This window comes from Pseudarthrobacter humi, from assembly GCF_024294965.1.
Taxonomy (GTDB): domain Bacteria; phylum Actinomycetota; class Actinomycetes; order Actinomycetales; family Micrococcaceae; genus Arthrobacter; species Arthrobacter humi.
In genome coordinates this window covers 56,462-113,080 of record NZ_JANCLV010000003.1, presented here as the reverse complement: position 1 = coordinate 113,080, position 56,619 = coordinate 56,462, and the positions used below count along the sequence as shown (strand labels likewise).

General features: G+C 65.7%; 55 protein-coding genes (2 of these 55 only partly in view). 34 read left to right on the top strand and 21 right to left on the bottom strand.

What is annotated here, in order from left to right:
• From uvrA to NFC73_RS05785, 13 genes are all read left to right on the top strand, one after another.
• Positions 1-2,467, top strand: the 3' portion of a protein-coding gene (gene uvrA, locus NFC73_RS05845) for an excinuclease ABC subunit UvrA (protein ID WP_254748409.1). Its footprint begins 461 nt before the window's first position; the window shows 2,467 of its 2,928 coding nt (coding positions 462-2,928); the start codon falls outside the window, past its left edge; the stop codon is at positions 2,465-2,467.
• A gap of 78 nt (positions 2,468-2,545) precedes the next feature.
• Entirely contained in the window at positions 2,546-3,259 is a 714-nt protein-coding gene (locus NFC73_RS05840) for an HAD hydrolase-like protein (protein ID WP_254748407.1), read from the top strand.
• Positions 3,246-3,914 carry a lysophospholipid acyltransferase family protein gene (locus tag NFC73_RS05835; protein WP_254748405.1) on the top strand — a complete coding sequence of 223 codons (669 nt, stop codon included), beginning with the start codon at positions 3,246-3,248 and terminating at the stop codon, positions 3,912-3,914. Before NFC73_RS05840 ends, NFC73_RS05835 begins: the two co-directional genes overlap by 14 nt.
• 12 nt (positions 3,915-3,926) lie before the next feature.
• A complete protein-coding gene (gene uvrC / locus NFC73_RS05830) occupies positions 3,927-5,930 on the top strand; it encodes an excinuclease ABC subunit UvrC (protein ID WP_254748403.1) in 2,004 nt (667 codons plus the stop codon).
• A 72-nt stretch (positions 5,931-6,002) separates the two neighbouring features.
• Positions 6,003-6,926 (top strand): RNase adapter RapZ, encoded by a 924-nt coding sequence (gene rapZ / locus NFC73_RS05825; protein ID WP_252565281.1) that lies wholly within the window; start codon positions 6,003-6,005, stop codon positions 6,924-6,926.
• Entirely contained in the window at positions 6,926-7,945 is a 1,020-nt protein-coding gene (locus tag NFC73_RS05820) for a gluconeogenesis factor YvcK family protein (RefSeq protein WP_254748401.1), read from the top strand. Before rapZ ends, NFC73_RS05820 begins: the two co-directional genes overlap by 1 nt.
• A gap of 9 nt (positions 7,946-7,954) precedes the next feature.
• Positions 7,955-8,935 (top strand): DNA-binding protein WhiA, encoded by a 981-nt coding sequence (gene whiA, locus NFC73_RS05815; RefSeq protein WP_056339766.1) that lies wholly within the window; start codon positions 7,955-7,957, stop codon positions 8,933-8,935.
• A gap of 111 nt (positions 8,936-9,046) precedes the next feature.
• The gene (locus tag NFC73_RS05810) at positions 9,047-9,673 is read left to right on the top strand and encodes a superoxide dismutase (protein ID WP_252598776.1); all 627 of its coding nucleotides are present in this window, start codon (positions 9,047-9,049) and stop codon (positions 9,671-9,673) included.
• A gap of 263 nt (positions 9,674-9,936) precedes the next feature.
• Positions 9,937-10,947 carry a type I glyceraldehyde-3-phosphate dehydrogenase gene (gene gap / locus NFC73_RS05805; protein WP_254748399.1) on the top strand — a complete coding sequence of 337 codons (1,011 nt, stop codon included), beginning with the start codon at positions 9,937-9,939 and terminating at the stop codon, positions 10,945-10,947.
• A 10-nt stretch (positions 10,948-10,957) separates the two neighbouring features.
• Positions 10,958-12,184, top strand: a complete 1,227-nt coding sequence (locus NFC73_RS05800) for a phosphoglycerate kinase (protein ID WP_254748397.1) — start codon at positions 10,958-10,960, stop codon at positions 12,182-12,184.
• A gap of 87 nt (positions 12,185-12,271) precedes the next feature.
• On the top strand, positions 12,272-13,087 hold the full coding sequence (gene tpiA / locus NFC73_RS05795; RefSeq protein ID WP_254748395.1) for a triose-phosphate isomerase: 816 nt from the start codon (positions 12,272-12,274) through the stop codon (positions 13,085-13,087).
• Positions 13,088-13,137: 50 nt separating this feature from the next.
• Positions 13,138-13,395, top strand: coding sequence for a preprotein translocase subunit SecG (gene secG / locus NFC73_RS05790; RefSeq protein WP_160670806.1), 258 nt, complete (start codon positions 13,138-13,140; stop codon positions 13,393-13,395).
• Positions 13,396-13,518: 123 nt separating this feature from the next.
• Positions 13,519-13,914 (top strand): RNA polymerase-binding protein RbpA, encoded by a 396-nt coding sequence (locus tag NFC73_RS05785; RefSeq protein WP_254748393.1) that lies wholly within the window; start codon positions 13,519-13,521, stop codon positions 13,912-13,914.
• Here NFC73_RS05785 and pgl read toward each other — a convergent pair.
• The 6 genes from pgl to tkt are packed head-to-tail and all read right to left on the bottom strand — an operon-like array spanning position 13,867 to position 22,097.
• Positions 13,867-14,637, bottom strand: a complete 771-nt coding sequence (gene pgl, locus NFC73_RS05780) for a 6-phosphogluconolactonase (RefSeq protein WP_372494592.1) — start codon at positions 14,635-14,637, stop codon at positions 13,867-13,869. The two genes, NFC73_RS05785 and pgl, sit on opposite strands and share 48 nt — an antisense overlap.
• A gap of 37 nt (positions 14,638-14,674) precedes the next feature.
• The gene (locus NFC73_RS05775) at positions 14,675-15,616 is read right to left on the bottom strand and encodes a glucose-6-phosphate dehydrogenase assembly protein OpcA (protein WP_254748389.1); all 942 of its coding nucleotides are present in this window, start codon (positions 15,614-15,616) and stop codon (positions 14,675-14,677) included.
• A complete protein-coding gene (gene zwf / locus NFC73_RS05770; RefSeq protein WP_254748388.1) occupies positions 15,613-17,184 on the bottom strand; it encodes a glucose-6-phosphate dehydrogenase in 1,572 nt (523 codons plus the stop codon). The genes NFC73_RS05775 and zwf overlap by 4 nt, the downstream gene beginning before the upstream one ends.
• Before the next feature lie 15 nt (positions 17,185-17,199).
• Positions 17,200-18,834 (bottom strand): phosphoglucose isomerase-related protein, encoded by a 1,635-nt coding sequence (locus tag NFC73_RS05765; protein WP_254748387.1) that lies wholly within the window; start codon positions 18,832-18,834, stop codon positions 17,200-17,202.
• Between the two features lie 6 nt (positions 18,835-18,840).
• The gene (gene tal / locus NFC73_RS05760) at positions 18,841-19,956 is read right to left on the bottom strand and encodes a transaldolase (protein ID WP_254748386.1); all 1,116 of its coding nucleotides are present in this window, start codon (positions 19,954-19,956) and stop codon (positions 18,841-18,843) included.
• Between the two features lie 23 nt (positions 19,957-19,979).
• A complete protein-coding gene (tkt, locus tag NFC73_RS05755; RefSeq protein WP_254748862.1) occupies positions 19,980-22,097 on the bottom strand; it encodes a transketolase in 2,118 nt (705 codons plus the stop codon).
• Positions 22,098-22,607: 510 nt separating this feature from the next.
• Here tkt and NFC73_RS05750 point away from each other — a divergent pair.
• On the top strand, positions 22,608-23,567 hold the full coding sequence (locus tag NFC73_RS05750; RefSeq protein ID WP_254748385.1) for a heme o synthase: 960 nt from the start codon (positions 22,608-22,610) through the stop codon (positions 23,565-23,567).
• A gap of 314 nt (positions 23,568-23,881) precedes the next feature.
• Here NFC73_RS05750 and NFC73_RS05745 read toward each other — a convergent pair whose 3' ends face one another.
• Genes NFC73_RS05745 through NFC73_RS05735 form a run of 3 tightly spaced genes read right to left on the bottom strand, consistent with a single transcriptional unit; the run spans position 23,882 to position 26,569 of the window.
• Complete coding sequence (locus NFC73_RS05745; RefSeq protein ID WP_254748384.1) at positions 23,882-24,826, bottom strand: COX15/CtaA family protein; 945 nt, start codon at positions 24,824-24,826, stop codon at positions 23,882-23,884.
• A gap of 7 nt (positions 24,827-24,833) precedes the next feature.
• Positions 24,834-25,604 carry an ABC transporter permease gene (locus NFC73_RS05740; protein WP_254748383.1) on the bottom strand — a complete coding sequence of 257 codons (771 nt, stop codon included), beginning with the start codon at positions 25,602-25,604 and terminating at the stop codon, positions 24,834-24,836.
• A complete protein-coding gene (locus NFC73_RS05735) occupies positions 25,601-26,569 on the bottom strand; it encodes an ABC transporter ATP-binding protein (protein ID WP_254748382.1) in 969 nt (322 codons plus the stop codon). Before NFC73_RS05735 ends, NFC73_RS05740 begins: the two co-directional genes overlap by 4 nt.
• Before the next feature lie 106 nt (positions 26,570-26,675).
• Here NFC73_RS05735 and NFC73_RS05730 point away from each other — a divergent pair, with 106 nt between their 5' ends.
• The 6 genes from NFC73_RS05730 (at position 26,676) to NFC73_RS05705 (ending at position 31,893) form a co-directional block, all read left to right on the top strand.
• Complete coding sequence (locus tag NFC73_RS05730) at positions 26,676-27,518, top strand: helix-turn-helix transcriptional regulator (protein ID WP_254748381.1); 843 nt, start codon at positions 26,676-26,678, stop codon at positions 27,516-27,518.
• On the top strand, positions 27,518-28,981 hold the full coding sequence (gene sufB, locus NFC73_RS05725) for a Fe-S cluster assembly protein SufB (RefSeq protein WP_160670835.1): 1,464 nt from the start codon (positions 27,518-27,520) through the stop codon (positions 28,979-28,981). Before NFC73_RS05730 ends, sufB begins: the two co-directional genes overlap by 1 nt.
• Positions 28,982-28,983: 2 nt before the next feature.
• The gene (gene sufD, locus NFC73_RS05720) at positions 28,984-30,270 is read left to right on the top strand and encodes a Fe-S cluster assembly protein SufD (protein ID WP_254748379.1); all 1,287 of its coding nucleotides are present in this window, start codon (positions 28,984-28,986) and stop codon (positions 30,268-30,270) included.
• Between the two features lie 16 nt (positions 30,271-30,286).
• Positions 30,287-30,646, top strand: coding sequence for a non-heme iron oxygenase ferredoxin subunit (locus NFC73_RS05715; protein ID WP_254748378.1), 360 nt, complete (start codon positions 30,287-30,289; stop codon positions 30,644-30,646).
• Positions 30,647-30,759: 113 nt separating this feature from the next.
• Positions 30,760-31,548 (top strand): Fe-S cluster assembly ATPase SufC, encoded by a 789-nt coding sequence (gene sufC / locus NFC73_RS05710; protein ID WP_254748376.1) that lies wholly within the window; start codon positions 30,760-30,762, stop codon positions 31,546-31,548.
• A 12-nt stretch (positions 31,549-31,560) separates the two neighbouring features.
• Entirely contained in the window at positions 31,561-31,893 is a 333-nt protein-coding gene (locus tag NFC73_RS05705) for a metal-sulfur cluster assembly factor (RefSeq protein WP_056339832.1), read from the top strand.
• An 84-nt stretch (positions 31,894-31,977) separates the two neighbouring features.
• On the opposite strand, the gene ypfJ is transcribed toward NFC73_RS05705, so the two are convergent.
• Positions 31,978-32,859: a KPN_02809 family neutral zinc metallopeptidase gene (gene ypfJ / locus NFC73_RS05700; protein ID WP_254748375.1), complete on the bottom strand. Its 882-nt coding sequence runs from the start codon at positions 32,857-32,859 to the stop codon at positions 31,978-31,980.
• Positions 32,860-32,920: 61 nt separating this feature from the next.
• Here ypfJ and NFC73_RS05695 point away from each other — a divergent pair, with 61 nt between their 5' ends.
• Both NFC73_RS05695 and NFC73_RS05690 read left to right on the top strand, forming a co-directional pair.
• Entirely contained in the window at positions 32,921-34,327 is a 1,407-nt protein-coding gene (locus NFC73_RS05695) for a class I adenylate-forming enzyme family protein (protein ID WP_254748374.1), read from the top strand.
• A 16-nt stretch (positions 34,328-34,343) separates the two neighbouring features.
• On the top strand, positions 34,344-35,537 hold the full coding sequence (locus NFC73_RS05690) for a thiolase family protein (protein WP_254748861.1): 1,194 nt from the start codon (positions 34,344-34,346) through the stop codon (positions 35,535-35,537).
• A 36-nt stretch (positions 35,538-35,573) separates the two neighbouring features.
• Here NFC73_RS05690 and NFC73_RS05685 read toward each other — a convergent pair whose 3' ends face one another.
• From NFC73_RS05685 to NFC73_RS05675, 3 genes are read right to left on the bottom strand one after another with little or no spacing between them, the layout of a single operon-like run.
• Complete coding sequence (locus NFC73_RS05685; RefSeq protein ID WP_254748373.1) at positions 35,574-36,197, bottom strand: energy-coupling factor transporter transmembrane component T family protein; 624 nt, start codon at positions 36,195-36,197, stop codon at positions 35,574-35,576.
• Positions 36,194-36,910: an energy-coupling factor ABC transporter ATP-binding protein gene (locus NFC73_RS05680; protein ID WP_254748372.1), complete on the bottom strand. Its 717-nt coding sequence runs from the start codon at positions 36,908-36,910 to the stop codon at positions 36,194-36,196. Before NFC73_RS05680 ends, NFC73_RS05685 begins: the two co-directional genes overlap by 4 nt.
• Positions 36,911-36,917: 7 nt before the next feature.
• The gene (locus tag NFC73_RS05675; RefSeq protein WP_254748371.1) at positions 36,918-37,547 is read right to left on the bottom strand and encodes a biotin transporter BioY; all 630 of its coding nucleotides are present in this window, start codon (positions 37,545-37,547) and stop codon (positions 36,918-36,920) included.
• Between the two features lie 281 nt (positions 37,548-37,828).
• Between NFC73_RS05675 and NFC73_RS05670 the strand changes: the two genes are divergently transcribed.
• Positions 37,829-39,427, top strand: a complete 1,599-nt coding sequence (locus tag NFC73_RS05670) for an ABC-F family ATP-binding cassette domain-containing protein (protein ID WP_104061449.1) — start codon at positions 37,829-37,831, stop codon at positions 39,425-39,427.
• 132 nt (positions 39,428-39,559) lie between these two features.
• Here NFC73_RS05670 and NFC73_RS05665 read toward each other — a convergent pair whose 3' ends face one another.
• From NFC73_RS05665 to NFC73_RS05650, 4 genes are read right to left on the bottom strand one after another with little or no spacing between them, the layout of a single operon-like run.
• Positions 39,560-40,039: a YbaK/EbsC family protein gene (locus tag NFC73_RS05665; RefSeq protein WP_254748370.1), complete on the bottom strand. Its 480-nt coding sequence runs from the start codon at positions 40,037-40,039 to the stop codon at positions 39,560-39,562.
• A 3-nt stretch (positions 40,040-40,042) separates the two neighbouring features.
• Complete coding sequence (locus NFC73_RS05660; RefSeq protein WP_254748369.1) at positions 40,043-40,936, bottom strand: SURF1 family cytochrome oxidase biogenesis protein; 894 nt, start codon at positions 40,934-40,936, stop codon at positions 40,043-40,045.
• Entirely contained in the window at positions 40,937-41,212 is a 276-nt protein-coding gene (locus tag NFC73_RS05655) for a hypothetical protein (protein ID WP_254748368.1), read from the bottom strand.
• Positions 41,209-41,643: a DUF3099 domain-containing protein gene (locus NFC73_RS05650; RefSeq protein WP_254748367.1), complete on the bottom strand. Its 435-nt coding sequence runs from the start codon at positions 41,641-41,643 to the stop codon at positions 41,209-41,211. The genes NFC73_RS05655 and NFC73_RS05650 overlap by 4 nt, the downstream gene beginning before the upstream one ends.
• 143 nt (positions 41,644-41,786) lie before the next feature.
• On the opposite strand from NFC73_RS05650, the gene fabG reads away from it, so the two are divergent.
• The gene (gene fabG / locus NFC73_RS05645; protein ID WP_104061453.1) at positions 41,787-42,512 is read left to right on the top strand and encodes a 3-oxoacyl-ACP reductase FabG; all 726 of its coding nucleotides are present in this window, start codon (positions 41,787-41,789) and stop codon (positions 42,510-42,512) included.
• Positions 42,513-42,538: 26 nt separating this feature from the next.
• On the opposite strand, the gene NFC73_RS05640 is transcribed toward fabG, so the two are convergent.
• Complete coding sequence (locus tag NFC73_RS05640) at positions 42,539-42,916, bottom strand: DUF5655 domain-containing protein (protein ID WP_254748365.1); 378 nt, start codon at positions 42,914-42,916, stop codon at positions 42,539-42,541.
• Positions 42,917-43,075: 159 nt separating this feature from the next.
• Here NFC73_RS05640 and NFC73_RS05635 point away from each other — a divergent pair, with 159 nt between their 5' ends.
• Both NFC73_RS05635 and NFC73_RS05630 read left to right on the top strand, forming a co-directional pair.
• Complete coding sequence (locus tag NFC73_RS05635) at positions 43,076-43,828, top strand: SDR family oxidoreductase (protein WP_254748363.1); 753 nt, start codon at positions 43,076-43,078, stop codon at positions 43,826-43,828.
• A 176-nt stretch (positions 43,829-44,004) separates the two neighbouring features.
• Complete coding sequence (locus NFC73_RS05630) at positions 44,005-44,850, top strand: VOC family protein (RefSeq protein ID WP_254748360.1); 846 nt, start codon at positions 44,005-44,007, stop codon at positions 44,848-44,850.
• A gap of 33 nt (positions 44,851-44,883) precedes the next feature.
• Here the strand turns inward: NFC73_RS05630 and serB are convergent, their stop codons facing one another.
• Positions 44,884-45,777, bottom strand: a complete 894-nt coding sequence (gene serB, locus NFC73_RS05625; protein WP_254748358.1) for a phosphoserine phosphatase SerB — start codon at positions 45,775-45,777, stop codon at positions 44,884-44,886.
• A gap of 167 nt (positions 45,778-45,944) precedes the next feature.
• Here serB and NFC73_RS05620 point away from each other — a divergent pair, with 167 nt between their 5' ends.
• From NFC73_RS05620 to lplAB, 5 genes are all read left to right on the top strand, one after another.
• Positions 45,945-46,730: an ABC transporter ATP-binding protein gene (locus tag NFC73_RS05620; RefSeq protein WP_058932497.1), complete on the top strand. Its 786-nt coding sequence runs from the start codon at positions 45,945-45,947 to the stop codon at positions 46,728-46,730.
• A 19-nt stretch (positions 46,731-46,749) separates the two neighbouring features.
• Entirely contained in the window at positions 46,750-47,535 is a 786-nt protein-coding gene (locus NFC73_RS05615) for a sulfite exporter TauE/SafE family protein (RefSeq protein WP_254748356.1), read from the top strand.
• Positions 47,536-47,542: 7 nt separating this feature from the next.
• Positions 47,543-48,367 carry a TrmH family RNA methyltransferase gene (locus NFC73_RS05610; RefSeq protein WP_254748354.1) on the top strand — a complete coding sequence of 275 codons (825 nt, stop codon included), beginning with the start codon at positions 47,543-47,545 and terminating at the stop codon, positions 48,365-48,367.
• Positions 48,368-48,489: 122 nt separating this feature from the next.
• Positions 48,490-48,747 (top strand): type B 50S ribosomal protein L31, encoded by a 258-nt coding sequence (locus tag NFC73_RS05605; RefSeq protein ID WP_056339888.1) that lies wholly within the window; start codon positions 48,490-48,492, stop codon positions 48,745-48,747.
• 114 nt (positions 48,748-48,861) lie between these two features.
• A complete protein-coding gene (gene lplAB, locus NFC73_RS05600) occupies positions 48,862-49,953 on the top strand; it encodes a lipoate-protein ligase LplAB (RefSeq protein WP_254748353.1) in 1,092 nt (363 codons plus the stop codon).
• A 17-nt stretch (positions 49,954-49,970) separates the two neighbouring features.
• On the opposite strand, the gene pepN is transcribed toward lplAB, so the two are convergent.
• Both pepN and NFC73_RS05590 read right to left on the bottom strand, forming a co-directional pair.
• Positions 49,971-52,589, bottom strand: a complete 2,619-nt coding sequence (pepN, locus tag NFC73_RS05595; protein WP_254748352.1) for an aminopeptidase N — start codon at positions 52,587-52,589, stop codon at positions 49,971-49,973.
• Positions 52,590-52,642: 53 nt separating this feature from the next.
• On the bottom strand, positions 52,643-53,659 hold the full coding sequence (locus NFC73_RS05590) for a YeiH family protein (RefSeq protein WP_504967604.1): 1,017 nt from the start codon (positions 53,657-53,659) through the stop codon (positions 52,643-52,645).
• Positions 53,660-53,829: 170 nt separating this feature from the next.
• Between NFC73_RS05590 and NFC73_RS05585 the strand changes: the two genes are divergently transcribed.
• From NFC73_RS05585 to NFC73_RS05575, 3 genes are all read left to right on the top strand, one after another.
• The gene (locus NFC73_RS05585; RefSeq protein WP_254748351.1) at positions 53,830-55,386 is read left to right on the top strand and encodes a circularly permuted type 2 ATP-grasp protein; all 1,557 of its coding nucleotides are present in this window, start codon (positions 53,830-53,832) and stop codon (positions 55,384-55,386) included.
• Positions 55,387-55,461: 75 nt separating this feature from the next.
• Positions 55,462-56,388 (top strand): alpha-E domain-containing protein, encoded by a 927-nt coding sequence (locus NFC73_RS05580; protein WP_056339904.1) that lies wholly within the window; start codon positions 55,462-55,464, stop codon positions 56,386-56,388.
• Positions 56,385-56,619 carry the 5' portion of a transglutaminase family protein gene (locus tag NFC73_RS05575; protein WP_254748350.1) on the top strand. 617 nt of this gene lie beyond the right edge of the window, so only the first 235 of its 852 coding nucleotides appear in the window; the start codon lies at positions 56,385-56,387; its stop codon lies off the right edge, out of view. The genes NFC73_RS05580 and NFC73_RS05575 overlap by 4 nt, the downstream gene beginning before the upstream one ends.

Below are 56,619 nucleotides of genomic sequence, written 5' to 3'. Positions count from 1 at the left end.
GGTTGTGGCCCGGCAGACTCCGCAGCAGATCGTGGACCAGTTGCTTGAGCTTGACGAAGGCACGCGATTCCAGGTCCTGGCGCCGGTGGTACGGGGGCGCAAGGGCGAGTTCGTGGACCTCTTCAAGGAGCTGACCGCCAAGGGCTATTCGCGTGCCCGGGTGGACGGTGAGCTGATCCAGCTGAGCGAGCCGCCCAAACTGGGCAAGCAGTTCAAGCACACCATTGAGGTGGTGGTGGACCGCCTGGTGGTCAAGGAAGGCATCAGCCAGCGCCTCACGGACTCCGTTGAAACGGCGCTTGGCCTGGCCGAAGGCCGCGTGCTGGCCGAGTTCGTCGATCTGGACGCAGACGCGCCGGGAAGGCTGCGGGCATTTTCCGAGAACCTCGCCTGCCCTAACGAGCATCCCCTGGCCATCGATGAAATCGAGCCGCGGTCCTTCTCCTTCAACAACCCTTTCGGCGCCTGTTCCGCGTGCAGCGGCATCGGTACCCGGCTCGAGGTTGACGAAGAACTGATCGTTCCGAATCCTGAGCTGTCCTTGTCCGAGGGCGCCATCGCGCCATGGTCGCTTGGCACCGCAACCACCGAGTATTGGAACCGCCTGCTCGAAGGGCTGTCCAAGGAGCTTGGCTTCTCCATGGACACACCCTGGGAGAAGCTGGGCGACGACGTCCGCCAGACCGTCCTGCACGGCAAGGACCACAAGGTGGTTGTGCAGTACAAGAACCGCTTCGGACGGGAACGTAAATACAGCACCGGCTTCGAAGGTGCCATCCAGTATGTCCACCGCAAGCACGGTGAGACGGATTCCGAGTGGGCGCGCGACCGCTACGAAGAGTACATGCGGCAGATCGCTTGCCCCGCGTGCAACGGCGCCCGGCTCAACCCCGCCTCGCTGTCCGTCCTGATCAACGGCAAATCCATCGCCGATGTCGCCGCCATGCCCATGCGCGTCTGCGCGGACTTCCTGAACAACCTGGTCCTCACCGGCCGCGAGGCCCAGATCGCCCACCAGGTGCTCAAGGAAATACAGGCCCGGCTGACCTTCCTGCTCGACGTCGGGCTGGAATACCTGAATCTCGAGCGCCCCTCTGCCACCTTGTCCGGCGGCGAAGCACAGCGAATCCGGCTCGCCACCCAGATCGGTTCCGGCCTCGTGGGCGTCCTTTACGTCCTGGACGAGCCCTCCATCGGCCTCCACCAGCGCGACAACCGCCGGCTTATTGAAACCCTGACCCGGCTCCGCGACATGGGCAACACCCTCATCGTTGTCGAGCACGATGAGGACACCATCCAGGTGGCGGACTGGATCGTGGACATCGGGCCCGGCGCAGGCGAGCACGGCGGCCAGGTGGTGCATTCGGGTTCGTACCAGGATCTCCTGGCCAACACCAACTCACTGACCGGCGATTACCTGTCCGGCCGCAAGAAGATCGACATCCCCAAGAAGCGGCGCAAATACGACAAAAAGCGTGAGCTGAAGGTCGTCGGGGCGCGTGAAAACAACCTGGTCAACGTTGATGCGGCCTTCCCCCTGGGCCTTTTCACCGCCGTGACCGGCGTCAGCGGCTCCGGCAAATCCACCCTGGTCAACGAGATCCTCTACAAGGTGCTGGCCAACAAGCTCAACGGCGCCAAACAGGTGGCCGGACGCCACAAGAGCATCATGGGCCTGGAACACCTGGACAAGGTGGTGCACGTGGACCAGAGCCCTATCGGGCGTACCCCGCGCTCCAACCCGGCCACGTACACCGGCGTCTTTGACAACATCCGCAAGCTCTTCGCCGAGACCACCGAAGCCAAGGTCCGCGGCTACCTGCCAGGCCGGTTCTCCTTCAACGTCAAGGGCGGGCGCTGCGAAGCCTGCGCAGGTGACGGCACGCTGAAGATCGAAATGAACTTCCTGCCGGACGTCTACGTGCCCTGCGAGGTATGCCACGGCGCACGGTACAACCGCGAAACCCTCGAAGTCCACTACAAGGGCAAGACCATCGCGGATGTGCTCAACATGCCCATCGAAGAAGGTGCGGAGTTCTTCGCTGCCTTCTCCCCGATCGCCCGGCACCTGAACACCCTCGTGGACGTGGGCCTCGGCTACGTACGGCTGGGACAGCCGGCGACCACCCTCTCCGGCGGCGAGGCCCAGCGTGTCAAGCTCGCCGCAGAACTGCAGAAGCGCTCCAACGGACGCAGTGTGTATGTTCTCGACGAGCCCACCACGGGCCTGCACTTCGAGGACATCCGCAAGCTCCTGATGGTCCTTCAAAGTCTGGTGGACAAGGGCAACACGGTGATCACCATCGAACACAACCTGGACGTCATCAAGAGCGCCGACTGGATCGTGGATCTTGGCCCGGACGGCGGTTCGGGCGGCGGCCAGATCGTGGCCACCGGCACGCCCGAGCAGGTATCGAAATCCACCCAGGGCCACACGGCATCCTTCCTCGCGGAAATACTCGGCTAGGCGGTTGGCCTCCGATGACGTATGCCGTGTCGGGCATGCGAGTTTCAGGCATGCCCGGTGTCGTGAGAAACTAAGCCGGTGACTCAAACAACAGTGCCCGTGATCTTTGACCTGGACGGCACTCTTGTCGATCCGGCCGGCGGAATCTCCGGCGGAATCGCCGCAGCCCTGGCCGCCGCAGGCCTGCCGGTTCCCGGCCAGGACGTCCTGAACTCGATGATCGGACCCAAACTCAGCGACGCACTCCAGAGTGTCTGCAAGGTTCCGGCCGACAAGCTTGACGAGGTCATCCGGACCTACCGGCAGTACTACCTGGCCACGGGGATAGCCCAGAGCCGGCTGTACCCCGGGATCAGGGAAGCGCTGGAGACCTTCGCTGCCGAAGGCAGGCCAGTGGCCGTCGCCACGCAGAAGCCCGAGGGGCTGGCCCAGATTGTGCTGCGCCACCACGGCATCGCCAACCTGTTCCAGTCCATCAGGGGTTCGGCAGACAACGAATCGTCGACGGTCGGTCCGCTGGGTAAGGCGGAGATCATCTCCGCGGCCCTGACCGACCTGTCCACCCAGCACGCCGTGATGGTGGGTGACCGCGCCCAGGACGTGGCCGGAGCCATCGCGAACGGGCTTGACTGCATCGGCGTGGGCTGGGGATTCGGTCCCGACGGCGAACTCGAGGAAGCCGGGGCCGTCACCGTGGTGGACACCACCGCGGGCATGGTCGCCGCCATCGGGCGCCTCGAAGCCATCCACGCTGCCGCGATGAGTGAGGTGCGCAACGATGGCGCTGTTTGAGGCGGTCCGCTGGACATTTCGCGGGCTCGTCGCGGGCACCTGCCGGCCCACCGTCGTCGGCCTGGAAAACGTCCCGAAAGAGGGGCCCTTCATTGTGGCCCCGAACCATCTTTCCTTCTTTGACAGCGTCATTGTCCAGGCACTGATGCCGCGGCCGGTGGCCTTCTTCGCCAAAGCCGAGTACTTCACCACGGGTGGCGTCAAGGGCAGAGTCATGAAGTCCTTTTTTGAGTCCGTGGGATCCATCCCGGTGGAGCGCGGCGAGCAGGCAGCAAGCGTCCAGGCGCTCAAAACCCTCCTGGACATCCTCGAAGCAGGCAAGGGCATCGGCATCTACCCTGAAGGCACACGGTCGCGGGACGGCATTCTCTACCGCGGCCGCACCGGCGTGGGCTGGCTTGCACTGGCAACCGGCGCTCCCGTGATCCCGGTCGGCCTGATCGGGACGGAGAACCTGCAGCCGGCCGGTGAGAAGGGCTTCAAGCCGCATCACTTCACCATGAAAGTGGGGGAGCCCCTGTATTTCGACAAAACGGGCCCGGACCATTCGCTCCCGGCCCGACGGCAGGTAACGGACCGCATCATGGATGCGATCGCCGAACTCAGCGGCCAGGAACGCTCCAGCAGCTACAACCAAAGTAAAAGCACGGATTAGTAGAATGAAGTAGTGGCAGATCCAGCAAGTTACAGGCCCCAGACGGGTGAAATTCCCACCAACCCCGGGGTGTACCGGTTCCGCGATCCCCACGGCCGGGTCATCTACGTCGGCAAAGCCAAAAGCCTGCGCTCCCGCCTGAACTCCTACTTCGCGAATCCGGCGGGCCTGCTGCCCAAAACCCACGCAATGGTTCACACGGCCAGCAGTGTCGAATGGACAGTGGTGGGCAGCGAGCTGGAGTCGCTGCAGCTTGAATACACCTGGATCAAGGAATACAAGCCACGCTTCAACGTGGTCTTCCGCGACGACAAAACCTATCCCTACCTGGCCCTCACCATGAGCGAGAAGCTCCCCAGGGTCCAGGTCATGCGTGGGGACCGCCGAAAGGGTACACGCTACTTCGGCCCGTACACGGCCGGCGCGATCCGGGAAACCATGGACACCTTGCTGCGGGTTTTCCCCGTCCGCAGCTGCAGCGCCGGGGTCCTCAAGCGGGCCCAGGCGAGCGGCCGGCCGTGCCTGCTGGGCTACATCGATAAATGCTCGGCCCCCTGCGTTGGCCGGGTGACTCCCGAGGAACACCGGGCCCTGGCGGAGGACTTCTGCGCGTTTATGGGCGGCGAGGCCAAACGCTTCATCACCAAGCTCGAGAAAGAGATGGCCGACGCCGTCGGCACCCTCGACTACGAGCGTGCGGCGAGGCTCCGTGATGACATCGCCGCGCTGCGGAAGGTCTTTGAGCGGAACGCCGTGGTGCTCGCCGACGATACCGACGCCGATGTCTTCGCGCTGCACGAGGACGAACTGGAGGCTGCCGTCCAGGTGTTCCACGTCAGGGGCGGCCGGATCCGTGGCCAGCGCGGCTGGGTGGTGGAAAAAGTGGAGGACGCCACCACCCCGGATCTCGTGGAACACCTGCTGCAGCAGGTCTACGGCGACGACGGCGACAGCCATGGCAGGCTGCCCCGCGAAGTCCTGGTGCCCGTCGAACCCAGCAACGCCGCGGAACTTACCGAATGGCTCGGCGGCCTGCGCGGAGCCAAGGTGGATGTCAGGGTGCCGCAGCGCGGCGACAAGGCCGCGCTCATGTCCACCGTCCGTGAAAACGCCGAGCACGCGCTCAAACTGCATAAGACCCGCCGCGCGGGGGACCTCACCGTGCGCTCCCAGGCACTGCAGGAGCTGCAGGAAGCCCTGGACCTGCCCGTGGCGCTCCTGCGGATCGAATGCTTCGACGTCTCCCACGTCCAGGGCACCAACGTCGTGGCGTCCATGGTGGTGGTCGAGGACGGGCTGCCCAAGAAATCCGAATACCGGAAATTCTCCGTCACCGGGGCCGCCGCCGCAGACGACACCGCCGCCATGCACGACGTCCTGACCCGGCGCTTCCGGCATTACCTGCAGGACAAGTCGGCGCAGTCCGAGGCGTCCGCCCTGCCCGGGCACCAGGCCGCCCTGGAAGCAGCCGCTGCCGCCGTCCTGGACACCGCTACGGCCGGCCCGCGGGCAAAATTCGCGTACCCGCCCAACCTGGTGGTGGTCGACGGCGGCAAGCCCCAGGTGAACGCCGCAGCCCGGGCCCTGGCGGACCTTGGCATTGAGGATGTCTACGTGGTGGGCCTGGCCAAACGCCTGGAGGAAGTCTGGCTGCCGGACAGCGACTTCCCCGTGATCCTGCCCAGGACGTCCCAGGGACTCTATCTGCTGCAGCGGATCCGTGACGAAGCCCACCGCTTCGCCATCACCTTCCACCGGCAGAAGCGCGGCAAGGCCATGACCGTCTCGGCGCTGGACGGAGTGCCGGGCCTTGGCGAGTCCAAACGCAAGGCCCTGCTCACCCACTTCGGATCCGTCAAAGGCGTGAAAGCCGCCACCGCGGCCGAACTCACAGCGGCCAAGGGCATTGGACCATCCCTTGCCAACGCCATCGTGGCCCACTTCAGCGGCGATGACACGGCCGGCGATGCGCTTCCGGCCGTGAATATGGCCACCGGCGAAATCATTGAAACCTAGGTAGGGTAAGGAACGCAGGTTTCCGCCATTGCGGGCGCCTGCCTTCATCTGGACAGAAACGGGGCGGAACGAATGGCAGACTCTACGGCGGAATCCGGGACGGAGCAGGACGGGCTGACGCCGGTCAAGCCCCTCGAAGCGGAACTGCTGGTGGTCACCGGTATGTCAGGGGCGGGACGCAGCACCGCCGCGGACGCACTTGAGGACCATGGCTGGTATGTCGTGGAAAACCTGCCGCCGCAGATGCTTGGCACCCTGGCCGAGATTGTCTCCCACGCTCCGCAGTCCATTCCGCGGCTGGCCGTGGTGATGGATGTCCGAAGCAAAGGCCTCTTTGTCGACGTCCGTGCGGCACTGGGGGCCCTCGCCGCCAGTGGTGTCAAGTTCCGCGTCCTTTTCCTCGACGCCAACGACGACGTCCTGGTCCGCCGGTTCGAGCAGGGCCGCCGGCCCCATCCGCTCCAGGAAGGCGGCCGCATCCTCGACGGCATTGCAGCCGAACGGGAGGTGCTCAAGGAACTGCGCGACAGCTCCGACGTCGTACTGGATACCTCGACCTACAACGTCCACGCCCTGGCCACCGCCATCACGGAACTCTTCAGTGAGACCGGCCCGGTGGCATTGCGGCTCAACGTGATGAGCTTTGGCTTCAAGTACGGCCTGCCCGTGGATTCCAACTACGTTGCTGACGTCCGGTTCATCCCGAATCCGCACTGGGTCCCGCAGCTGCGCCCGCATACGGGCCTGGACAAGGACGTCAGCGATTACGTCCTCGAGGCGGAAGGTGTAAAGAACTTCGTGGACCGCTATGTCCTGGCGCTCGAGCCCGTGCTGGACGGTTACCGGCGCGAAAACAAGCACTACGCCACCATCGCCGTCGGCTGTACCGGCGGCAAGCACCGGTCCGTGGCCGTCGCCGTCGAGCTTTCCAAGAAACTGGCACAGTATCCGCGCGTGACCGTGACCACCACGCATCGGGATCTGGGCCGCGAGTAATGGGGATGCTCACCGGGCCCCTCCCGCTCGTACCGGTTTCCAGCGGAACGGCGGCCGGCCAGCAGGACAAGGGCCCCAACGTCGTGGCGCTCGGCGGCGGGCACGGACTCTCCGCTTCGCTCTCGGCGCTGCGGCTGCTCACCTCCGAGCTGACCGCTATTGTCACTGTGGCGGACGACGGCGGGTCTTCAGGGCGTCTGCGCGACGAGTACGGCGTCCTCCCGCCCGGAGACCTGCGCATGGCGCTCTCCGCCTTGTGCGATGACACGGACTGGGGACGCACCTGGCGCGACGTGATGCAGCACCGTTTCCGGCCAGGCCAGGGCAGCGGCGGATCGCTGGACGAGCATGCAATGGGCAACCTGCTCATCGTCACCCTTTGGGAGCTGCTGGGCGACACCGTGGCCGGCCTGAAGTGGGCCGGCGCCCTGCTCGGCGCCCGTGGACAGGTTCTGCCCATGTCCACCGTTCCGCTGACCATTGAAGGCGACATCCGCGTCACTGCACCTGACGGCACGTTCGCGCTCCAGACAGTCCGCGGGCAGGCGCGGTGCGCCGTTGCCGGCTCGTTGGAGCAAGTCCGGCTCCTTCCCGTACAGGCGCCGGCCTGCGTTGAGGCCCTGACAGCCATCGAACTGGCTGACTGGGTCATCCTGGGGCCGGGGTCCTGGTACACGTCCGTGCTGCCGCACCTGCTGCTCCCGGAAATGCGTGACGCCCTGAGTGCCACAGCCGCGAAACGCTGCCTCACCATGAACCTGGCCACGGACACCAAGGAGACCACGGGCATGTCGGCGGCGGACCACCTGTACGCACTGCGCCGGTATGCGCCGGAGTTCAGCGTCGACGTCGTCCTGGCGGATCCCGCGTCGGTGCCGGACCGGCAGGAGTTCGAGAAAGCCGCCGGGATGATCGGCGCCGAGGTTGTCTTGGGTAAAGTGGGGGCGTCGGGCCGCCGACCCGTCCATGACCCCCTGCGTCTGGCAGCGGCGTACCACGACATTTTCGGGAACAGTTAGGAAGGTGCCATGGCACTGACATCATCGGTCAAGGAAGAACTGTCCCGTCTGGACATCAAGAAATCCTCAGTCCGCAAGGCAGAGGTCTCGGCAATGCTTCGCTTCGCCGGCGGCCTGCACATCATCTCGGGCCGGATCGTGATCGAAGCCGAGGTTGACCTCGCATCCACTGCGCGCAGGCTCCGGGCGGCCATCGCCGAGGTTTACGGCCACCAGAGCGAGATCATCGTCGTCTCCGGCGGCGGACTGCGCCGCGGCAGCCGATACGTGGTCCGGGTAGTCCGCGACGGCGAGTCCCTGGCCCGGCAGACCGGCCTCCTGGACGGCCGCGGCCGGCCGGTGCGGGGGCTTCCCTCGGCCGTCGTTAACGGCTCGGCCGCCGACGCCGAGGCCGTGTGGCGTGGAGCTTTCCTGGCCCACGGTTCCCTCACGGAGCCGGGTCGTTCGTCATCCTTGGAGGTGACCTGCCCGGGTCCCGAGTCAGCGCTTGCCCTCGTTGGTGCCGCCCGCCGTCTTGGCATCCAGGCCAAAGCCCGCGAAGTCAGGGGAGTGGACCGTGTGGTGATCCGCGACGGCGACACCATCGCCGCCCTGCTCATCCGCATGGGCGCCCACGACGCCCTGATGGTGTGGGAAGAACGCAGGATGCGCAAGGAAGTCAGGGCCACGGCCAACCGGCTGGCCAACTTCGACGACGCCAACCTGCGGCGCTCCGCCCAGGCGGCCGTGGCCGCCGGAGCCAGGGTTGACAGGGCACTGGAGATACTGGGCGACGACGTCCCGGACCACCTCAAATACGCCGGCGAACTCCGGGTGGCCCACAAACAGGCGAGCCTGGACGAGCTGGGGCGCCTGGCAGATCCGGTCATGACCAAGGATGCCATCGCCGGCCGCATCCGCCGGCTCCTGGCCATGGCGGATAAGCGGGCCATCGATTTGGGGATCCCTGGCACTGATGCCAATGTGACGCCTGAGATGCTGGACGAGTAGCGGCGCCCCTAGAATCAGAGCGTCCACCCTGATCTTCCGGATGCCAGTCATCCGGATGCACAATCCGAGAGTTACAACCCGGACAGACCGTCCACGACATTGGAGGATTTTGTGACCGAGTACGTACTGCCAGAACTCAGCTACGACTACGCGGCGCTTGAGCCGCACATTTCGGCGCGCATCATGGAGCTGCACCACAGCAAGCACCACGCTGCCTACGTCGCAGGTGCCAACAACGCCCTTGCCCAGCTGGCAGAGGCGCGCGACAAGGGCGATTTCGCCAACATCAACCGCCTTTCGAAGGACCTCGCGTTCCACACCGGCGGCCACATCAACCACTCGGTGTTCTGGAACAACCTGTCACCGGACGGCGGCGACAAGCCTGAGGGCGAGCTGGCAGCTGCCATCGACGATGCCTTCGGTTCCTTCGACGCCTTCCGCGCCCAGTTCTCCGCGGCTGCCCTTGGCCTGCAGGGATCGGGCTGGGGCTTCCTGGCCTACGAGCCGATCGGTGGCAACCTGGTCATCGAGCAGCTCTACGACCAGCAGGGCAACGTGGCTCTCGGCACCACGCCGCTGCTGATGCTGGACATGTGGGAGCACGCCTTCTACCTGGACTACGTCAACGTCAAGGCTGACTACGTCAAGGCATTCTGGAACATCGTCAACTGGGCCGATGTCGCCAAGCGCTTCGCTGCTGCACGCACCAACGCCACGGGCCTCATCACCCTGCCGTAGTGACCCGCTGTACATGAACGTGTAACAAACTTCACATTTCGGCGTGATTTCGGCCGGAATGTGGAAGGTCCGCCCCCGCACTTGCGGGGGCGGACCTACTTAAACGTAAGATGGATCACGGAAGGCGGTCTGCCTTCAGCAATGTGGCTGGTCGCCCTCCGATCTGTTAATCATCTCTGCCCAATGGCGTGCGGGATCTGTTAGTTGGCTCAATGCCCGCTCAACTAGTTTGTGCTTAATCAAGCACCAAGGAGACTGAACAAGTGACGACCCGTATTGGTATCAACGGCTTCGGCCGCATCGGCCGCAACTACTTCCGCGCCGCCCTCGCGCAGGGCGCGGACCTGGAGATCGTTGCCGTCAACGACCTCACCAGCCCTGAGGCACTGGCCCACCTGCTTAAGTACGACTCCGTCGGCGGCCGCCTGAAGGAAACCGTTGAGGTCAAGGACGGCAACATCGTCGTCGACGGCAACGTCATCAAGGTTCTCGCCGAACGCGATCCCGCCAACCTGCCCTGGGGCGAGCTGGGCGTTGACATCGTCATCGAGTCCACCGGCTTCTTCACCAAGGCAGCTGCCGCGCAGAAGCACATCGATGCAGGCGCCAAGAAGGTCCTGATCTCCGCACCTGCCTCCGACGAGGACATCACCATCGTGATGGGCGTCAACGAGGGCCTGTACGACAACGCGGCGCACCACATCATTTCCAACGCGTCCTGCACCACCAACTGCCTGGGCCCGCTGGCCAAGGTCCTCAACGACACCTTCGGCATCGAGCGTGGCCTGATGACCACCATCCACGCCTACACAGCTGACCAGAACCTGCAGGACGGCCCGCACAACGATCTCCGCCGTGCCCGTGCCGCCGCCATCAACATGGTCCCCACCTCCACGGGTGCGGCCAAGGCTATCGGCCTGGTCCTGCCCGAGCTCAAGGGCAAGCTGGACGGCTTTGCCATCCGCGTGCCCGTCCCCACAGGCTCGGCCACCGACCTCACCGTCACAGTCTCCCGCGAGACCACCGTCGAGGAAGTCAACGCGGCGCTGAAGAGGGCTTCGGAGTCCGACGAGTTCCAGGGCATCCTGACCTACACGGACGCACCGATCGTTTCCTCGGACATCGTCGGGGACCCGGCGTCGTCGATCTTCGACTCCGGCCTGACCAAGGTCATCGGCAACCAGGTCAAGGTTGTTTCCTGGTATGACAACGAATGGGGCTACTCCAACCGCCTCGTGGACCTCACGGAGCTCGTCGCAGCCAAGCTGGGCTAGGGTTAGACACATGACATTCCACACCCTCAACGAACTGATCGCTGAAGGTGTCCGCGGGCGGTACATTCTTGTCAGAAGTGACCTGAATGTGCCGCTCGACGGCTCTACAGTGACTGACGACGGCCGCATCAAGGCCTCTCTGCCAGTACTGGGAAAGCTCACGGACGCCGGTGCCCGCGTGCTGGTAACAGCCCACCTCGGACGCCCGAAGGGCGCTCCGGAGGAAAAATACTCCCTTCGGCCTGCCGTAGCGCGACTCGCCGAACTTGCCGCCTTCAAGGTCTCGCTCGCGCAGGACACCGTGGGCAGCTCCGCTAAGGAACTCGCCGCCTCGCTTCAGGACGGCGAGGTGCTCGTACTGGAGAACGTGCGCTTCGACGCCCGGGAGACCAGCAAGGACGACGCCGAACGCGGCGCCTTCGCGGACGAACTGGTGGCCCTGACCGGAGCCAACGGCGCCTACGTTGACGACGCCTTTGGTGCCGTGCACCGCAAGCACGCCAGTGTCTACGACGTCGCCACCCGGCTGCCGTCCTACCAGGGTGACCTTGTGCACACCGAGGTCGAGGTCCTGCGGAAGCTGACAGCTGACACTCAACGGCCCTACGTGGTGGTGCTCGGCGGCTCCAAGGTCTCCGACAAGCTGGCGGTCATCGACAACCTCATCGGCAAAGCCGACGCCATCCTGGTGGGCGGCGGCATGCTCTTCACGTTCCTGGCAGCCGAGGGCCACAGCGTGGCCGGCAGCCTCCTGGAAGAAGACCAGATCCCGGTCGTCCAGGACTACCTTAAACGCGCTGCCAGTGCAGGCACCGAATTCATTGTGCCCACCGACGTTGTGGTGGCCGGCAAGTTCGCGGCCGACGCTGACTACGAGACCGTCCCCGCGGACGGCATCGAGGGCAGCAGCTTCGGTGCCCAGGGCATCGGCCTGGACATCGGCCCGGATTCTGCAGCCGCTTTTGCGGACCGCATCAAGGGCGCCAAAACGGTGTTCTGGAACGGGCCCATGGGCGTCTTTGAGTTCGAAGCATTCTCCGGCGGAACCCGCGCCGTGGCCCAGGCCCTGACCGAGGTCGACGCGTTCACCGTGGTCGGCGGCGGCGACTCCGCTGCGGCCGTGCGGACGCTCGGCTTCGCTGACGACCAGTTCGGGCACATTTCCACCGGCGGCGGCGCCAGCCTGGAATATCTCGAAGGCAAGGAACTCCCGGGACTCAGCGTCCTGGACCGTTAGGAACCTGGACTGCCAAGTCCTCCGGCCGGCAGGGTGCCCGCGGGCACCCTGCCGGCCGCACACATATCAAGTACTTTTGGAGAACACGTGACTACGTCAACGAACGGCGCTTTTGACCGCACGCCTCTCATTGCAGGCAACTGGAAGATGAACATGGACCATGTCCAGGGCATCACCCTCCTGCAAAAACTGGCCTGGACCCTGTCCGACGCCAAGCACGACTACAGCCGGGTTGAGGTGGCAGTCTTCCCACCATTCACCGATCTCCGCGGCGTGCAGACCCTCGTCCAGGGCGATGAACTGGACATAGCCTACGGCGGACAGGACCTCTCCCAGTTCGACTCGGGTGCCTACACCGGCGACACCTCCGGCCAGTTCCTGAACAAGCTGGGCTGCCGCTACGTCCTCGTGGGGCACAGTGAACGCCGCACCATCCACCACGAATCCGACGAAGTGCTCAACGCCAAGGTCAAGGCAGCTTTCAAGCACAGTGTCACACCGGTTCTTTGCGTGGGCGAAGGCCTCGAAATCCGTCAGGCCGGCACGCATGTCGAGCACACGCTGACGCAGCTCCGGGCCAACGTCGCCGGGCTGACGGCCGAGCAGGCAGCAGAGCTCGTGGTGGCCTACGAACCCGTCTGGGCCATAGGCACCGGCGAAGTGGCCGGACCGGAGGACGCCCAGGAAATGTGCGCCGCCCTCCGCGCGGAACTTGCCACGCTCTTCGGCGACGACGTCGCGGCAAAGATCCGGCTGCTCTACGGCGGCTCGGTCAAGGCCAACAATGTCGCCGCGATACTGAAGGAACGCGACGTCGACGGCGTGTTGGTCGGCGGCGCCAGCCTTGATCCCGCGGAGTTTGCTAATATTGTCAGGTTCGAGAGTCACTTGGTGACGGACTAGTCCGTCTCCTGCTCCAGGCTCCCGCAATTCCAATCTTCTGAAAGGCCGTCGTGGACGTTCTTCATGTCATTCTGCAGATTCTCCTGGGCATCACCAGCCTTCTGCTGACCCTGCTTATCCTCCTGCACAAGGGACGGGGTGGCGGGCTGTCCGACATGTTCGGCGGCGGTATGAGTTCCGGCCTCAGCTCCTCCGGCGTCGCCGAACGGAACCTGAACAGATTCACCGTAATCCTGGGTGTTACCTGGGGCGTGGTGATCATCGCCCTTGGCCTGATCATGCGCTTCAGCGGCGCCGGGGACTCATAGTCCCTGCAACTGATCGTCGCCCGGCACTGCCGCGATGGGGATCTCCGAACTAAACTGTGGCTGTTGGCTCCCAACAGCCACAGTTTCGTTTAAACAGCGTCGTTTAAGCAGCCAGGAGACCCGATGGTACATAGTGCATCAGCATTCCGCGGCACCCGGGTGGGTGTCATAGAAGGAGCCGGTCCCAAGAACCAGTCAGAAGCTGCCTCGGGCGAAAGGGTGCCCCGGATCCAGGTTTCCTTTTGGTGCGCCAAGGGGCATGAAACCCAGCTAGTTTTCCTGCGACTGCCGGACGAACAGATTCCCACCGTCTGGGACTGCCGGCGATGCGGGGCTCCGGCATCCAGGGACGGCAAGGAAGCCGACCTGCCCGATCCGCTGGACGAAGGCTTCAAAACCCACCTTGAATACGTTAAAGAGCGGCGCTCCGACCAGGACGCCGAAGCTGTCCTGGCCGGAGCGCTGGAAAAACTACGCGCCGGTGGCGTCCTTCCGGACGAGCTGCCGCGGGACCCTTGAGGCCGCGTTTTCATCGATAAGCCACAACGTGCGTGAGGTTCCCCGCGGCCCCGCCGCCGGAACCTGCACCGGGTTGGCGCCCGCCAGCGCCAAGCCCACCGCACCGGCCTTGTCCTCGCCGGCCACCACCATCCAGACCTCGGCGGCAGTGTTAATCGCGGGAAGTGTGAGGGAGATCCGCTGGGGCGGCGGCTTGGGGGAGTTGCGGACGCCGACCACGGTCCGCTCCTTCTCCCGGATTCCGCCCTGCTCGGGGAACAGCGAGGCCACGTGGGCGTCCGGGCCAACGCCCAGCAGCACAACATCAAGCCGCGGCAGGACTCCCGGCACGTCCGGACGGTCGTCGGACATGTCAGCAGCGTGCTCGGCCTGGGCTGCTTCCCGGAGCCTGCGCGCATAGTCATCGGCGGCTTCCTCGGGCGTGTCGAAGTCATCCGAGGAGGCCGGCTGATTGATCCTTGCGGGATCAACGGGAATGCTCGACAGCAGCGCCTCAAACGCCTGCTTCGTGTTCCGGTCGGGATCATCGGCAGCAACAAAGCGCTCGTCGCCCCACCAGAAATTCACCTTGGACCAGTCGACAGCGGGCGCCGCCGGCGAATCCGCGACAGCCTTCAGCGTTCCGATGCCTACTGTGCCGCCGGTCAGCACCACCGTGGCCTCACCGTGCTTGTCCTGCACATCCACCAGCTTGGTGATCAGGCGGGCCGCGATGGCGGCCATCAGGACGGAGGAATCAGGATGGATACTAACTCTTGGCTCAACGCTCACTGGGTCGGACGCTCCTTAGATTGGTACGTGGCAGTCCAATAGTAATCACTTCGCCGAACACTTCGTCGGGGTCGAGGCGGCGGAGTTCTTCGGCGAGGCAGTCTTTGAGGCTGCGGCGTGGCAGGGAGATGCGTTGGGCAGGCTGTCCGGGCTGGGTGAGTTCGGCGACGGAGAGTCCGGGGCGGAAGAGCTGCACGTCGCCGCTGTGGCGGGTGAGCCGGACGCGGCGGATGCCGGTGCCGGCGGGGTCCGCAACGATGGTCACGGGTGCGTCCAGGGCCAGGGTCAGCCAGGCCGCGAGCAGGATCGTGGACGGGGAGTCGGAGGCGCCTTCGACGGCCACCGCGGTAACGGGCGAGGGGTCCACCTGGTCCAGGACCGCCGCGAGCTGGATCCGCCAGTTCGTGAGCCGGGTCCAGGCGAGGTCGGTATCCCCTGCCTTGTACGTGGCCCGGATGTTCTCCAGCGCCGCCTGGGGGTCGGTTTCGTTGGCGGAGTCGGTGATCCGGCGGTGCGCGATCCGGCCCACGGACGTTTCGCAGGCGTTCTCCGGTGCCCCGTGCGGCCACCAGGCCACGATCGGGGCGTCCGGGAGGAGCAGGGCCGCGACGAGTGACTCGGATTCGTGGGCGAGCTCGCCGTAGCCGCGGAGCACGATGACTTCCGAGGCGCCGGCGTCGCCGCCCACACGGATCTGCGCGTCGAGCCGGTTCGGGGCGGTGGCCCCGGCGTCCGCCAGCACGATGATCCGGCAGGGGTGCTCGCGGCTGGCTTCGTTGGCCGCCTCGATCGCTTCTTCCTCAAGCCCGGACCGGGTCACGACCACAAGGGTCAGGACCCGGCCCAGGGCAATCACGCCGCCCTGCTCACGCAGGGACATGATCTTCTTGGAGATCTTCGAGGTGGTGGTGTCCGGCAAATCTACAATCATGGCCTTCTCCAGGTTCGTCCGTCGCGGGCCAGCAGTTCATCGGCCGAGGCAGGGCCCCAGCTCCCGGGAGCGTAAGGCTCCGGCTGCTCAGCCAAACCGGCCCAGTAATCTTCAAAGGGGTCCAGGATCTTCCAGGACAGCTCCACCTCGGCATGACGGGGGAACAGCGGCGGCTCGCCCAGGAGCACATCGAGGATGAGCCGCTCGTACGCTTCGGGGCTGGACTCGGTAAAGGAGTGCCCGTAGCCGAAGTCCATGGTCACGTCGCGGACTTCCATCTGCGTGCCCGGGACCTTGGACCCGAACCGGATGGTCGCGCCCTCATCGGGCTGGACCCGGATCACCACGGCGTTCTGGCCGAAGTCATCCTCACCATGATCACGGAACAACAGGTTCGGTGCCCGCTTGAACACCACCGCAATTTCGGTCACGCGGCGGCCCAGGCGCTTGCCCGCACGCAGGTAGAACGGCACACCGGCCCAGCGACGGGTGTGGATGTCCACCCGGATCGCCGCGAACGTCTCGGTCTTAGAATCGGCCGGAATACCCTCTTCTTCCAGGTAGCCCTGGACCTGTTCCCCGCCCTGCCAGCCGCCGGCGAACTGCCCGCGCGCCGAGTGGGTGGAGAGGTCATCCGGGAGCTTGACCGCGGCCAGGACCTTTTCCTTCTCCGCGCGCAGGTCATCGGCGTTGAAGGAGATGGGCTCCTCCATCGCCGTCAGGGCCAGCAGCTGCAGCAGGTGGTTCTGGATCACGTCGCGGGCAGCGCCCACGCCGTCGTAGTACCCGGCCCGGCCGCCGGTGCCGATGTCCTCGGCCATGGTGATCTGGACATGGTCCACATAATTCGCGTTCCACAACGGCTCGAACAGCTGGTTCGCGAAACGCAGCGCCAGGATGTTCTGGACCGTTTCCTTGCCCAGGTAGTGGTCGATCCGGAACACCGCATCCGGCGGGAACACCGACTCCACAATGTCGTTCAGCGCCCGGGCGGACTCGAGGTCGTGCCCGAACGGCTTCTCGATGACCACCCGCCGCCACTTGTCGCCGTCGGCCTGCGCCAGGCCGTGCTTGGACAGCTGCCGGCAGACCTGTTCAAACGCCTTCGGCGGGATCGAGAGGTAGAACGCATGATTGCCGCGTGTCCCGCGCTGCTCATCCAGCTCAGCGATCGTGTCGCCCAACCGCTCAAACGAATCGTCGTCGTCGAACTCGCCCTGGACAAAACGGATACCCTCGGCGAGCTGGTTCCACACCGCCTCGTCAAACGGCGTCCGCGAGTAAGCCTTCACCGAGGCTTTCACCTCGGCAGCGAACTCCTCGTGCTTCCACGGACGGCGGCCGAACCCCACCAGAGCGAAACTCGGCGGCAGCAGCCCACGGTTCGCGAGGTCATACACGGCCGGCATGAGCTTCTTACGGGCAAGGTCACCGGTCACTCCGAAGAGTACCAACGAGGACGGACCGGCAATCCGGTTCAGGCGGCGGTCACGGGGATCCCGCAGCGGATTACGCCCGGATCGTCCGGAGCGCGTCGCGGAATTCCTGCCGTTTTCAGTTTCTGGCATGTTTGCTGTTGAGCCTTAGTTCTCGGTGACGGATGCAGACCGGGCGGCAAGTGCTGCAATGATCTCCTGCAGCTGTGCAACTCCGGCGGCGCGGTCGGTCAGGTGCAGCCGCAGGACGGGGCGGCCATGGCCGGCCAGGACCTGGGCATCGCCCGCAGCCTGGGCGGAAATCAGTTCCCCGAACGTGAACGGACGGTCCGGGATGGCCAGGTCTTCCGCCGGAGCGGCCGTGATCTGGAGGAAGACTCCAATGGCGGGCCCGCCCTTGTGGAACTGCCCGGTGGAGTGCAGGAACCGCGGGCCCCAGCCAAAGGTCACGGGACGGCCGCTGGCCTCGGCAAGCGGGTCGCGGATGCCTTCCAGCTCCGCGAAGGCCAGCCGGTCAAAGTAGGCCTGCACGCTGAGGTAGCTGTCGTCGTCGAGCGTCCCAAGGAGGGCACCGACGGCTTCCTCCGCGGTGGCTGCCCCACGGAGCCAGTCTCCGCCGCGCACCTCAATCGCGCCGTCCACGAAGGCCGCAGGGGTCGGTTCAGGCTGGGCGTCCAGCAGCCCGCGGGCGGCAACCTTGGCTGCCTCCACGTCCGGCTGGTCATACGGGTTGATGCCCAGCAGGCGTCCAGCCACGGCGGTGGCGAACTCCCACACCATCATCTGGGTGGCCAGGCCGCCCGCGATGGCTACCTCGTTGTCACCGAGTTCGACGTCGGCATCCGCGGCTACCAGCCGCACCACCAGGACGTCAGCGTCGCCCGAGGCGACCTCCGGCGACGTGGGTCCGGCAACGACCGGCAGGACACCGGTGCCGAGCTTGCCGGTGGATTCGGCGATGAGCTGTTCGGCCCAGTCCGCGAAGCCCACAATGCCTGAGCCGTCCTCGGCGATGACAATCTTGTTGCGCAGCGGGTTGGTTCCGCCCAGGGCTGTTCCGAGGGCCAGACCGATGTTCTCGGCGGCGTCCTCGTTCAGGATCTCGGCGGCTTCCTCGGCCTCATCCAGGAAGGCCTGGATATCCACACCGGCCAGGCCCGAAGGGACCAGCCCGAATGCGGTGAGGGCCGAGTAGCGGCCGCCCACGTTCGGATCGGCGTTGAAGACGGCGCGGTAGCCGGCCTCACGCGATGCCTTATCCAGCGGGGAACCGGGATCGGTGACAATGATGATCCGGCTCTTCGCATCGATGCCGGCCTCGGTGAAGGCGTGCTCGAAGATCCGGCGCTGGGAGTCGGTCTCCAGGGTTGAACCGGACTTGGACGAAACCACAATCGCGGTTTCGGCCAGCCGGTCTGCGAGGGCGGCACGGACCTGGTCGGGGTCGGTGCTGTCCAGCACTGTCAGCTCGACGCCAGCGGTGCCGGCGATGACCTCGGGAGCCAGCGAAGATCCGCCCATGCCGCAAAGCACGATGCGGGTCACGCCGTCAGCTTTGAGGGCATCACGGAGCTCGAGGATGCCGGCCACGAGGGCCTGTGAGACGGTGGCCGCCTCCACCCAACCGAGGCGGACAGCGGACTCGGCCTCGGCGTCGGGACCCCACAGGGTGTGGTCCTTGGCGAAGATCCGGGTGGCGATGCGGTCCGCCACGAGGGCGGGCAGGTGCTGCTCGAGTGCCTGCTGCGCGGCACCGGTGGCGTCGTAGCTGAGAGTGCTCATAGTGGGTTAGGAGGCCTTCCGTGCAGCGGCAAGGGCACCTTCGACGTCGCCCAGGAGTTCCTTCCAGCTGGCCACGAACTTGTCCAGGCCTTCGGATTCGAGGAGGGCAACAACCTCGTTGTAGGAGATACCCAATGCGTCCAGTGCGTCCAGCGTGGCGTTGGCCTCGGTGTACGTGCCGGAGACGGTGTCACCGGTGACGACGCCGTGGTCGAACGTGGCATCCAGGGTCTTCTCCGGCATGGTGTTCACGACGCCGGGGGCGGCCAGTTCGGTCACGTACAGGGTGTCCGGGTAAGCCGGGTCCTTGACGCCGGTGGAGGCCCACAGCGGACGCTGGGGGAGCGCGCCGGCTTCAGCCAGCAGTGCCCAGCGCTCGGTGGCGAAGAGCTCCTCGTAGACCTGGTACGCCAGGCGTGCGTTGGCCACGCCTGCCTTGCCCTTGAGTGCCTTGGCCTCGTCGGTGCCGATGGCGTCAAGGCGCTTGTCGATCTCGGAGTCCACGCGGGACACGAAGAACGACGCGACGGAGTGGATCTTGGACAGGTCGTGGCCGTTGTCCTTGGCCTGCTCCAGGCCGGACTGGAAGGCATTGATGACAGCGCGGTAGCGCTCAAGCGAGAAGATCAGGGTCACGTTGACGCTGATGCCCTCGGCCAGCGTCGCAGTGATCGCTTCGAGGCCCTCAAGGGTTGCCGGAATCTTGATGTGGACGTTGTCCTTGTTGACCTTCTTGTACAGGTGCTTGGCTTCGGCAATGGTGCCGGCCGTGTCCCAGGCAAGGCGCGGGTCGACTTCGATGGACACTCGGCCGTCAACACCGTGGGTGGCTGCTGCCACCGGTGCGAAGAGGTCGCAGGCGTCGGCGACGTCGGTGGTGGTGATTTCGAAGATGGTCTCCTCGACGCTGGCGCCGGCTGCCGCCTGCGCCGCAATGATGGGGTCGTAGTCCGTGCCGGCCGTGATGGCGGCGTGGAAGATGGACGGGTTGGTGGTCACACCAACAACGTTCTTCTCGTCGATCAGCTTCTGCAGCGTGCCGGTCTCAAGGCGGCTGCGGGAAAGGTCATCGAGCCAGATGGATACTCCGGCGTCGGAGAGCTGCTGTGTAGGGGTAGTCATGGTGATATCTCCTAAAATCTGGTTCAGGCCTGCAGGCCAGCGAGGGAGTCCTTGGCGGCGGCGGCGACTGCCGCCGCGGTGATGCCGAACTCCTGGAAAAGGCGCTTGTAGTCGGCGGAAGCGCCATAGTGCTCGAGCGAGATGGAACGTCCGGCGTCGCCGACGAATTCCCTCCAGCCCAGGGCCAGCCCGGCCTCAACGGAGACCCGGGCCTTGACGGCAGCGGGGAGCACGGACTCGCGGTAAGCGGCGCCCTGCTTGTTGAACCACTCCACGCAGGGCATGGAGACAACGCGGGCAGCGATGCCTTCAGCCTGGAGGGCTTCGCGGGCCTGGACGGCCAGCTGGACCTCGGAGCCGGTGCCGATCAGGATCACGTCGGCGGGCACGGTGGCGCCGTCCTTGGACGCTTCAGCCAGGACGTAGCCGCCCTTGGCCACACCGGAAACGGAACCGAACGTGTCGCCGTCGGCTGCGTTTTCACCACGGGCGTAGGTGGGGATGTTCTGGCGGGTCAGGACAATGCCGGCAGGGTTCTCGTGGTTCTCCAGCATGGTCTTCCATGCCACCGCGACCTCGTTGGCGTCGCCGGGGCGGACCACGTCCAGGCCCACGATGGCGCGCAGGGAAGCGAGCTGTTCCACCGGCTGATGGGTGGGGCCGTCTTCGCCCAGGCCGATGGAGTCGTGCGTCCAGACGTACAGGGACGGAACACCCATCAGGGCGCCGAGCCGGATGGCGGGCCGCTGGTAGTCGCTGAAGATCAGGAACGTGCCGGAGAACGCTCGGGTCCGGCCGTGCAGGGCGATGCCGTTCACGATCGATGCCGCGGCGTGCTCACGGATGCCGAAGTGCAGGACCCGGCCGTAGGGGTTGCCGGACCAGGTATCGGTCTGCTTGGAGGCGGGCACGAACGACGGCGAGCCTTCGATGGTGGTGTTGTTGGACTCGGCGAGGTCGGCGGAGCCGCCCCAGAGTTCCGGCATGACCGGTCCGAGTGCGTTCAGGACCTTGCCGGAAGCGGCGCGGGTGGAGACGTCCTTGCCGGCCGGGAAGACCGGAAGTGCGGCGTCCAGGCCGTCGGGCAGTTCGCGGGCCTCGATGCGCTGCAGGAGTGCTGCGCCTTCGGGGTTGGCGGCCTGCCAGGCGTTGAAGGATTCTTCCCATTCCTTCTTGGCGGCGGCGCCGCGGTCCACGACGGAGCGGGCGTGGGCCAGGACTTCCTGGTCAACGTCGAAGGACTTGGCGGGGTCGAAGCCCAGGACAGACTTCAGGCCTGCGACTTCCTCTGCACCCAGTGCGGAACCGTGGATCTTGCCTGTGTTCTGCTTCTTGGGCGCCGGGTAGCCGATGATGGTGCGCAGCGAAATGATGGAGGGCTTGGACGTCTCGGCCTTGGCGGCGAGCAGTGCGGAGTACAGCTCCTGCACGTCCTCTTTGTATTCGCCGGTCTTGGTCCAGTCGACGCGCTGGGTGTGCCAGCCGTAGGCTTCGTAGCGCTTGAGGACATCCTCGGTGAAGGAGATGTCGGTGTCGTCCTCGATGGAGATGTGGTTCTCATCGTAGACAACTACAAGGTTGCCCAGTTCCTGGTGGCCGGCCAGCGAGGACGCCTCGGACGTGACGCCTTCCTGCAGGTCCCCGTCTGAGGCGATAACCCAGATGGTGTGGTCGAAGGGGCTTTCGCCGGCCGCAGCATCGGCGTCGAACAGGCCGCGCATCCGGCGCTGGGAGTAGGCGAACCCGACCGAGGAGGCCAGGCCCTGGCCCAGCGGCCCGGTGGTGATCTCCACACCGGCGGTGTGCTTGTACTCCGGGTGGCCCGGGGTCAGGGAATCCCAGGTGCGGAGTGCCTCAAGGTCCTTCAATTCCAGGCCGTAGCCCGACAGGAACAACTGGATGTAAAGGGTCAGTGACGTGTGGCCGGGCGACAGGATGAACCGGTCGCGTCCCAGCCAGTCCGGGTTGCGCGGGTCGTGGCGCATCAGCTTCTGGAAGAGAAGGTAAGCGGCCGGCGCCAGGCTCATGGCCGTGCCCGGGTGGCCGTTACCGACCTTCTCGACGGCATCCGCAGCCAGAACGCGGATGGTGTCCACCGCGCGCTGGTCCAAGCTGGTCCATGACAGTTCTTGCTCTTCCAAATGTGGCACGAAAACCGGGCCCCTCTCTGTGCTGATGGTTGGCGGTACACGGGATCCGTTTCGGGGCACGCTATGGTGCCCGCTGCGGTGTGTACCAGCCGTTCACCATCGAAACGTTGATCTATCATTCAGCAGGGCCATGGGAACGCGTTATCCAACGCGTTTCTGCCGCTTGCTGATCTGGTGACAGCTTAGCTCGATTCCACTCTGCGGTCAGCGCAAATCTCACCTTTTGGACGCAATTTCCCCCTATGTGAATCGCCATTTCGTGAGGTTGAGTTAATCTGCTCGAATCACCCTGCGCGCAATCATCAGGGCCTATTCAGGGGGCATCTGTTACAAATGCACACGGTATGATATTTGGAGGCCGACGCCGGTAGCCGAGCCCATTAGGGGCGGCGGCAGACCCGGGGCGTTGCCGGGACCTCTTCTGATGACCATTGGCGGGCTGCCCGGCGAACGGCCGCAAGACACAGCTGCACCGCCAGACAGAACTGCCAACCAGAACGGGTGACTGCCACCGTGAGCACAACAGATACGCCGCTTAATGCTTCCCGCAGAAGAGGGGGAGCCGGGTTCGCCCGTAAGGCCAAGGCGTATTTCGCCCTCACCAAGCCGCGTGTCATTGAGTTGCTGCTGGTCAGCACCCTACCCACCATGATCTACGCGGAGCGCGGCTTCCCGCCGATCGGCCTGATCCTGGCCACGCTGGTCGGCGGCGCGTTTGCCGCCGGCAGTGCCGGTGCCTTCAACTGCTACCTCGACCGCGACATCGACAAACTGATGCACCGGACCGAGAACCGTCCGCTCGTCACCGGCGAGGTGACGCCGCGCGAGGCGCTGGTGTTCTCCTGGCTGCTCGGGGCCGCCGCCATCGTTATTCTCTGGTTCGGCGCCAACCCGCTGGCCGCGTGGCTCGGATTGGCCGCAATTTTCTTCTATGTGGTCATCTACACCATCATCCTCAAGCGCCGCACCGCACAGAACATTGTGTGGGGTGGAGCTGCGGGCTGCTTCCCGGTGCTGATTGCCTGGGCCGCCGTGACCAATACCGTCGAATGGCCGGCCGTCATCCTGTTTATGGTCATCTTCCTCTGGACGCCGCCGCACTACTGGCCGCTTTCGATGCGTTACGGCGAGGACTACCGCAACGCGAACGTGCCCATGCTGGGGGCCATTGCCGGCGCCAAGGTGGTTTCCGTCCAGGTGGTCCTCTACGCCTGGGCCATGGTGGCCTGCTCGCTGCTGCTGGTCCCCGCCGGTGGCGCGGGCTGGGTCTACACGGCCACCGCAGTGCTGGCGGGTGCGTGGTTCCTTTACGAGTCGCACTCCCTCTACAACCGGGCGCAGCGCGAGGACGTTTCGGACAAGCGCGCCATGAAAGTCTTCCACGGCTCCATCAGTTACCTGACGCTGCTGTTCATCGCGTTGGCCGTGGATCCGTTCGTCGGATCAGCGATCATCGGTTAATACTCCCAACGCTCTCTCACTTAATGCGGGTTTTTTACCGACCCTCTATCAGTACCTGCAGCTTTCTTAGCGACCCTCTCTCACCAACGGTGAAGGAGGGTCGCTTCTTTGTCACCAGAAGTAAGGAGGATCCTGCGAAACACCGCAGGCAGTGTGAAAGCGTCTGCAGTGAGAGAGCGTCTGCCCACTTCCTGCATTTAAGTGAGAGAGCGTCTGCCCACTTCCTGCATTTAAGTGAGAGAGCGTCCTTAAATGCGGGGTGCCACGGTTCGTTGGGAACCGTGGCACTCCGTCGGGGCAAAAATCGGTGGAGGCTACGAGACCGGGCTCGAGCGGGCGAGGTCCGCGGAGTTTGTTGCCGCGCTCATCAGCAGCGCCGCCCCCAGCATGTGGGCGCCCACGAGCAACGCGGGGATGCCGTTGTAGTACTGGGTGAAGCCGATGACGGCCTGCAGCAAGGTCACGGAAAGCAGCAACAGGACCGACGTGCGGAACGGGCCCTGGATCCGGCGGACGATGACCAGCACCAGAGCGAACAGTGTGCCGGCCGTGATCACGTACGCCGGAACGGCGTGGATGTGGGAGAACAGGTCCCAGTCAAGGCCGTTGCGGGGTGCGTCCGCGTCACCGGCGTGGGGACCGGAACCGGTCACCACTACTCCGAGCATTACGGCGAGGGCGGAGAAAAGCCCGACGGCGGCGGTCACCGGACGCATGACGCCCGGCAAGGCGGGGAGCTGGACGCCGGCATGGCGGCCCGTCCTGCCGTAGGCCCGGTTGACGAGCAGCGTCGAAATCACCACGAGGGCCATGGAAACGAGGAAATGCAGGCCCACCACCCACGGATTGAGGTTGGTCAGCACGGTGACGCCGCCGATCACCGCCTGTGCCGGGATGCTGGCCAGCAGGCCCAGCGCCAGCAGGAAGAGGTCCCGGCGCTCCTTGCGAAGGTTCCACAGGTACACAAGCATGGCCAGCGCAACCGCCGCCAGGGCAAACGTCAGCAGCCGGTTGCCGAACTCAATGAAGCCGTGGATCCCCATTTCGGCCGTGTTGACCAACGAGGTCTCGGTGCAGCGCGGCCAGGTGGGGCAGCCGAGGCCGGACGCCGTCAGACGCACCGCACCCCCGGTCACTACCAGCAGCGCCTGGCCAACCAGGGACGCCACCGCGAGGCGGCGGACGCTGGCGTCCACGGTTTGGGGCAGCCTCGCGATAAGGCGGCCGGCGATCTGGGGGAGGCGTGAAGCCGTGCTCACGGATATCTCAATTCCACTTGAACCAACGGATGGCTGCTGCTCCGGCAAGAACCGTCCAGAGCAGCAGGATAAGCGCGGCGCCGCCGTTCAACGAGCCGTGCAGGAAAGCTTCGCGCATGGCCTCGCCGAGTGCGCCGGAGGGCAGGTAGTGAACCGCTCCCTGCGCCAGTGCGGGCAGCCGTTCCGCGGGAATGACTATCCCGCCCAGGGCGCCCAGCAGGATCCACAGCAGGTTGGTGATGGCCAGGGTTGCCTCGGGCCGGACCGTGCCTGCCACCAGGAGCCCCAGCGCGGTGAACGCCACGGCGCCCAGGGCCAGCAGCGACAGCCCGGGGAGCCAGCCGGAGGCGGGCGGCTGCCAGCCCAACGGAAGCGCCACCAGCGTCACCACTGCCACCTGGAGGCATAGCACCGCCAGGACCGCCAGGACCTTACCCGCGATGAGGCCTTCGCGGCCCAGGGGTGTGGTGGACAGGAAGCGGAGAACACCGTACCGCCGGTCAAAGCCGGTGGCAATGCCCTGCCCGGTGAAGGCCGTGGACATGGCGCACAATGCCAGGATGCCGGGGACGGCCACATTGATGCGGCTGGCTCCGAAACCGTCCAGGAAGGGGGTGACGGTGAGCCCCACCAGCGCCAGAAGCGGCAGGACCACTGCAAGGATCAGCTGTTCGCCGTTCCGGAGCATCGTCAGAGCTTCGTACTTACCCTGCAGCAGGATACGGCGCAGCAGCGTGGCCGGTGCTCCCTCGGCGGCGGTGGCTGCGGGAGCCGTCATCGGATGTCCTTTCCCGAGATGTCCAGGAAGACATCTTCCAGGCTTCGTGCCGCCAGGCTCATGGAACCGGGCATCACGCCGTGGGCGGCCCACCAGGCGGTCAACGACGCGAGATCGTGGGGTGTCAGTGCACCCGAGGCCACGTAGCTTCCGGCCCGTGTTTCGGAGACGGCGATGGCATCGGGCAGCACGCCGGTGAAATCCAGCCCCGGGGGAGCCTCGAACACCAGGGTGCGGACATGGTCGGTGCCGGCCTCCACAGCCGGGTCCCGCTGCAGCAGCTGGGAAACTGTTCCCTCGGCGACGTTCCTGCCGGCGTCGATGATGTACACGTAGTCCGCCAGCCGCTGGGCTTCGTCCATCAGGTGTGTTGTCAGGATGATGCCCATCCCGGCCGCCCGCAGTTCCGAGATCAGCTCGAAGACCAGTTGCCGGGACTGGGGATCCAGGCCGGCGCTGGGCTCGTCCAGGAAAAGGACTTCCGGATTGCCGATCAGTGCTGCGGCGAGGGCCAGACGCTGTTTCTGCCCACCGGAGAGTCTGCGCACGCTGGTCCTGGCGAAAGTATCAATGCCGAGCCGTTCCACCAGTTCGTCAACGGAGCGGGGCCGCGCATACATTCCGGCGATGTGCCGCAGGAGCGGAATGGGACGGGCCGACGGCGGGAGGCCGCCGTCCTGAAGCATCACGCCTACGCGGGACCGCAGGTCAGCGCCCGAACGGCCCGGATCCTGGCCCAGCAGCGAGATGCTGCCGCCGCTGCGCTTCTGCAGGCCCTGGGCGCATTCGATGGTGGTGGTCTTTCCGGCTCCGTTGGCGCCCAGGAGGGCCGTGACCTGGCCGCGTTCGGCCATAAGGGATACGCCGTTGACCACCCGGAGCATTTTTCCGTCCAGGCTAGCCAGCGGACCAACATCCTTAATTAACCCGCTGATGGACAGAACCGGGGATTCGGGGGATCGCACCCCAGCATTCTACGCGATGTAGTACTGGCGGCCCCGCAGCGGACCCCCGCCGCAGGTCAGCCTGACCTTACTAGTACGGCGGAGTAAATTACGACATGATTGTGTTGTGTATTCCATGACCAATGCTGCTGCAGTGCCGTTTGCCGGGCACCGGGCGCCGCGTACTGCCGCTGACCGCGGCCACGTGGCCGCTGTGCCGGCGGCGGACTCGGACGAGCGTACACGGGACCGGGTCCTTGGTGCCGTGCTTGAGCACGGCCCCATCAGCGCGGCGGAACTCGGCGACATGCTCGGTTTCACACCCGCCGCGGTCCGGAGGCATCTTGATCATCTGGCCCGCAGCGGGGATATTGAAGTCAAGCGCGTTGCCAGGGCCGGCGCCGGCGCGGGACGTCCCGCCCGCCGTTACGTCCTCAGCTCGCAGGGCCAGTCCACGCTTGGCAACGATTACCTCGACATCGCCACCCTCGCGCTCAAGCAGCTTCAGGCAGTGGCGGGCGACGACGCCGTCCGCGCGTTCGCCGTCGAACGTTTTGCCGACATGGAACGCCGGTACGCACCCGAGGTCGAGCAGGCCGGACCGGACATCACCGCCAGGGCGCAGGCACTGTCCGCGGCGCTGAGCCGGGATGGCTTCGTTGCCTCAGCAGCTTCGATCGAGGCCAAGGCCCCGCTGCCGGCAGCACTGTCCAGCGTCCAGCTGTGCCAGGGGCATTGCCCCATCCAGCAGCTCGCCGCCCAGTTCCCGGTCTTCTGCGACGTGGAGACCGAAGTGTTCTCCCGTCTCGTCGGCGTTGATGTGCGCCGCCTGTCCACGCTGGCGCGCGGCGGACACGTCTGCACCACCCATATACCCACAGGCCGGCTGGCTGCTGGGGGACCCCGCGTCCCGCAGACAGCCCCCGCCAGCCTGGATGAAGTAACCAACCATCAGCAAGAAAGGCCGTGATGACGGACCAACTATCAGAGAAAGCGGTAGCCGAAGACACTGTGATCTCGGAGATTCTGGAAAAGAATCCCGAGCTCCACGGCATCGGCACGTACGAGTACGGCTGGTCCGACAAGAACGACGCCGGCGCCAACGCCCGCCGCGGTATCAATGAAGAAGTCGTCCGCGACATCTCGGCCAAGAAGAGCGAGCCCCAATGGATGCTCGATCTCCGGCTCAAGGGCCTGAAGTACTTCGACCGCAAGCCCATGCCCACCTGGGGTGCAGACCTCTCCGGCATCGACTTCGACAACATCAAGTACTTCGTGCGGTCCACCGAGAAGCAGGCCACCAGCTGGGAGGACCTGCCCGATGACATCAAGAACACGTACGACAAGCTCGGCATCCCCGAAGCCGAAAAGCAGCGCCTGGTTTCCGGCGTCGCCGCCCAGTACGAGTCCGAGGTTGTCTACCACCAGCTGCGTGAGGACCTTGAAAAGCAGGGCGTCATCTTCCTGGACACCGACACCGCGCTGCGCGAACACCCGGAGATCTTCCAGGAATACTTCGGCACCATCATTCCCGTGGGCGACAACAAGTTCGCGTCGCTGAACACGGCCGTCTGGTCCGGTGGCTCCTTCGTGTACGTCCCCAAGGGCGTCCACGTGGACATTCCGCTGCAGGCATACTTCCGTATCAACACGGAAAACATGGGCCAGTTCGAGCGCACCCTGATCATCGCCGACGAGGACTCCTACGTCCACTACATCGAAGGCTGCACCGCGCCGATCTACACCTCGGACTCGCTGCACTCCGCCGTGGTGGAAATCATCGTGAAAAAGGGCGCCCGCGTCCGCTACACCACCATCCAGAACTGGTCCACCAACGTGTACAACCTGGTGACCAAGCGTGCCATCTGCGAAGAAGGCGCCACCATGGAATGGGTTGACGGCAACATCGGCTCCAAGGTCACCATGAAGTACCCGGCCGTTTACCTGGTAGGCGAGCACGCCAAGGGCGAGACCCTGTCCATCGCCTTCGCCGGCGCCGGCCAGCACCAGGACACCGGTTCGAAGATGGTTCACATCGCGCCGAACACCAAGAGCTCCATCATTTCCAAGTCCGTGGCCCGCGGCGGCGGACGTGCTGCCTACCGCGGCCTCGTCCAGGTCCGTGAAGGTGCCAAGCACTCGGCAAACACCGTCCGTTGCGACGCGCTGCTGGTGGACACCATCAGCCGCTCGGACACCTACCCGTACATCGACATCCGTGAGGATGACGTGGTGATGGGCCATGAAGCAACTGTTTCCCGGGTCAGCGAAGAGCAGCTCTTCTACCTGATGTCCCGCGGCATGCGCGAAGACGAGGCCATGGCGATGATCGTCCGTGGCTTCATCGAGCCCATCGCCCGCGAACTCCCGATGGAGTACGCACTTGAGCTGAACCGCCTGATTGAACTGCAGATGGAAGGGTCCGTCGGATAACGATGACTGAAATCACTACTGAAAAGGCCCGCATCGGCGCGCCCTCGGCCCAGCCGTTTATTAACGGTTTCACGGAAGAGGGCGAAAGCCTGTCTCCGATCAACGCGAACGGTTCCAAGGCCCCGCTGGCCGGCGAAGCCGTCAAGCGCCACTCCCACGGCGGCGGCGTCGGCATTCCGGACAGCTCACGCGCCGGCCGGCTGACCTCGTACAACCTGGCGGACTTCAAGCCGCTCACCGGGCTTGAGGAAGACTGGCGCTTTACCCCCCTCAAGCGCCTGCGTGGGCTGCACAGCGACGTCCTGGCGGGAGCGGCTCCCACCGTCACCGTCAGCGGCCCGGAGCAGGTCACGGTTGAGTCCGTGGCACGCGGCGACAAGCGCATCGGTTCCGCCGGCATCCCGGAGGACCGAGTGTCCGCCAACGCCTGGGAAAACTTCAGCGAAGCCACCGTCCTCACCATCCCGGCCGAGTTTGAAGCCGACACCGAGGTCACCGTCGTGATCGAAGGCACCTCCACGGAGGCAGCCGCCCAGCACCTGGTGATCGTGGCGGAGAGGTTCTCCAAGGCCACTGTGGTCCTGAACCACCAGGGCTCGGCCGTGGTGTCCGAAAACATCGAAATCGTTGTTGAAGACGGCGCCAACCTCACGGTGGTCTCGCTCCAGGAATGGAACGACGACGCCGTCCACGCCTCCTCCCAGCAGGCAAAGATCGGCCGCGACGCCAAGTTCAAGCACGTTGTGGTCAGCTTGGGCGGGGACCTGGTCCGTGTCACGCCGTCCACCCGTTTCACCGCCCCCGGCGGCGAAGCGGAAATGTTCGGCTTGTACTTCGCCGACGCCGGCCAGCACCTGGAGCAGAGGCTCTTTGTTGACCATGCGGTGGCGAACTGCACCTCCAATGTGCTCTACAAGGGCGCGTTGCAGGGCCGTAACGCCCACGCCGTGTGGGTAGGCGACGTCCTGATCCGCAAGGAAGCCGAAGGCACTGACAGCTACGAGGCCAACCGCAACCTCCTGCTCACGGACGGCGCCCGCGCCGACTCCGTGCCGAACCTCGAGATCGAGACCGGCCTGATCAAGGGTGCCGGCCACGCCAGCGCCACCGGCCGGCTGGACGACGAGCACCTGTTCTACCTCATGGCCCGCGGCATCCCCGAGGATGTTGCCCGCCGCCTGGTGGTCCGTGGCTTCCTGCACGAGATCATCCAGCAGATCAAGGTACCGGCCCTCGAAGAGCGGCTCACCGAGGCTGTTGAGCGCGAACTCGCCGTGACGAACAACTAGGCGGCGCGGACAACAGATGACTGACCAGCCAAAGGGCGAATTTGTCTGCAAGACGGATGAAATCCAGCTCAAGCACGCGCTCCGGATCCTGATTGATGACTACCCCGTAGCCATCGTGAAGGACTCCATGGGAGACATCCACGCCATCGGGGACACCTGCTCCCACGCGGACATCTCACTGTCCGAGGGCGAAGTGGAGGGCTGCATGATCGAATGCTGGGGCCACGGTTCCCAGTTCGACCTGCGCAGCGGTGAGCCGCTCCAGCTCCCCGCCTACGATCCCGTCCCGGTGTTCGCCGTCGAGATCGTCGGCGACGAGGTCTACGTGGACTTCACGAACGTACTCAACGGAGCGGAAGCCCCGAACTTCAGCTAGCAGCATCAACCTGGCAGATCAGCCGCGAGCAGCAACACCAAGCAACAGAACCAAACTTCCAGATACAGACCGCACCACCGCCGGAGGGCGCGGTGCAGAGGAGAACAAGACCTATGTCTACTCTTGAGATCAAGGACCTGCACGTCAGCATTGACACGGAGCAGGGCACCAAGGAGATCCTGAAGGGCGTCAGCCTGACCATCAAGACCGGTCAGACCCACGCCATCATGGGCCCCAACGGTTCGGGCAAGTCCACCCTGGCCTCCACCATTGCCGGGCACCCGCGCTACAAGGTCACCAGCGGAACCATCACGCTCGACGGCGAGGATGTCCTCGCAATGACCGTTGACCAGCGGGCCCGCGCCGGCCTCTTCCTGGCCATGCAGTACCCCGTGGAGGTCCCCGGTGTCAGCATGACCAACTTCCTGCGCACCGCCAAGACCGCCATTGACGGCGAAGCACCCAAGCTGCGTACCTGGACCAAGGACGTCAAGGCGGCCATGGCCCAGCTGCGCATCGATGCAGACTTCGCCGAGCGCAACGTCAACGAAGGCTTCTCCGGCGGCGAGAAGAAGCGGGTGGAGATCCTCCAGCTGGAACTCTTCAAGCCGAAGTTCGCCATCCTCGACGAGACCGACTCCGGGCTGGACGTTGACGCCCTGAAGGTTGTCTCCGAAGGCGTCAACCGTGCACACGAGACGGGCAACATGGGCACGCTGCTCATCACGCACTACACCCGCATCCTGCGCTACATCAAGCCTGACTTCGTCCACGTCTTCGTCGACGGCCAGGTTGTCGAAGAAGGCGGCCCGGAACTGGCTGACCGCCTCGAAGACGAGGGCTACGACCGTTACGCCACCGGCGCGGGCGCTGCCACCATCGCCGCTGCCGCACAGGCCTAGATAGGACTTGCCATGACCGAAATCAATGCGGCCCGCACGGGCCTCGAAGATGTCGAAGAGGCACTCAAGGACGTCATCGACCCGGAACTCGGTGTCAACATCGTGGACCTCGGGTTGCTGTACGGTCTGAAGTACTCGGACGACGACGGCGCGCTGCTGATCGACATGACGCTCACCACGGCTGCCTGCCCGCTCACCGATGTCATCGAGGAGCAGGTAGGCAAGTCCCTTGACGGTGTCGTTGACGACTGGCGCCTGAACTGGGTGTGGATGCCGCCTTGGGGTCCGGAGCGGATCACTGATGATGGCAAGGACCAGATGCGGGCCCTCGGCTTCAACATCTGATTGCCCCATCCACCGCATAAGTACGACGGCGGCCGGTTACCTCCCAGCGGAGGTAACCGGCCGCCGTCGTCCCCACCGGCCCACTTAAAGGGATGGCGCCGAGAAGGTGTCGCATTGGTTGATGTCGCCGGTCTGGTAGCCCTTGTAGAACCAGCTTTGCCGCTGTTCGCTGGAACCGTGCGTCCAGGCCTCGGGCGAGACCTGTCCGGTGGCGGCTTCCTGGATCCGGTCATCGCCCACCGCTGACGCTGCGGACAGGGCATCGTTCAGGTCCTGCTGGGTGATCGGTTCCAGGAACGGCTGGCCGTCGGGTCCGGGCTGGGTTGAGGCGTGCTTCACCCAGAGGCCGGCATAGCAGTCGGCCTGGAGTTCCACGCGGACCGCACCGGACTCGGGCCCCTGCGGGTCCTGTTGCGCGCGGTCGATGTACCCCAGCACGTTCTGGATGTGGTGGCCGAATTCGTGTGCCACCACGTACTCCTGCGCCAGGGGACCTCCCGAGGATCCGAAGCGGTCCACGAGGTCCTGGAAGAACCCGGGATCGAAGTAGGCAGTGCTGTCAGCCGGGCAGTAGAAGGGGCCCACCGCGCTGGAAGCCGTCCCGCACGCACTGCTGACGGCCTGGTCGAAGATCACCGTCTCCGGCTGCGGGTACTGCACGTTGTATTGCTGCAGATACGCCGGCCAGAACGCGTTCAGGCTGTTCACGGTGCCGGTGATCCGGCAGTCCAGGCGCGCGTCGGCGTCGGCGCCTGTGGTGCAGGCCGGGGCCGTGCCCTGGTTCTGATCAGCCGGGCCTGCCCCGCCGGTCAGGCCTTCGAGCAAGGCGGGGTTGACGCCGAGGAGCACAGCTATCAGCAGGACGATTCCGCCACCGATGCCGCCGCCGACTCTGGCCCCACGGCCCATGCCCCGCCGGTCCTGGACCTGGGACGGGTCGAGCTGCACGTTGTCATTGAAGCTCATGAAGTCACAATAGCCCTTGCCGGCACCACCGAAGCGGAGTCCGGCCGGTAAAGTTGGGACGATGCCTTTTCTCGATAGAATCCAGCGCTGGGCTGAAGAACGCCCCCATGACACCGCCGTCGTGGTGGCGGGCCGGCGCCTGCGCTGGGCTGAGCTCCGGGACGCCGCCGCAGCCGCCCTTCCGCAGACAGCTGCCGTCACCGTGCTTGCGGAGGCCAACTCCGTCGACTTCGCCGCAAGGTTCGCCGCAGCCGTTGCCGGTCGGCGGCAATGCGCCGTCCTGGACCCGACCTGGCCGGAGCCCCTGCACCAGGAGATCGTTCAACGGCTGGCCGAGTCGGCCAGGCCCGGCATGGTTTCCGCAGCGGATGCCTTGGCGGACGGGCCGCCGGACTCGACGTTCCTGATCGGACTCACCTCCGGCACCACGTCAGTGCCCAAGGCGTTTACCCGGTCCAGGCAGTCCTGGCGGCGGTCCTTTGACGCGTCCGTTGCGTTCTTCGGCCTCGCCCAGGACGACGTCACGCTCGCGCCCGGGCCCCTGGCCGCCAGCCTTAACCTCTATGCCCTGGCTGAGTGCCTCTACGCCGGCTCGGAATTCCAGACGCTGGAGAGTTTCGACGTCGGTGATGTCCACGCCGCGATCACGCACGACGGCGTGACCCGGCTCATCCTCGTGCCCACCATGCTGCGGCTGCTCAGTGAGCGCGGCCTGACCGGCGGCGTGGACGCCTCCGGCATCCGTACCATCATCTGCGCCGGCTCGAAGCTGGACGCACGCACCCTCGAAGCAGCACGGCGCTGGGCGCCGAATGCCACCATCTTCGAGTACTACGGCGCGTCCGAACTGAGCTTTGTCTCCGGCGTGGGGCTGGCGGCGGGGGAGCTCCTGGACGCCGGGGGTACAGGCATCGGACACCCGTTCCCGGGCGTGGACGTCAGAATCCTGGACGATGAGGGTTCCGAACTGCAGGACGGCGGAGCCGGCAATATCTGTGTCCGCAGCGGCATGGTCAGCAACGGCTACCTGTGGGGTGACGACGGCCAGGCGCTGCGCTCCTTCAACGGCTGGTTCACGGTGGGGGACCAGGGCTACCTCGCCGACGGCGAACTGCACATCCTGGGCCGGCGCGCCGACATGATCCTGACCTCGGGAAAAAACGTCTATCCGCACGAAGTGGAACTCGCCCTGGCGGCCGTGCCGGGGGTGGCTGCTGCTGTGGCCGCCGGAATACCCGACGATCTCCGCGGCCAACGGGTGGTCGCCGGCGTCGTTCCTTCCCATGGCGGCGTCACGGCCACGCAGCTGAAGGCCGGACTCGAAAACATCCTGCCGCGGGACAAGCGGCCCCACCAGTACTTCGCACTCTCCGAACTCCCCACCACGGACCGTGGAAAGGTCAGCCGGAACACTCTCCTGGACTGGATCGGCTCCCAGGACCCCAGGGCGCGGCACCTTGACCGCTGACGTGCGGCCCCAGGTCATGCCACCCGGCGACGTGCTGCCGCCGGACCGGCAGCCAGTGATCATTGCGGCGCGGCGTACCGCGGTCCGGCGCGCCAACGGTGCGCTGAAGGAACTGCGTGCGCACCAGCTTCTCGCACCGGTGCTGGCCAACCTCCTGGCAGATACCCACGTGCCGGCCGAAGAAGTCACCGATGTGGTGATCGGCAACGCCGTGGGCGGCGGCGGCAACGTGGCCCGCCTGGCCCTGCTTGAGGCGGGCCTGCCGGTCGCTGTGCCGGGACTGACTGTTGACCGCCAATGCGGGTCAGGCCTGGATGCCATCGCTCTGGCCACCCGGCTGGTTGCCGCCGGCGGCAACCCCCTGTATATAGCCGGGGGGGTGGAGAGCATCAGCACGGCTCCGCTGCGGGCCCACCGTAACGACGACGGCGAGCCTGAGTTTTTTGCCCGGGCCCAGTTTGTGCCGCACAGCTTCGGTGACCCGGACATGGGGGTCGCGGCCGAGAATGTAGCGGCCCGGTTTACGGTCGGCCGGGAGCGGCAGGATGCCTCGGCGCTGCGCAGCCACCGGCGGGCGCTGGCCGCGGCTGAAGCAGGGTTTTTCGCCGGCGAGATCACCACCCTGGAGACGTCCGCCGGACCCATCAGTGCCGACGACGGCCCCCGCCACGGCCTGACTGCCGCCGTTCTCAAGCGGTTCCCGCCCGCTTTTGTGCCAGGGGGGACTGTCACCGCCGGGAACTCATGCTTCGACGCGGACGCCGCTTCCGCCGTCGTCGTTACTTCATTGCAGCGGGCACGGGAACTCGGAGCCACAGACGGGCTCCTGGTGCTGGCCACGGACACTGCCGGTGTGGACCCCGAACTGCTGGGGATCGGCGCAGCGGTTGCCGCGGAGCGGCTCCTGAAGGCCAGGGGGTTGGCGGCTGCCAGCGTGGACCTGGTGGAATTCAACGAAGCCTTCGCGTCCCAGACCCTGGCCTGCCTGGACCGGTTGGGCATTGATCCGGACCGGGTCAACCTCGACGGCGGGGCGCTGGCATTGGGCCACGCCTACGGGGCGTCCGGTGCGGTGCTGGTGACCCGGCTACTCGCCCAGGCACGGCGGGCCGGGAACCATGGCTCCCTGGCGCTGGCCCTGATCAGTATTGCCGGCGGCATGGGCACGGCGGCGCTGCTGCGGTACGAGTTGCTGTCCGGCGCCTACTAGGTTCCCCCTAGGCAGCACAGGAAGGACAAGGACCCGTCAGTCTTCTGCGTCGCCCAGCCCGCGGGCAGCCAGCGCTTCGCCGGTCTGGCGGGCGAAGGCCACGGTGGTGATGAAGACAGGTAGCACAAGGGCACGCGGGTTGCGCTCAAGCCCGCGGGCGCGGGCGGAATCCCTGACGTCTGCAAAGGCGCCGGCGATATACGGGATGCTGCGGAGCATGATGGCTATGGTCAGCGCAAAACGTTCAGGGTCCGCGCCGAAGCGGCGGAACGGCGTGGCCAGCGATACCACGCCGTCGAGGATCCGCTGCATGGGCGTGGTGGCCGTCAGCAGGGATGCCGCCACCACGCAGACCAGGATGTTCAGGACAATCCGGGCGGCTGTGGGTCCACCCAGCTGCCACCACTGGAACAGGCCGATGACCACCAGCACCACGGCAACAGGGCGGACAGCGCTCGCCAGCCGCCGGGCTCCGGCGCCGGTCAGGAGAAAGAGCACGCCGAGGGCGGCCAGCATCGCGGCGGAGACCAGCCAGTCGACCACCAGGAAGGACACCGGGCCGCAGCTCAGCACCAGCAGGAACTTCACTGCCAGCGGCGTCCGGTGGATGAGGGAATTCCCCGGGACGTAGTTGGCCAGCAGGAAGCCGTGCCCTCTCATGGCGCGGCCAGGCCGTTGGTGACCAGCGCCCGGTATGCGTCCACGGCCGCGGCAGGGCCGCCGTCGAACATCACCCGTCCCGCCTCCACCACCAGCACACGGTCCATCTCCAGGGCGAGGTCGAGGTCGTGGGTGGACATCACGATCTGCTGGTCGAGGCCGGACAGCGTGCGGCGCAGGAGTTCCCGGTTCCGGAGGTCCAGGAGGGTGGACGGTTCGTCCAGCACCAGGACGGCTGGGTTCACGGCCAGTACAGCGGCGAGGGCCATCAGCTGGCGTTCGCCGCCGGAGAGTTCGTAGATGCTTTGGTCCGCGAGCGGCAGCAGGCCGAGGCGCTCCAGGGCCGCTTCGGCCAGCCGGCGGCGCTCCGCCCCGTTGCGGACCGGGCGGCGCAGCGAAAGCTCCACGTCTTCGCGCCCCGTGGGCATCACCAGCTGCGACAAGGGATCCGTGAAGACGAACCCCACCTGCCTGCGGACCGCCCGCACGGCCCGGACGGTGTCGGCGCCTTCCACCGACACTGTGCCGGAACTTGGCTGGACCAGGCCGTTGATCATTCGCAGCAGCGTGGACTTGCCGGACCCGTTGGCCCCGATCACGCCGATGCGCTGTTCGGTCAGTTCAAGCGTGACGTCCTGGAGCAGGGACTTGGGTTCCGGGCGGTTGTCAACGGCGACGGCCACGGATGCCTGCCGGAATGAAATGGTTGCCATGGCGGATCTAGTTGTTGATCCGCTTCACCCGGCGGACCAGGACGTCGGGGAAAGCCCGGTGCAGTGCCACGGCGATCACCGCGGCGAGGATGTTCTTAATCACGTCACCGGGGTAGAAGATCAGGTCTGCGAGGAAGGCTTCACCCAGTGACGCTTTGGTGTTCAGGGCGATCCCGGCAACTCCGAGGGTGTGCACGACGGCGATGCTGGTGACCATCGCCGACGCGAAGAACCACAGCGCCCGGGTACGTGTTGTCCGCCGGATCACCACGGTGGCGAGCCAGCCCACGACGGCTGCCGCGATAGGGAAAGCAATGATGTAGCCGGCCGACGGTCCGGCCAGGATGCCCAGGCCGCTGCGGCCCTGGCTGAAGATCGGCAGGCCGGCCAGGCCCAGGAGGGTGTACAGGCCGACGGCAGCGAACCCCCGGCCCGGGCCAAGCATCAGTCCGGTGAGCATCACCGCAAGCGTCTGGAAAGTGATGGGGACGCCGAACACGTTCGCCGCGATGCCGGGCACCATGGCGGAGCCCGCAACGAGTGCCGCAAAGACGGCGATCAGGCCCAGGTCGGTGGCGTTCCAGCGGTTCCGGAGGCGGGAAGCGGTGCCGTTGACGGCAGTGTCAGTCTGGCTCATGGGGTGTTCCTGTCGTGGTTGTACAAGCGAAGCATGGGGTGATCCTGACGTTACCGGTCGCCGTCGGACGCCATTTTGTAGGGGACCTACTAAGCGGGACGCCCGGGACTGACGGCAGGGCACAAACGCTGAGTCAACGCACGACGGCGGTGCAGCGGTTATGGGGTCAAGCTGGGGCCGGTAGACTTGGAAAGGCCGTTCTGTCGGCCATTCTGCCGGCTGCTTCCAGACATCACCCGTTGAGCTGCGGCGTTTCCCTGTTGTGAAAGGCCTTACCTGCTGTGATTACTGTCCAGGATCTTGAACTGCGCGCCGGCGCCCGGCTCCTCATGGACCAGGTGAGCTTCCGCATCGACAAGGGCGACAAGATCGGCCTCGTCGGCCGTAACGGCGCAGGCAAGACGACCCTGACCCGGGTGCTCGCGGGCGAAGGCCAGCCTGCCGGCGGCAAGGTGACCCGCAGCGGCGAGATCGGCTACCTGCCGCAGGATCCCCGCACCCCGGACATGGAACAGCTGGCCCGCGACCGCATCCTCTCCGCCCGCGGCCTGGACATCGCCGTCAACAACCTCAAGAAGACCCATGAGGACATGGCCAGCGAGGACACCGAGATCCAGCGCAAGGCGATGAACCGCTATGACCGGCTGGAATCCGAATTCCTGGCCGCCGGTGGATACGCGGCCGAGGCGGAGGCCGCCGCGATCTGCTCCAACCTGGCCCTCCCGGACCGGCTGCTGAACCAGCCGCTCAAGACCCTGTCCGGCGGCCAGCGCCGTCGTGTGGAACTCGCCCGGATCCTGTACTCGGACGCCGAAACCATGCTCCTCGATGAGCCCACCAACCACCTCGACGCGGATTCCATCACCTGGCTCCGCGAGTTCCTGAAGAACCACCAGGGCGGCCTGATCGTGATCAGCCACGACACCGAGCTGCTCGAAGCCACCGTCAACAAAGTGTTCCTGCTGGATCCCAACCGCGCCAAGATCGACTTCTACAACATGAACTGGAAGCGCTACCTCCAGCAGCGCGAAACGGACGAGCGCGCCCGCAAGCGTGAGCGCGCCAACGCCGAAAAGAAAGCCCAGGTCCTCATCGACCAGGCCAACAAAATGCGCGCCAAGGCCACCAAGGCCGTCGCAGCGCAGAACATGGCCAAGCGTGCCGAACGTCTCCTGGGCGGCCTCGAAGCCGTCCGCGCGACCGACCGCGTGGCAGCCCTGCGCTTCCCGGATCCGTCACCCTGCGGCAAGACCCCGCTCACCGCGGACGGACTCAGCAAGTCCTACGGCTCGTTGGAGATCTTCACCGACGTGGACCTGGCCATCGACCGCGGCTCCAAGGTGGTCATCCTGGGCCTCAACGGCGCCGGAAAGACCACCCTCCTGCGGATGCTTGCCGGCGTCGACAAACCGGACACCGGCGAGGTCGTGGCGGGCCACGGCCTGAAGGTGGGCTACTACGCCCAGGAGCACGAGACGCTCGACGTGGACCGCACCGTCCTGCAGAACATGCGCTCCTCCGCCCCGGACATGAACGACGCGGAAGTCCGCAACATCCTGGGCTCGTTCCTGTTCTCCGGAGACGACGTCGACAAGCCCGCCGGTGTGCTCTCCGGCGGCGAGAAGACCCGGCTGGCTCTGGCCACCATCGTGGCCTCCAGCGCGAACGTGCTGCTCCTTGACGAGCCCACCAACAACCTCGACCCGGCCAGCCGCGCCGAAATCCTCGGTGCCCTGAGCAACTACACCGGCGCCGTCGTCCTCGTGAGCCACGATGAAGGTGCCGTCGAAGCCCTGAACCCCGAGCGGGTCGTGCTGCTGCCCGACGGCATCGAGGACCACTGGAACGAAGACTACCTGGACCTGATTACGCTGGCTTAGCCTTCTCTGAGTCGGTTGTGTTCGCTGCGCGACGCGGGTGATTTCCCGCGTGCTCGCTCGTCCCTCGCTTAGACGCACGCTACATAAATCACCCACGCCGCTCCGCTTGCGGTCGGGTCACCTTTGGGCGAATCAGCGGACCGTTAGTTCTTCGGCGTCGGTGATCCGCAGCAGGTCTTCGTACGTGATGTTGAACATTGAGTTGTGGTCTCCGGCTCCGGCCCAGAGGAGCTTGTGGGCCTTGAGGGAGTTGTCCAGGAGAGTCCTGATCTTTGCCGGGTGGCCTATTGGGGCTACTCCGCCTACTTCCTGGCCTGTGTGTTGCAGGACGAAGGTGGAAGCGGCCCGGCGGATCTTGCCTGTTCCCAGCTGCGCCGCCACCAGCTTTGTGTCTACCTTCGCAGCGCCGCTTGCCAGTATCAGCAGCGGTGTGCCGCCGACGTCGAAGATCAGGCTGTTGGTGATGGCCGCGACATCGCAGCCAAGCGCCTTGGCCGCGGCAGCCGCCGTCGGGACCTTTGTGTCGAAGGTCCGCACTGTGTCCTGGAGACCAGCCGCTGTCAGGGCGTTTTTCACATTCGCCACCGGGGCGGCAGCTTCCACACTTTGCATGCGTCAGTAGCCCTGCGCGTCCAGTAGGGCGTCTTCCTCTTCTTCGGCAGTGGCCTTCCTGCGTTTGCGGGCAACCGGCGGACGACGGCGGGCTGCTGCAGCGGCGGAGTGCACCGGGCTGCCGGAGTCGCGTGATCCGTCCTGGATCTCAAGCTCGTCCGCGGCGTCAATCGCGGCATTCCTGGCCTGCTGCCGTGCGGCGTATCCGAAGCCCACGAACATCAGCACCCCGAACGCGAACCACTGCAACGAATAGGACAGGTGCGTGCCTTCTTCGGTGGCCGGCTTCGGGAACGGGAACGGCATGTCAGAGGGGGCGGGAGATTCAGAGGCCAGCTGCCCGTAGGCGCCAGTGAGTACGGGATAGCCCAGTTGGTCCGAGTAAGTGGGGAGATCGATGGATGCAAGCTGGCCGTCGGGGGCGCCGCGGTCCAACTGGGGCTCGCCGTGCTTGAGACGGACGACGGCGGTCACGGGTCCGGCGGGAGGCGCCGGGATGGAATCGGGACTGCCCGGGTTCTTGTTGCCGATGGGCAGCCAGCCGCGGTCGATCACCACGGTTTCACCGGTCTGCAGCTTGAACGGGACAACCACCTCATACCCGGGCTGCCCGTTCAACGGACGGTTGCGGACAATCCGCTGGCCGTCGGGATCATATGTGCCCTGGAGTTCCACCTGGGTCCATTCCTTCGACGGGTCCAGGGCGGAGAACTCGTCCCTCGCCTCGTCGAAGGAGATGGGTGTGGCGGAATAGTTGGTGACCACGCGGTTGATCTCCGCGAGGGTCTCCGCGCGGCGGTCCATCTGCCAGCGGCCGAGGAAGACGCAGGCAGCGGCAAAAATGGCGGCAAGCAGGAGGTATCCCAGCCACTTGCTGGAAAAGAGGAAGCGGTACATTCAGCCGTCCTGCCCTACCGGCGCCCGGCCTGCGTCCTGCCCCGAATCCAGGACCAGGGTTTCCTTCCAGAGCCCGCGGGTCTGGAGGTAATCTTCCAGCCAGTCACGGTGGTCATCGCAGGCAAGCCAGGTCTTGCGGCGTTCCGGCGTATGGATTTTTGGATTGTTCCAGAGCAATTGCCAGGAAGCTTCCGAGCGGCAGGCCTTGCGGGAGCACATGGCCGCCATAGCCGGCGGGGGACCAGCGGTCCCTGCAGCCAGGTCAAAAATATTCATGAGGCGCGCCGTTCCTGTCCTTGCGTGGGTTCGTCGTCGTCATCAATGAGCTCGCCCTGGATGACCGCGGACGTGGAGTCGTCCTGTTCCGGTGGCCAATACGGGCTTTCGAGCTCGGCAAGCGGAGCCGAGTCGAGCAGCAAGTCGCTGTGGACCTCCGCCTTATCGCTCCCGTTCGCGATCACCACAGCGATCCAGGGGAGGAAGACGGCGCCGGCCACCATCACGAGCTTGAACCAGCCGTCCACCACAAAAATGAGGATGAGGCAGACCATGCGGATTCCCATGGCCAGCGCGTACTTGATCATGCGCTGGCGCATGTCCTCCGAGTGGGCTGCCGCCGCGTCCGTAATGCTGTGGACCCCTGAATCCCCAGAGAACCTTTCGGGGTCTCCGGGCACGGGCTGTCCGGCATGGTTTTCAAGGGTCACGGCTGATTGATCACACTCCAAAGGCTTGCCTCAATTCTCTCACCATCGTCAGTGGCGCCCAAACGCGGGCTAAGATCGGAGGCAGCAAAATCACACCCCCTTACAACCGCGGCTGCACATGCCGCAGAATCCCGGAGCGTTTTATGTCTGAAGCAGCTACAGCGGCCCGCAGCGTCCTGATCACCGGTGGAAACCGCGGCATCGGCCTGGCCATCGCGCAGGCTTTTGTGGCCAACGGCGACAAGGTGGCCGTGACTTACCGGAGCGCGTCGGAGCTGCCGGCCGGGATTCTGGGCGTGAAGGCCGATGTGACTGACGAGGCCTCTGTGGATGCTGCCTTCGCCGAGGTGGAAGCTGCCCACGGTCCCGTTGAGGTCCTGGTGGCAAACGCGGGAATCACCAAGGACACGCTCCTGATGCGCATGAGTGAAGATGACTTCACGTCCGTGATCGACACCAACCTCACCGGCGCTTTCCGCGTCATCAAGCGCGCTTCGAAGGGCATGATCCGGATGCGCAAGGGCCGCGTCGTCCTCATTTCCTCGGTCTCCGGCCTCTATGGCGCGCCGGGACAGATCAACTACTCGGCCTCCAAGGCCGGTCTGGTGGGCATTGCCCGGTCCCTGACCCGAGAGCTCGGTTCGCGCGGGATCACGGCAAACGTTGTGGCTCCCGGATTCATCAACACGGACATGACGGCAGAACTGCCCGAAGCCACGCAGAAGGGCTACCTTTCCAGCATTCCTGCCGGCCGGTTTGCCGAGGCAACGGAAGTGGCGAACGTGGTCCGCTGGATCTCCAGTGACGAGGCGGCCTACATTTCAGGCGCCGTCATTCCCGTTGACGGCGGCCTTGGCATGGGCCACTGACCACAGAACACTGACACACGAGCCCGTCACTCGGCGTCGTCGAACGCTTCCCGCAGCCAGGCGATGACCTCGGCGTCGACGTCCCCAGCGGTGTTCAGTTCCAGGTGATGCATCCAAACGCCGCGGGACGGATGATTCACTTCCTTGAACCTGGGCGAGTCAATTCGCCGGGAGAGTCCGATCGAGAGAACCGCCGGCACCCCAGTGCTGAGGTGCCGGCGGGGATTCCAGACGTATGCAAAGCCGCGCCGGTTCCGGAATGCCACCTGGCTGCTTGTGGTGCGGCCGGTCGCCGGCATGGCGGTCATAATGGCGTTGTGGACTGCCTCGCAGAGTTGAAGTCCGGCGGGGGAATGCCTGAAGACCTCCTCCGGTGTGGATGGAGTGCCTGCGCTGCCCGTCATAGGGGGAGCTTACGCCGGGCGGAACACTGCCGGGAGGCTCTGCGGAACTAGGGTGAACTGCCTTCTTTGTGGGGGTCACACAAGTGAATGTAGCGGAGGCGCTGGCATGATGGACTTCAGACCTCAAGCGATTTAGACGTTTCAAACAAAGGAGCCCATATGGGACTGCTGGACAACAAAACCGCCATTGTGACCGGATCCTCACGGGGAATCGGCGCAGAAGTGGCCAAGAACCTCGCTGCCGAGGGCGCCGCCGTCGTAGTTAATTACCGCCAGAAGGCGCCGCGGGCCAACAAGGTGGTCGCAGGAATTGAAGCTGCCGGCGGCCGCGCCACCGCAGTGGGCGCGGATCTCACCACCCAGGAAGGCGTGCAGGCCCTGGCCAGCGCTGCCATGGAGAACTTCGGTTCGCTGGACGTCCTGGTGCTCAACGCTTCCGGCGGCATGGAGTCCGGCATGGCAGACGACTACGCCCTGAAGCTGAACCGCGACGCCCAGGTCAACATGCTCAACGCCGCCGTTCCCCTGATGAAGGAAGGCTCACGCGTGGTCTTCGTGACCAGTCACCAGGCCCACTTCATCAACTCCGTGCCCACCATGCCCGAATACGAGCCCGTGGCCCGCAGCAAGCGTGCCGGCGAGGACGCCCTGCGTGAGCTCCTTCCGAACCTGGCTGAGAAGGGCATTTCGCTGGTGGTTGTGTCCGGCGACATGATCGAAGGCACCGTCACGGCGACGCTGCTGGACCGCTCGAACCCGGGCGCCATCGAAGCCCGACGCGCCGAGGCCGGAAAGCTCTATTCCGTGGAGGAGTTCGCTGAAGTTGTGGCCGGCATGGCGACCGCGGACGTCGAATCCGGCCACACGGAATACGCCGGCGGCTCCGACTACTTCGGCAAGGGCGCCGAGTAGCCGTTCCGGGCATACCGCAAGGGCAGTAGTTGCCCGCGCCAAAAACCCCATCACCACGACGAGCTCCGGGCAGTACTCCTGCCCGGAGCTTTTGTCTGTCGCGAAGCCCAGTCTGTCTGTCTGGGGCAATATCGAGGGGCGTTGTCGACGCGAGCTACGCCGCCTAGGGTTTATGGATGGCACAGCAACCAGAGGTGACAGGCCGTAGCTATCCGGCAGGTGTTCCCTGTTGGGTGGACACCCAGCAGCCCGACGTGGAGGCCGCCATACACTTCTACGGCGGAATCTTCGGGTGGGAATTCGAGGACACCGCCCCGTCCGGCGGCACCGGCAGGTACGTCATCGCCACCCTTGACGGCCAGGAGGCCGGCGCCATCACGGGCCCCGGAACCGGTGCCGCCACGTGGAACACCTACATCTCCGTCGACGACGCGGACGCTGCCGCGCGCCACCTGCTCTCCGTCGGCGCAACACTGAAATCGGCCCCTGCCGATGCGGGCTCAGGAGGCGTGCAGGCCGTGCTGGCGGATCCCGAAGGCGCCGAGTTCCGCATCTGGCAGGCCCGCGGGCGGCTCGGTGCCCAGGCCGTCAACCTTCCCGGCGGATGGAACTTCAGTGATCTCCACACCACAGACACCGAGGCAGCAGTCGCCTTCTACACGAAGGCCTTCGGCTGGCAGTTCGACCACCTGGACTTTGGAATCATGATCCGCCGCCCCGGATACGGTGATCACCTTGAGGCCACCGTGGATCCCAACATCAGGGCTCGGCAGTCGGGCGACCTCGTGCCCCGCGGCTTCGAGGACGCTGTTGCCTGGCTTGCCTCCACGGCGCCGGGTGAGCGTCCGCAGTGGCACGTGACTTTTACCGTCGAGGACCGGGACCGTACGGCCGAGGATGCGGTGCGCCTCGGCGCCGTCCTCCTGGGGCAGGACGATACCGACTGGACGCGCACCGTCCTGATCCGGGATCCCGGCGGAGCCGTATTCACCGCGAGCCAGTTCACGCCGCCGTCGGGCTGAGCGGATTAAACGAGCCGGAGCGGAGCCTGCGGCTCAGACGCCCGCGATGTGGCGCACGGCGTCGAGGTACGGCATGTTGATCGCAGAGTCCGCAACTGCCCGGACCGCAGGCTTGGCATTGAACGCCACGCCCATCCCGGCGGCCCCGAGCATGTCCAGGTCGTTGGCGCCGTCGCCCACGGCAATGGTGTGTTCCATCGCGATTCCTTCTGCGGCCGCCCACTCGCGCAGGTACTTTTCCTTAGCAGCACGGTCAATCACGGCACCGAGCACCTTGCCGGTCAGGGCGCCGTCCACAATTTCGAGCTCGTTGGCGATCCAGTAGTCCAGGCCAAGATCCTGCGCGATCGGACGCAGGATCTGGTTGAACCCGCCGGACACCACGGCCACCACATGGCCTGCGGCTTTGAACGCCGCAACGAGCTCAGCGGCACCTTCGCTCAGCTTCACTTCCGCCCGGACGGAATCGACGACGGCGGCCGGCAGCCCTGCGAGCACGGCCACCCGCGCGTGGAGGCTCTGCGCGAAGTCCAGTTCACCGCGCATCGCCGCTTCGGTGACTGCCGCCACCTCCTCCCGCTTGCCCGCATAGGCCGCCAGGAGCTCGATGACTTCCTGCTGGATCAGCGTCGAATCAACGTCCATGATCAACAGCTTCCGCGGAGCCGCCCGCAGGCCGGAGGGAACGATGGCGGTGTCCAGGCCATCGTGCGCCGCCTCGGCCACCGCCCGGCGGAGGGCCGAAATGCCGGCGTCCGTGCCATCCGCGACGGCGACCTCGGCAGTGTGGACCTCAAACCGGCTGTCCCCGCCCCGTGATTCGGATTGGAGCGTGGCGCCACTGCCCGTCAGGGCGGAGCGCAGCTTGTCGAGCCCGGAGGCAGTCAGTTTTGGGCCATAGCTGACCGCAGTCACGTTCGAAGTCATGGCTGCAATCTTAGCCAGCGGGGGAGAGCCGCCCGAATTGATGGCGCCACGTTGATGGCGAACCCGTGGGCCAGCCAGCAAACAGGCCATGGCCGGGACTGTGACAAGCGTCGCTGTCCACGTTTCAGTTATCAGTCCGTCCCTGTTTTGTCCTAGTGTCTACTCCTATGAGTGATGTTCTTGAATTGGCCGCCGTCAGCGTTGTCCGTGGGTCTAAGACGCTCCTGAACAAGGTGGACTGGCAGGTCAAGGAGGGCGAGCGCTGGGTCATCCTGGGACCCAACGGCGCAGGCAAGACCACTCTCCTGCAGATTGCTGCAGCCCGCCTTCACCCCACCAGCGGCATAGCCGGCGTCTTAGAGGAAATCCTCGGCTCCGTGGACGTGTTTGAACTCCGGCCCCGCATCGGCCTGTCCTCCGCCGCACTGGCCAACCAGATTCCCGGGCACGAAACGGTCCTCAATGTTGTTGTCACCGCGGCGTACGGCGTGACGGGGCGGTGGCGTGAGGGCTATGAGAGGGCTGACGAACGCCGGGCTTTCAGGCTGCTGAATGACTGGGGCATGGGGCCGTTCCTGAACAGGGCTTTCGCGTCCCTGTCCGAGGGTGAGCGCAAGCGCGTCCAGATTGCCCGTGCCCTGATGACTGACCCGGAACTCCTCCTGCTCGACGAACCTGCCGCCGGCCTGGACCTGGGTGGGCGCGAGGACCTGGTGCACCGCCTCACCGAACTGGCTCGTGATGACGCCGCTCCGGCCATTGTCCTGGTCACCCACCACCTCGAAGAAGTGCCGCCTGGCTTCACCCACGCGATGTTGCTCCGGGAATCCAACGTGGTGGCGGCCGGACCCCTCGAGGGTGTGCTCACGGCCGAGCACCTCAGCAAGACCTTCGGCGTGGAACTCGACGTCACCGTCAACGCCGGCCGCTACACCGCCACCGCCCGCCGCTAGGCCACGGGCGCCGCCAACCGTGGATCTTCCCAGCAGCATCTTTGTGTTTTTCGCCGGCCTGTGGGCCGGCACCATCAACGCCGTTGTAGGCTCCGGCACCCTGGTCACCTTCCCGGTCCTGATCGCCCTCGGCGTCACTCCGGTGGTCGCTTCCATGAGCAACGCGATGGGCCTTGTGGCCGGCACCGCAGCGGGCGCGTGGGGCTACCGCCGCGAGCTCAAGGGCCGCGGCCTGCAGCTGCTGAAGCTCCTCCCTGCGTCGCTGCTGGGCGGCATCACCGGAGCCTGGCTGCTGCTGCACCTGCCGGAGAAGGTCTTCCACTACGTCGCACCGGTCCTCCTGGTCCTTGCCCTGCTGATGGTGGTGTTCCAGCCGCGGCTGCAGGCCTGGGTCCGCAACCGCGAGGAAAACCCCGAGCACGCCATCAAGGACAAACGCCACGGCATCCTCCTGATCGTGCTGGTGTACCTGGCCGGCGTCTACGGGGGCTACTTCGTGGCCGCCCAGGGCATCCTCCTGGTCGGCATCCTGGGCGTGTTCCTCACCGGCACCATCCAGAACGCCAATGCCATGAAGAACATCCTGGTCCTCGGCGTGAACCTCGTGGCCGCGGTGTCCTACCTGCTCTTCGCGTTTGACCGGATCAACTGGCTGGTGGTGCTCCTGATTGCCGTGAGCTCCACGATCGGCGGCCTCCTGGGCTCCAAGGTGGGACGGCGGCTGTCCCCGGCCGTGCTGCGGACTGTCATCTTTGCGCTCGGCCTGATGGCGCTGGGCTTTATGATCGCCAACCTGATGAAATAATCAGCCGGTGACAATCCACTACCTCGAATCGGCCGGAGATCCCCGCGTCTCCGACTACACGCAGCTGACGGACGTCCACCTGCGGAAGCTCCGTGAACCGGCCGAGGGAATGTACATCGCCGAATCCTCACGGGTCCTCCGCCGGGCGTTGGCGGCCGGCCACCGGCCAAGGTCGTTCTTCCTGGCGGAGAAATGGCTGGCTGACCTGCAGGATGTCCTCAGTGCCCACCCCGACGTTCCCGCCTTTATCGGCAGCGCCGCCCTGCTCGAGGAGATCACCGGGTTCCACCTCCACCGCGGCGCCATGGCAGCCATGCAACGGCCGGAACCGGTACCCCTCCGCGACTTGCTGGCAGGTGCGCGCCGGGTCGCGGTCCTGGAGGACATCGTGGACCACACCAACGTGGGTGCCATCTTCCGGTCGGCCGCGGCCCTGGACATCGATGCCGTCCTGATTTCTCCGCGCTGCGGCGATCCGCTCTACCGCCGCAGCGTCCGGGTCAGCATGGGAACGGTCTTCCAGGTACCCTGGGCGCGGCTGGAGTCCTGGCCGCACGACCTGTTGCTGCTCAAGGAAGCCGGCTTCACCGTGGCCGCGTTGGAACTCACGGGGGACGCCGTGGACGTGGATGCGCTTGCCGCACGCAATCCGGACCGGCTGGCCCTGGTGCTCGGCACCGAAGGTGCCGGCATGAGCGCCGAGACGCTTGCCGCCGTCGACCTCGCCGTGAAGATCCCCATGCGCGCCGGTGTGGACTCCCTCAACGTGGCGGCGGCCTCCGCCGTGGCGTTCTGGGAACTCCGGCCCCGCGGTTCGCAGGGTCCGCGCTGATCAGCTATTATTAACAGCTGGCTGTCCTGCGCTTTCTGCCTTGCGGCAGTGAAGCAGGCACCAGCCATCCCATTCATACCTGGCAGCTGGCAAAATCCAGTTGTGCGAACAAAGGCCCCATTATGAAGTCTGATATCCACCCGAAGTACGAAGCTGTTGTTTTCAACGACCTGGCTTCCGGCGTCAAGTTCCTGACCAAGTCCACCGTGTCTTCCAAGAAGACCATCGAGTGGGAAGACGGAAACACCTACCCGGTTATCGACGTCGAAATCTCCTCCGAGTCCCACCCGTTCTACACGGGCAAGCAGCGCATCATGGACTCTGCAGGCCGCGTCGAGCGCTTCAACGCTCGCTTCAAGGGCTTCGGCGGCGCGAAGTAATTCACTTCACCCCCCAAGGTTCTTTGGAAAGCCCGCACCGGCAACGGTGCGGGCTTTTTGCGTCCGGGGTTTTGTCGTTTCGGGGAGCCCTGATCGTGGGGCAGGATGGATGTCATGACTGCCTCGCCGTTTGCCGCCGAAGACCGCCCCCGCAGCCACCACGGTGAGTACAAAGTCCCCGGCGGCAAACTTGTGGTGGCGGATTTCGACGTTGTGGACGGTGTCCTCGCTGATGTCTCCCTCAGCGGCGACTTTTTCCTCGAACCCGACGAGGCGCTGCCTGCCATCAACCGGGCGCTGACAGGACTTCCGGAAAGCACGACGGCGGCGGAGCTGTCCGCGGCCGTCACCGCTTCGCTGCCGCCCGGCGCTGTCCTGTTCGGCTTTTCTGCCGACGCCGTGGCCGTCACCGTTCGCCGCTCGTTGGCGAAGGCCACGTCCTGGACTGACCACCACTGGAACATCATCGCTCCCACCGTGCTGCCCACTCATATCAACGTCGCCCTGGACGAGGTGCTCACCGAAGAGGTGGGCGCCGGCCGTCGCAACCCCACCCTGCGGTTCTGGGACTGGGAAGAACCATCCGTGGTGATCGGCAGCTTCCAGTCCTTCAGGAACGAGCTGGATCCCGACGGCGTTGCCCGGCACGGCATCACGGTGGTCCGCCGGATCAGCGGCGGCGGCGCCATGTTTATGGAGGCCGGCAACTGCATCACGTACTCCCTGTACCTGCCGCAGACGCTCGTGGACGGGATCAGCTTCGCGGACTCCTACACGTTCCTCGACGCGTGGGTGATGGCCGCCCTCGAGAAAATCGGGGTGACCGCGTTTTACGTGCCCCTGAACGACATCGCCACGGACCAGGGCAAGATCGGCGGCGCCGCGCAGAAGCGCCTGGCCAACGGGGGCATGCTGCACCACGTCACCATGAGCTACGACATCGACGCCGACAAGATGGTCGAGGTGCTGCGCATCGGCAAGGAGAAGCTCTCGGACAAGGGGACCCGCAGCGCCAAGAAGCGGGTTGATCCGCTGCGCCGGCAGTCCGGGCTGGCCCGCACGGAGATCATCGCGGCCATGACGGAAGTATTCACCGAACGCTACGCCGCCACACCGTCGGAACTCACGAACGCCGAACTCAACGCCGCCCGGGACCGGGTGACCACCAAGTTCGGCGCCGAGGATTGGCTGCACCGGGTCCCGTAAGGGCCCTCGCCGGAGATCTACACAGCCTGTGCGTTGAGCGCCCTCAGAAGGTGGCTCCGCTGCTCCACAATGATCCGGCGCAGCGCCCGGGGCGCATCGGAGTTGGCCGTCAACCAGGCGTCCGTGCGGAGCACCACGGCGTGCTCAGCAGGCAAGGCCCCCGCTGGCAGATCCTGCGCCAGGGGATAGAGCCCCCGGACGATCCGGCTGGCGATTTCAATGCTCCTGTTGTCCCAGACACCGCGGAGGCACTCGAAGTACGGCTCCACATAGGGTTCCAGCAGGGCAGCGGGAGCAGTGGCAAATCCAACGATGGTGGCGCTGAGCAGCTGGTTCGACAGCTCCGTCCCCTCCACGGCAGAGTGCCATGCGGCGGCCTTCACACCGGGCTCCGGACGGGCGGCGAGGGCTGTGGCGTGGCCAGCCCGGCCCGAAGCGGTGGTGTCGCGTTCGAGTTCTGCGTCCAGCTCTTCGGGGGTTGCCTGCCCGTTGGCCGCCAGGGCGTGCCAGAGGCTCCAGCGCAGCTCGGCGTCCACGGCCAGGCCGTCCACTACCGCCGTGCCGTCCAGAAGGCCCCCGAGCCGGGGGAGGAGGGCAGCGTCATGACGGCTGACGGCGGCGAGCGTCCGCGCCCAGGCCAGCTGGTGGTCCGAGCCCGGCGCTGCCTTACCCAGCTGTGCGTCAGCCGCGGCCAGGAAGGCGCCGCGCACCGCGTCGCGCTGGGCCAGGGGGGTGTAGCGTTCGACGGCGGTGGCGGCGTTCTCGAGGATGTTCAGCAGCACGCCGACTCCCGTTTCGAACGGGCCGAACGACGTCACGGCCTCAACGTAGCGGGAGGCCGGGCTTTCGGCGTCGCGGGCGGAGTTCCACAACGCGGTCCAGCAGAGGGCGCGGGCCATCGGATCGGTGATGCGGTCCAGGGATGCCAAAACTGTTTCCTCGGACACCGGGTCCAGCCGGACTTTTGCGTAGGTCAGGTCATCATCGTTGACGAGCAGGAGGGCGGGCCGCGGCTGCACGGCCAACTCCGGGACCTCTGTCCGCGCTCCGGCAACGTCCGTTTCGATACTCCCGGTGCGGACCAGGGCGCCGTTGGCATCGAAGTTGTACGACCCCACGCGCAGCCGGTGCGGCCTCGGTTCCTCCCGTCCGGTAACGGGGTCCACCGCAGCCTGGACGATCGTTACGGCGCCGAGGACGCCGTCGTGCGCATCCGTCTCCAGCGACAGCGTGGAGATGCCGGAGGTCTGCAGCCAGGCGGCAGCCCAGCCGGCAAGGTCGCGGCCGGAAGCGGCGCTAAGTGCCTTCAGCAGGTCCGCCAGGGTGGTGTTTCCGTAGGCGTGATCGCGGAAGTACTGCCGTGAGCCGGCGATGAAAGCATCGAACCCGACGTACGCCACTAGCTGCTTGAGTACGGACGCACCCTTGGCGTAGGTGATGCCGTCAAAATTCTGCTTGGCGGCCTCAAGGTCAGGGATGTCGGCAACGATCGGGTGGGTGGTGGGCAGCTGGTCCTGGACGTAGGCCCACGCCTTGCGCTTGTTGGCGAAGTTCACCCAGGCTGTGGCCCAGTCCGTGGCACGGTCCACGCCGAGCGTGCCCATGTAGTCCGCGAAGGACTCCTTCAGCCACAGGTCGTCCCACCACTGCATCGTGACCAGGTCGCCGAACCACATGTGCGCCATCTCGTGCATCAGCGTGTTCGCCCGGGCCTGGTACTGCGCGTCGGTGGCGCGGGAGGTGAACACGTAGCTTTCGGTGAACGTGACCAGCCCCGGGTTTTCCATCGCGCCCAGGTTGTATTCCGGAACGAAGGCCTGATCGTATTTTCCCCAGGGGTAGGGAAAATCGAAAAGCCGGTTGAAGAAGTCCAGCCCGTTTTTGGTCAGGCGGAAGAGCTCCGCGGCATCGAACGATTCCGCCATGGAAGCCCGGCAGTACAGCGCCAGCGGAACCTCCAGCTGCGTGCCGTCGTCGAGCGTGGCGCTCCAGTGGTCCTGGGCTTTGAAGTACGGCCCGGCGAGCACTGTGGTGATGTAGGTGGACATGGGGCTTGTGGTGGCGAAGTCCCAGCGGCTGGTGGCCGGATCGCTGGTCAGCTGCGTCCGGGCCACTTCCACGCCGTTGGAGGCCACCTCCCAGCCGGACGGTGCCATCACGTGGAATGTGTACTCGGCCTTGAGGTCAGGCTGTTCGAAGTTCGCGAACACTCGCCGGGCGTCGGCGGGCTCATACTGCGTGTAGAGGTAGCACTGGCCGTCGGCGGGATCCACAAAACGGTGCATGCCCTCGCCGGACCGGCTGTAGAGGGCGGTGCCGGTGACGGTGACCTGGTTCTCAGCCTGCAGGTTGTCCAGGCGGATCCGGGAGCCGTCCACAACGTCGGCTACGGGCAGCGCCTGGCCGTTGAGGAACACACTGTGGACCTCACCGGCGATGAAATCCAGAAATGTTGATACCGCCTCCTGCCCCTGGCCCGGCACGGCGGCGGAGAAGTGGATAACGCTGCGGCTGATGTAGCCCGCCACATCCGGGTCCGCTGCCTGCCGCACATCCAGGGAGACGTCGTAACTGTGGGTGCTGATCAGGGCTGACCGTTGAGCGGCTTCATCGCGCTGCAGATTCTCATGTGACACTCAGCTATCTAATCACGGGACCCGGGCCTGCCGGTCACCATCCGGCCGCTAGCCTAGGCGGTCATCAGCAGGGCCGCTGCCAGGCCCAGCAGTGCGATCAGCAGCCAGGCCGCCAGCGCCGCGAGCAGCGCCCTTGCTCCGGTGTGCAGGAGCGTGCGGATCCGCACGGCGGACCCGAGCCCGAAGAGCGCCGCTCCCAGGAGAATGTCCTGCAGCCCCGCACCGGCGTCGAGCCAGCCGTCCGAGAGCCATTCCGTGGACCGAAGCGCCACCATGGCCACAAACCCCACCACGAACAGCGGCACCAGCGGCGGCAGCGCATGCTGTCCTGACGTGTTCATGCGGTGGTGCACGCCCGCCACGGCCACCACCGGTGCCAAGAGCAGCACTCGCGTGAGCTTAACGACGACGGCGATGCCCAGTGCTGCGGTGCCGGCGGTCTGCGCCGTGGCCACCACCTGGCCGACGTCGTGCACCGACGCACCCGTCCAGGCTCCGAAAGCGAGGGGGCTCAACTGCAGGGGATGCATCAGCAGCGGCAGGATGCCGATCGCCAGCGTGCCGCACAGTGTCACCAGCGCCACCGGCAGGACAGTATCCGCATGGCGGATCCGCCGCACGGCCGCCATGGCACCGATGGCGGACGCCCCGCAGATCGAAAAGCCGGTCGCCACCAGCAGCGCGGTCTCGCGCGGCAGCCGGAACAGCCGGACCAGCAGGTAGGTGCCGCCGAAACTCAGCAGCACCACGCCCGTTATCAGGACCATGGCCAGCCAGCCGAGGCCCAGGATGTCCATGATGCTCACTTTGAGGCCCAGCAGGACGATGCCGCCCCGCATCAGGTGCTTGCCCGCGAAGTCCAGGCCCGGACGCGCCCGTCCGGCGATCCATACCGCCGTGCCGGGCAGGTTCGCAGCGAGCAGGCCCAGCGCCACCGCGATGGTCATGGCCGGCAGTGTCGGCACCATGGCATGTACGGCGAAGGCAACGGCAAGGGCGGGGGTGGCTGTCAAGAGGCCGGGCAGGAACCTGCCCGAACGTATCTTCAGTCCACGAAGCCTGGCGCGCAGTCCGCTGCGGCTCTTCCCGCCGTCTCCGAAGCTCCCGGGATTACTTGTCTCTGGCACTCACTAACCTTGCCGGATAGGACACGGATCCAACGAACCGGCATTGCCCCGGCAACACGCCACAATGGATGGCAGTAATGAATTCGAAACAAAAAGATGGTTGGCTAAAGGACATGTCAGACCTATTTCAGGATTACTCCGAGGCCGCCGAACGTACCGGCGCCTATGACGAGATGTTCGCCCCCGGCCAGGAAGCACGCGAGTCATACGGCCAGGTGGCCGATGCCCTGAGCAAGCTCTCCCTCGCTGACGTCAGCGCCCGGGCTGACTCCATGGCACGGACCTTCCTGGACCGCGGTGTCACCTTTGACTTCGCGGGGGAGGAGCGGCCGTTTCCGCTCGACATCGTCCCGCGCGTTATCCCCGCCGATGAGTGGACCGTGCTGGAAAAGGGCGTGGCACAGCGAGTCCGGGCCCTGGAAGCCTTCCTGAACGACGTCTACGACAAGATGAACGTGGTGGCAGACGGCGTCATCCCGCGCCGGCTCGTCACCACCAGCGCCCACTTCCACCGCCAGGTGCACGGCTTCGAGCCGGCCGGCGGGGTCCGCGTCCACATTTCCGGGATCGACGTGGTACGCGATGCAGCGGGCACGTTCCGCGTCCTGGAGGACAATGTGCGGGTGCCGTCCGGCGTCAGCTACGTGCTGGAAAACCGGCGGGCCATGGCCAAGGGCCTGCCCGAAGCGTTTGGCCAGCAGCTCATCCGGCCGGTCGAAGAGTATCCCCGACGGCTGCTGTCCGCCCTGCGCAAAACGGCACCCGCCGGCGTCGACGATCCCACGGTAGTGGTGCTGACGCCCGGCGTCTTCAACAGCGCCTACTTTGAACACACCCTGCTGGCCGGCCTGATGGGCGTGGAGCTCGTTGAGGGCCGCGACCTCATCTGCCGCGGCAACCGCGTCTACATGCGCACCACGGCCGGTGAGCAGCGCGTGGACGTGATCTACAAACGGATCGACGACGAATTCCTGGACCCGCTGCAGTTCCGCTCCGATTCCATGCTTGGCTGCCCTGGGCTGGTCAACGCCGCCCGGGCGGGCGGCGTGACCATCGCCAACGCCGTGGGCAACGGCGTGGCAGACGACAAGCTTGTCTACAGCTACGTTCCGGACCTCATCCGTTACTACCTCAGCGAGGAGCCCGTCATCGCGAACGTGGACACGTTCCGGCTGGAGGAGAAAGACGCCCGGGAATACGTCTTGGACAACCTGGCTGAGCTTGTGGTGAAGCCCGTGGACGGCTCCGGCGGCAAAGGCCTGGTCATCGGGCCGGACGCCTCCAACGATGAACTCGAGGCCCTGCGCAAGCGGGTCGTGGCTGACCCGCGGGGCTGGATCGCCCAGCCAGTGCTGCAGCTTTCCACGGTGCCCACACTGGGCGGGGACAAGTTCGGCCCGCGGCACGTGGACCTGCGCCCCTTCGCTGTCAACGACGGCGACGACGTGTGGGTACTCCCCGGCGGACTCACCAGGGTGGCACTCAAGGAAGGCTCCCTCATTGTGAACTCCAGCCAGGGCGGCGGTTCCAAAGACACCTGGGTGCTGGCAGACTCACCCCAGGTGCCGGTGGAAACTGTTCCCCGGCCCACCATTTCGATCCGCGAGCGGGTATCCGTCTGGCCAGTGGAGAGCAACTGGCGCGACCGCCAGTCGGAGCAGCAGCAGTGAGCCGGGCCATCGAACCGGCACAATTGTTCACGGGGTCATCCCCACAGATTTCGGACGCGCAGGAGGTCACCGCGAATGCTTAGCCGTATTGCTGAGTCCCTATTTTGGATCGGACGCTACGTGGAGCGGGCCGACGGCACCGCCCGCATCCTGGACGTGCACCTGGAACGCCTGAACCACCTCCCCATGGACGAACGCCGCAGGGTGGCCCAGGAGCTGCTCGCAGTCATGGGCGCCAGGCCGCAGAGCGAAGACTTCGGCCTGCCCGAGCTCCTCCACGCGCTGGCCTACGACAAGACCAGCGCAACGTCCATCGCCGGGTCGCTGGGCGCCGCCCGCGAGAATGCCCGCCGCGCCCGCGAGACCGTGTCCTCAGGCCTCTGGGAAAGCCTCAACACCACCTACTACGGGCTGAGCCAGCACCGCAAGGACGTGGTGGGGACGTACCGCTTCTGCAACTGGACGCTGGAACGGACCGCCATGGTCAGCGGCCTGGCCGACACCACCGTGAGCCATGACGAAAGCTGGCTGTTCCTAGTGCTGGGCCGCTCCCTGGAACGCGCCGACATGACCGCGCGTATGCTCTCCACCCGGGATGTCCTCTCTGCCGGCATGTCGTGGGTCAATATGCTGCGCTGCGCGGGAGCCTATGAGTCGTTCCTGCGGACCCGTCGGGCCGCCTTCGGGGACCAGCACGCCGCCGAGTTCCTCCTGCTCGACCGGCTGTTCCCGCGGTCCATCGTCTATGCCCTGCGTGACGCCGATGAGTGCCTCGCGAAGCTGGACCCTTCGGCACAGCGCGTGGGCTTCATCAACGACGCCCGCAGGATCGTGGGCCAGGCCCGCACGTTCCTCGAGTTCCACCGGACGGACGATCTGATGTCCGAACTGCCCGAGCACATGGAGCGCGTGCAGAAGGCCGTCTCGCAGGCCTCGGACGCCATTTCCCGTAAGTACTTCAATCAGGCAGACGAACTCGCCTGGGTGGGAGAAGTTTCATGACCCGGCTGAGCATCATCCACACCACGGCCTACAAGTACAACAAGCGCGTGACGCTCTCGTACAACGAGGCCCGCATGACGCCGCTGACCGACCCCCAGCAGGTGGTCCTTGAATCCGTGCTCAAGGTCTCGCCGACGCAGGCGGCCGTGAGCAACTACCGGGACTACTGGGGCACGCGGGTCACCGCCTTCGACATGCAGATGCCGCACGACCACCTGGAGGTCGTTTCCA

What these genes read in the sequence shown, in the direction of transcription:
- NFC73_RS05835 (WP_254748405.1), top strand. Translation starts at nt 3,246, where the DNA reads ATGGCGCTGTTTGAGGCGGTCCGCTGGACATTTCGCGGGCTCGTCGCG.
- rapZ (WP_252565281.1), top strand. Translation starts at nt 6,003, where the DNA reads ATGGCAGACTCTACGGCGGAATCCGGGACGGAGCAGGACGGGCTGACG.
- NFC73_RS05820 (WP_254748401.1), top strand. Translation starts at nt 6,926, where the DNA reads ATGGGGATGCTCACCGGGCCCCTCCCGCTCGTACCGGTTTCCAGCGGA.
- whiA (WP_056339766.1), top strand. Translation starts at nt 7,955, where the DNA reads ATGGCACTGACATCATCGGTCAAGGAAGAACTGTCCCGTCTGGACATC.
- NFC73_RS05800 (WP_254748397.1), top strand. Translation starts at nt 10,958, where the DNA reads ATGACATTCCACACCCTCAACGAACTGATCGCTGAAGGTGTCCGCGGG.
- NFC73_RS05785 (WP_254748393.1), top strand. Translation starts at nt 13,519, where the DNA reads ATGGTACATAGTGCATCAGCATTCCGCGGCACCCGGGTGGGTGTCATA.
- pgl (WP_372494592.1), bottom strand. Translation starts at nt 14,637, where the DNA reads ATGGCCGCCATCGCGGCCCGCCTGATCACCAAGCTGGTGGATGTGCAG.
- NFC73_RS05775 (WP_254748389.1), bottom strand. Translation starts at nt 15,616, where the DNA reads ATGATTGTAGATTTGCCGGACACCACCACCTCGAAGATCTCCAAGAAG.
- zwf (WP_254748388.1), bottom strand. Translation starts at nt 17,184, where the DNA reads ATGCCAGAAACTGAAAACGGCAGGAATTCCGCGACGCGCTCCGGACGA.
- NFC73_RS05765 (WP_254748387.1), bottom strand. Translation starts at nt 18,834, where the DNA reads ATGAGCACTCTCAGCTACGACGCCACCGGTGCCGCGCAGCAGGCACTC.
- tal (WP_254748386.1), bottom strand. Translation starts at nt 19,956, where the DNA reads ATGACTACCCCTACACAGCAGCTCTCCGACGCCGGAGTATCCATCTGG.
- NFC73_RS05740 (WP_254748383.1), bottom strand. Translation starts at nt 25,604, where the DNA reads ATGACGGCTCCCGCAGCCACCGCCGCCGAGGGAGCACCGGCCACGCTG.
- sufB (WP_160670835.1), top strand. Translation starts at nt 27,518, where the DNA reads ATGACGGACCAACTATCAGAGAAAGCGGTAGCCGAAGACACTGTGATC.
- sufD (WP_254748379.1), top strand. Translation starts at nt 28,984, where the DNA reads ATGACTGAAATCACTACTGAAAAGGCCCGCATCGGCGCGCCCTCGGCC.
- NFC73_RS05715 (WP_254748378.1), top strand. Translation starts at nt 30,287, where the DNA reads ATGACTGACCAGCCAAAGGGCGAATTTGTCTGCAAGACGGATGAAATC.
- sufC (WP_254748376.1), top strand. Translation starts at nt 30,760, where the DNA reads ATGTCTACTCTTGAGATCAAGGACCTGCACGTCAGCATTGACACGGAG.
- NFC73_RS05705 (WP_056339832.1), top strand. Translation starts at nt 31,561, where the DNA reads ATGACCGAAATCAATGCGGCCCGCACGGGCCTCGAAGATGTCGAAGAG.
- ypfJ (WP_254748375.1), bottom strand. Translation starts at nt 32,859, where the DNA reads ATGAGCTTCAATGACAACGTGCAGCTCGACCCGTCCCAGGTCCAGGAC.
- NFC73_RS05695 (WP_254748374.1), top strand. Translation starts at nt 32,921, where the DNA reads ATGCCTTTTCTCGATAGAATCCAGCGCTGGGCTGAAGAACGCCCCCAT.
- NFC73_RS05690 (WP_254748861.1), top strand. Translation starts at nt 34,344, where the DNA reads ATGCCACCCGGCGACGTGCTGCCGCCGGACCGGCAGCCAGTGATCATT.
- NFC73_RS05685 (WP_254748373.1), bottom strand. Translation starts at nt 36,197, where the DNA reads ATGAGAGGGCACGGCTTCCTGCTGGCCAACTACGTCCCGGGGAATTCC.
- NFC73_RS05680 (WP_254748372.1), bottom strand. Translation starts at nt 36,910, where the DNA reads ATGGCAACCATTTCATTCCGGCAGGCATCCGTGGCCGTCGCCGTTGAC.
- NFC73_RS05675 (WP_254748371.1), bottom strand. Translation starts at nt 37,547, where the DNA reads ATGAGCCAGACTGACACTGCCGTCAACGGCACCGCTTCCCGCCTCCGG.
- NFC73_RS05665 (WP_254748370.1), bottom strand. Translation starts at nt 40,039, where the DNA reads ATGCAAAGTGTGGAAGCTGCCGCCCCGGTGGCGAATGTGAAAAACGCC.
- NFC73_RS05660 (WP_254748369.1), bottom strand. Translation starts at nt 40,936, where the DNA reads ATGTACCGCTTCCTCTTTTCCAGCAAGTGGCTGGGATACCTCCTGCTT.
- NFC73_RS05655 (WP_254748368.1), bottom strand. Translation starts at nt 41,212, where the DNA reads ATGAATATTTTTGACCTGGCTGCAGGGACCGCTGGTCCCCCGCCGGCT.
- fabG (WP_104061453.1), top strand. Translation starts at nt 41,787, where the DNA reads ATGTCTGAAGCAGCTACAGCGGCCCGCAGCGTCCTGATCACCGGTGGA.
- NFC73_RS05640 (WP_254748365.1), bottom strand. Translation starts at nt 42,916, where the DNA reads ATGACGGGCAGCGCAGGCACTCCATCCACACCGGAGGAGGTCTTCAGG.
- NFC73_RS05635 (WP_254748363.1), top strand. Translation starts at nt 43,076, where the DNA reads ATGGGACTGCTGGACAACAAAACCGCCATTGTGACCGGATCCTCACGG.
- NFC73_RS05630 (WP_254748360.1), top strand. Translation starts at nt 44,005, where the DNA reads ATGGCACAGCAACCAGAGGTGACAGGCCGTAGCTATCCGGCAGGTGTT.
- serB (WP_254748358.1), bottom strand. Translation starts at nt 45,777, where the DNA reads ATGACTTCGAACGTGACTGCGGTCAGCTATGGCCCAAAACTGACTGCC.
- NFC73_RS05620 (WP_058932497.1), top strand. Translation starts at nt 45,945, where the DNA reads ATGAGTGATGTTCTTGAATTGGCCGCCGTCAGCGTTGTCCGTGGGTCT.
- NFC73_RS05605 (WP_056339888.1), top strand. Translation starts at nt 48,490, where the DNA reads ATGAAGTCTGATATCCACCCGAAGTACGAAGCTGTTGTTTTCAACGAC.
- lplAB (WP_254748353.1), top strand. Translation starts at nt 48,862, where the DNA reads ATGACTGCCTCGCCGTTTGCCGCCGAAGACCGCCCCCGCAGCCACCAC.
- NFC73_RS05585 (WP_254748351.1), top strand. Translation starts at nt 53,830, where the DNA reads ATGTCAGACCTATTTCAGGATTACTCCGAGGCCGCCGAACGTACCGGC.
- NFC73_RS05580 (WP_056339904.1), top strand. Translation starts at nt 55,462, where the DNA reads ATGCTTAGCCGTATTGCTGAGTCCCTATTTTGGATCGGACGCTACGTG.